This window comes from Methanocaldococcus villosus KIN24-T80 (genome assembly GCF_000371805.1).
GTDB lineage: Archaea > AGJL01 > Methanococci > Methanococcales > Methanocaldococcaceae > Methanocaldococcus > Methanocaldococcus villosus.
In genome coordinates this window covers 511,863-569,533 of the sequence record NZ_AQUK01000001.1, presented here as the reverse complement: position 1 = coordinate 569,533, position 57,671 = coordinate 511,863, and the positions used below count along the sequence as shown (strand labels likewise).

Annotated in this window: 61 protein-coding genes and 1 tRNA gene (2 of these 62 cut by a window edge); 31 read left to right on the top strand and 31 right to left on the bottom strand. The window is 29.5% G+C overall.

Going from position 1 to position 57,671, the window contains the following annotated elements:
- The 9 genes from nifH to METVI_RS0103300 form a co-directional block, all read left to right on the top strand.
- A protein-coding gene (gene nifH, locus METVI_RS0103340; protein WP_004591750.1) for a nitrogenase iron protein crosses the window boundary here: on the top strand, nucleotides 1-515 show its 3' portion. Its footprint begins 310 nt before the window's first position; the window shows 515 of its 825 coding nt (coding positions 311-825); its start codon lies off the left edge, out of view; its stop codon occupies nucleotides 513-515.
- The gene (locus METVI_RS0103335) at nucleotides 512-1,264 is read left to right on the top strand and encodes an ABC transporter ATP-binding protein (protein WP_004591752.1); all 753 of its coding nucleotides are present in this window, start codon (nucleotides 512-514) and stop codon (nucleotides 1,262-1,264) included. Before nifH ends, METVI_RS0103335 begins: the two co-directional genes overlap by 4 nt.
- A 7-nt stretch (nucleotides 1,265-1,271) precedes the next feature.
- Entirely contained in the window at nucleotides 1,272-1,742 is a 471-nt protein-coding gene (gene ribC, locus METVI_RS0103330; protein WP_026152874.1) for a riboflavin synthase, read from the top strand.
- A gap of 109 nt (nucleotides 1,743-1,851) precedes the next feature.
- Entirely contained in the window at nucleotides 1,852-2,511 is a 660-nt protein-coding gene (gene bioD / locus METVI_RS0103325; protein ID WP_004591756.1) for a dethiobiotin synthase, read from the top strand.
- Nucleotides 2,501-4,120, top strand: a complete 1,620-nt coding sequence (locus tag METVI_RS0103320; protein WP_004591758.1) for a glutamate--tRNA ligase — start codon at nucleotides 2,501-2,503, stop codon at nucleotides 4,118-4,120. Before bioD ends, METVI_RS0103320 begins: the two co-directional genes overlap by 11 nt.
- A 12-nt stretch (nucleotides 4,121-4,132) precedes the next feature.
- Nucleotides 4,133-4,759 carry a cobalt-precorrin-8 methylmutase gene (locus tag METVI_RS0103315; protein WP_004591761.1) on the top strand — a complete coding sequence of 209 codons (627 nt, stop codon included), beginning with the start codon at nucleotides 4,133-4,135 and terminating at the stop codon, nucleotides 4,757-4,759.
- A gap of 2 nt (nucleotides 4,760-4,761) precedes the next feature.
- A complete protein-coding gene (gene thiI, locus METVI_RS0103310; RefSeq protein ID WP_004591764.1) occupies nucleotides 4,762-5,883 on the top strand; it encodes a tRNA uracil 4-sulfurtransferase ThiI in 1,122 nt (373 codons plus the stop codon).
- Nucleotides 5,884-5,888: 5 nt separating this feature from the next.
- Nucleotides 5,889-5,963 (top strand) — tRNA-Arg (locus METVI_RS0103305).
- An 11-nt stretch (nucleotides 5,964-5,974) separates the two neighbouring features.
- Entirely contained in the window at nucleotides 5,975-6,661 is a 687-nt protein-coding gene (locus tag METVI_RS0103300; RefSeq protein WP_004591766.1) for a TIGR00297 family protein, read from the top strand.
- Here METVI_RS0103300 and METVI_RS0103295 read toward each other — a convergent pair.
- The 10 genes from METVI_RS0103295 to fbp all read right to left on the bottom strand — a co-directional run bounded on the left by METVI_RS0103295 (nucleotide 6,639) and on the right by fbp (nucleotide 17,239).
- Nucleotides 6,639-7,322 (bottom strand): TIGR02253 family HAD-type hydrolase, encoded by a 684-nt coding sequence (locus METVI_RS0103295; protein WP_004591768.1) that lies wholly within the window; start codon nucleotides 7,320-7,322, stop codon nucleotides 6,639-6,641. The two genes, METVI_RS0103300 and METVI_RS0103295, sit on opposite strands and share 23 nt — an antisense overlap.
- Complete coding sequence (ehbP, locus tag METVI_RS0103290; protein ID WP_004591770.1) at nucleotides 7,319-7,603, bottom strand: energy-converting hydrogenase B subunit EhbP; 285 nt, start codon at nucleotides 7,601-7,603, stop codon at nucleotides 7,319-7,321. The genes METVI_RS0103295 and ehbP overlap by 4 nt, the downstream gene beginning before the upstream one ends.
- 2 nt (nucleotides 7,604-7,605) lie before the next feature.
- The gene (locus tag METVI_RS0103285; protein WP_004591772.1) at nucleotides 7,606-8,823 is read right to left on the bottom strand and encodes a 2,3-bisphosphoglycerate-independent phosphoglycerate mutase; all 1,218 of its coding nucleotides are present in this window, start codon (nucleotides 8,821-8,823) and stop codon (nucleotides 7,606-7,608) included.
- A 14-nt stretch (nucleotides 8,824-8,837) separates the two neighbouring features.
- Entirely contained in the window at nucleotides 8,838-10,058 is a 1,221-nt protein-coding gene (locus METVI_RS0103280; protein ID WP_017981031.1) for a glycoside hydrolase family 57 protein, read from the bottom strand.
- Entirely contained in the window at nucleotides 10,055-11,833 is a 1,779-nt protein-coding gene (locus tag METVI_RS0103275) for a glycoside hydrolase family 15 protein (protein ID WP_004591776.1), read from the bottom strand. The genes METVI_RS0103280 and METVI_RS0103275 overlap by 4 nt, the downstream gene beginning before the upstream one ends.
- Nucleotides 11,834-11,837: 4 nt before the next feature.
- Complete coding sequence (locus tag METVI_RS0103270; protein ID WP_017981030.1) at nucleotides 11,838-12,056, bottom strand: winged helix-turn-helix domain-containing protein; 219 nt, start codon at nucleotides 12,054-12,056, stop codon at nucleotides 11,838-11,840.
- Nucleotides 12,057-12,061: 5 nt separating this feature from the next.
- Nucleotides 12,062-13,231, bottom strand: coding sequence for a glycosyltransferase family 4 protein (locus METVI_RS0103265; protein ID WP_004591780.1), 1,170 nt, complete (start codon nucleotides 13,229-13,231; stop codon nucleotides 12,062-12,064).
- A gap of 91 nt (nucleotides 13,232-13,322) precedes the next feature.
- On the bottom strand, nucleotides 13,323-14,786 hold the full coding sequence (gene acsC, locus METVI_RS0103260; protein ID WP_017981029.1) for an acetyl-CoA decarbonylase/synthase complex subunit gamma: 1,464 nt from the start codon (nucleotides 14,784-14,786) through the stop codon (nucleotides 13,323-13,325).
- A 5-nt stretch (nucleotides 14,787-14,791) separates the two neighbouring features.
- A complete protein-coding gene (gene cdhD, locus METVI_RS0103255; RefSeq protein WP_026152873.1) occupies nucleotides 14,792-15,958 on the bottom strand; it encodes a CO dehydrogenase/acetyl-CoA synthase subunit delta in 1,167 nt (388 codons plus the stop codon).
- Nucleotides 15,959-16,090: 132 nt separating this feature from the next.
- The gene (fbp, locus tag METVI_RS0103250; RefSeq protein ID WP_004591783.1) at nucleotides 16,091-17,239 is read right to left on the bottom strand and encodes a fructose-1,6-bisphosphate aldolase/phosphatase; all 1,149 of its coding nucleotides are present in this window, start codon (nucleotides 17,237-17,239) and stop codon (nucleotides 16,091-16,093) included.
- 142 nt (nucleotides 17,240-17,381) lie between these two features.
- On the opposite strand from fbp, the gene METVI_RS0103245 reads away from it, so the two are divergent.
- The 8 genes from METVI_RS0103245 to METVI_RS0103210 are packed head-to-tail and all read left to right on the top strand — an operon-like array spanning nucleotide 17,382 to nucleotide 25,671.
- Complete coding sequence (locus METVI_RS0103245; protein ID WP_004591786.1) at nucleotides 17,382-17,690, top strand: ATP synthase subunit B family protein; 309 nt, start codon at nucleotides 17,382-17,384, stop codon at nucleotides 17,688-17,690.
- A 12-nt stretch (nucleotides 17,691-17,702) separates the two neighbouring features.
- Complete coding sequence (locus METVI_RS0103240; RefSeq protein WP_017981028.1) at nucleotides 17,703-19,715, top strand: V-type ATP synthase subunit I; 2,013 nt, start codon at nucleotides 17,703-17,705, stop codon at nucleotides 19,713-19,715.
- Nucleotides 19,716-19,728: 13 nt separating this feature from the next.
- Nucleotides 19,729-20,406 (top strand): V-type ATP synthase subunit K, encoded by a 678-nt coding sequence (locus METVI_RS0103235; RefSeq protein ID WP_004591792.1) that lies wholly within the window; start codon nucleotides 19,729-19,731, stop codon nucleotides 20,404-20,406.
- A gap of 24 nt (nucleotides 20,407-20,430) precedes the next feature.
- Nucleotides 20,431-21,045 carry a V-type ATP synthase subunit E gene (locus tag METVI_RS0103230; RefSeq protein ID WP_004591794.1) on the top strand — a complete coding sequence of 205 codons (615 nt, stop codon included), beginning with the start codon at nucleotides 20,431-20,433 and terminating at the stop codon, nucleotides 21,043-21,045.
- A 19-nt stretch (nucleotides 21,046-21,064) separates the two neighbouring features.
- Complete coding sequence (locus METVI_RS0103225; RefSeq protein WP_004591796.1) at nucleotides 21,065-22,189, top strand: V-type ATP synthase subunit C; 1,125 nt, start codon at nucleotides 21,065-21,067, stop codon at nucleotides 22,187-22,189.
- A 9-nt stretch (nucleotides 22,190-22,198) separates the two neighbouring features.
- Nucleotides 22,199-22,495 (top strand): V-type ATP synthase subunit F, encoded by a 297-nt coding sequence (locus METVI_RS0103220; RefSeq protein WP_004591798.1) that lies wholly within the window; start codon nucleotides 22,199-22,201, stop codon nucleotides 22,493-22,495.
- Nucleotides 22,496-22,508: 13 nt separating this feature from the next.
- Entirely contained in the window at nucleotides 22,509-24,263 is a 1,755-nt protein-coding gene (locus tag METVI_RS0103215; RefSeq protein ID WP_004591800.1) for an ATP synthase subunit A, read from the top strand.
- A gap of 25 nt (nucleotides 24,264-24,288) precedes the next feature.
- On the top strand, nucleotides 24,289-25,671 hold the full coding sequence (locus tag METVI_RS0103210; protein ID WP_004591802.1) for an ATP synthase subunit B: 1,383 nt from the start codon (nucleotides 24,289-24,291) through the stop codon (nucleotides 25,669-25,671).
- 1 nt (nucleotide 25,672) lies between these two features.
- On the opposite strand, the gene ahcY is transcribed toward METVI_RS0103210, so the two are convergent.
- Genes ahcY through METVI_RS0103195 form a run of 3 tightly spaced genes read right to left on the bottom strand, consistent with a single transcriptional unit; the run spans nucleotide 25,673 to nucleotide 27,755 of the window.
- On the bottom strand, nucleotides 25,673-26,920 hold the full coding sequence (gene ahcY / locus METVI_RS0103205; RefSeq protein WP_004591804.1) for an adenosylhomocysteinase: 1,248 nt from the start codon (nucleotides 26,918-26,920) through the stop codon (nucleotides 25,673-25,675).
- Between the two features lie 4 nt (nucleotides 26,921-26,924).
- Nucleotides 26,925-27,371 (bottom strand): DUF2085 domain-containing protein, encoded by a 447-nt coding sequence (locus METVI_RS0103200; protein WP_004591806.1) that lies wholly within the window; start codon nucleotides 27,369-27,371, stop codon nucleotides 26,925-26,927.
- Nucleotides 27,372-27,377: 6 nt separating this feature from the next.
- Nucleotides 27,378-27,755, bottom strand: coding sequence for a DUF5518 domain-containing protein (locus METVI_RS0103195; protein ID WP_004591808.1), 378 nt, complete (start codon nucleotides 27,753-27,755; stop codon nucleotides 27,378-27,380).
- A gap of 78 nt (nucleotides 27,756-27,833) precedes the next feature.
- On the opposite strand from METVI_RS0103195, the gene METVI_RS0103190 reads away from it, so the two are divergent.
- Nucleotides 27,834-28,493, top strand: a complete 660-nt coding sequence (locus tag METVI_RS0103190) for a HisA/HisF family protein (RefSeq protein ID WP_004591810.1) — start codon at nucleotides 27,834-27,836, stop codon at nucleotides 28,491-28,493.
- On the opposite strand, the gene atwA is transcribed toward METVI_RS0103190, so the two are convergent.
- The 3 genes from atwA to METVI_RS0103175 are packed head-to-tail and all read right to left on the bottom strand — an operon-like array spanning nucleotide 28,482 to nucleotide 30,765.
- Nucleotides 28,482-30,083, bottom strand: a complete 1,602-nt coding sequence (gene atwA / locus METVI_RS0103185; RefSeq protein WP_004591812.1) for a methyl coenzyme M reductase system, component A2 — start codon at nucleotides 30,081-30,083, stop codon at nucleotides 28,482-28,484. The genes METVI_RS0103190 and atwA overlap by 12 nt on opposite strands.
- The gene (locus METVI_RS0103180) at nucleotides 30,080-30,436 is read right to left on the bottom strand and encodes a DUF134 domain-containing protein (RefSeq protein ID WP_004591814.1); all 357 of its coding nucleotides are present in this window, start codon (nucleotides 30,434-30,436) and stop codon (nucleotides 30,080-30,082) included. The genes atwA and METVI_RS0103180 overlap by 4 nt, the downstream gene beginning before the upstream one ends.
- Nucleotides 30,433-30,765: an MJ1244 family protein gene (locus METVI_RS0103175; protein WP_004591817.1), complete on the bottom strand. Its 333-nt coding sequence runs from the start codon at nucleotides 30,763-30,765 to the stop codon at nucleotides 30,433-30,435. The genes METVI_RS0103180 and METVI_RS0103175 overlap by 4 nt, the downstream gene beginning before the upstream one ends.
- A 98-nt stretch (nucleotides 30,766-30,863) precedes the next feature.
- Between METVI_RS0103175 and METVI_RS0103170 the strand changes: the two genes are divergently transcribed.
- Nucleotides 30,864-31,451 (top strand): DUF4352 domain-containing protein, encoded by a 588-nt coding sequence (locus METVI_RS0103170; protein WP_004591819.1) that lies wholly within the window; start codon nucleotides 30,864-30,866, stop codon nucleotides 31,449-31,451.
- Here the strand turns inward: METVI_RS0103170 and METVI_RS0103165 are convergent.
- Complete coding sequence (locus METVI_RS0103165; RefSeq protein ID WP_017981026.1) at nucleotides 31,429-33,276, bottom strand: Coenzyme F420 hydrogenase/dehydrogenase, beta subunit C-terminal domain; 1,848 nt, start codon at nucleotides 33,274-33,276, stop codon at nucleotides 31,429-31,431. The genes METVI_RS0103170 and METVI_RS0103165 overlap by 23 nt on opposite strands.
- 439 nt (nucleotides 33,277-33,715) lie before the next feature.
- Between METVI_RS0103165 and METVI_RS07305 the strand changes: the two genes are divergently transcribed.
- Both METVI_RS07305 and METVI_RS0103150 read left to right on the top strand, forming a co-directional pair.
- Nucleotides 33,716-33,874, top strand: a complete 159-nt coding sequence (locus METVI_RS07305) for a hypothetical protein (protein ID WP_017981025.1) — start codon at nucleotides 33,716-33,718, stop codon at nucleotides 33,872-33,874.
- Between the two features lie 458 nt (nucleotides 33,875-34,332).
- Nucleotides 34,333-35,052, top strand: a complete 720-nt coding sequence (locus METVI_RS0103150; protein WP_004591823.1) for a Nif3-like dinuclear metal center hexameric protein — start codon at nucleotides 34,333-34,335, stop codon at nucleotides 35,050-35,052.
- Nucleotides 35,053-35,054: 2 nt separating this feature from the next.
- On the opposite strand, the gene uppS is transcribed toward METVI_RS0103150, so the two are convergent.
- Genes uppS through METVI_RS0103125 form a run of 5 tightly spaced genes read right to left on the bottom strand, consistent with a single transcriptional unit; the run spans nucleotide 35,055 to nucleotide 39,858 of the window.
- Complete coding sequence (gene uppS, locus METVI_RS0103145; RefSeq protein ID WP_004591825.1) at nucleotides 35,055-35,867, bottom strand: polyprenyl diphosphate synthase; 813 nt, start codon at nucleotides 35,865-35,867, stop codon at nucleotides 35,055-35,057.
- Nucleotides 35,864-36,583, bottom strand: a complete 720-nt coding sequence (mtxX, locus tag METVI_RS0103140) for a methanogenesis marker protein Mmp4/MtxX (RefSeq protein WP_004591828.1) — start codon at nucleotides 36,581-36,583, stop codon at nucleotides 35,864-35,866. Before mtxX ends, uppS begins: the two co-directional genes overlap by 4 nt.
- Nucleotides 36,580-37,557, bottom strand: a complete 978-nt coding sequence (locus tag METVI_RS0103135; RefSeq protein ID WP_004591830.1) for a methanogenesis marker 12 protein — start codon at nucleotides 37,555-37,557, stop codon at nucleotides 36,580-36,582. The genes mtxX and METVI_RS0103135 overlap by 4 nt, the downstream gene beginning before the upstream one ends.
- Nucleotides 37,554-38,627, bottom strand: a complete 1,074-nt coding sequence (locus tag METVI_RS0103130; RefSeq protein WP_004591832.1) for a DNA double-strand break repair nuclease NurA — start codon at nucleotides 38,625-38,627, stop codon at nucleotides 37,554-37,556. The genes METVI_RS0103135 and METVI_RS0103130 overlap by 4 nt, the downstream gene beginning before the upstream one ends.
- Nucleotide 38,628: 1 nt before the next feature.
- Nucleotides 38,629-39,858: a translation initiation factor IF-2 subunit gamma gene (locus METVI_RS0103125; protein WP_004591834.1), complete on the bottom strand. Its 1,230-nt coding sequence runs from the start codon at nucleotides 39,856-39,858 to the stop codon at nucleotides 38,629-38,631.
- Between the two features lie 72 nt (nucleotides 39,859-39,930).
- Here METVI_RS0103125 and METVI_RS0103120 point away from each other — a divergent pair, with 72 nt between their 5' ends.
- A complete protein-coding gene (locus METVI_RS0103120) occupies nucleotides 39,931-40,704 on the top strand; it encodes a pantoate kinase (RefSeq protein ID WP_004591836.1) in 774 nt (257 codons plus the stop codon).
- Between the two features lie 3 nt (nucleotides 40,705-40,707).
- Here METVI_RS0103120 and radA read toward each other — a convergent pair whose 3' ends face one another.
- The 5 genes from radA to METVI_RS0103095 all read right to left on the bottom strand — a co-directional run bounded on the left by radA (nucleotide 40,708) and on the right by METVI_RS0103095 (nucleotide 45,741).
- Nucleotides 40,708-41,670 carry a DNA repair and recombination protein RadA gene (gene radA, locus METVI_RS0103115; protein WP_017981024.1) on the bottom strand — a complete coding sequence of 321 codons (963 nt, stop codon included), beginning with the start codon at nucleotides 41,668-41,670 and terminating at the stop codon, nucleotides 40,708-40,710.
- A 111-nt stretch (nucleotides 41,671-41,781) separates the two neighbouring features.
- A complete protein-coding gene (mfnD, locus tag METVI_RS0103110; RefSeq protein WP_004591840.1) occupies nucleotides 41,782-42,630 on the bottom strand; it encodes a tyramine--L-glutamate ligase in 849 nt (282 codons plus the stop codon).
- 2 nt (nucleotides 42,631-42,632) lie between these two features.
- Nucleotides 42,633-43,454, bottom strand: coding sequence for a hypothetical protein (locus METVI_RS0103105; RefSeq protein WP_004591842.1), 822 nt, complete (start codon nucleotides 43,452-43,454; stop codon nucleotides 42,633-42,635).
- A complete protein-coding gene (locus METVI_RS0103100; protein WP_017981022.1) occupies nucleotides 43,441-44,052 on the bottom strand; it encodes an OB-fold nucleic acid binding domain-containing protein in 612 nt (203 codons plus the stop codon). Before METVI_RS0103100 ends, METVI_RS0103105 begins: the two co-directional genes overlap by 14 nt.
- Before the next feature lie 57 nt (nucleotides 44,053-44,109).
- Entirely contained in the window at nucleotides 44,110-45,741 is a 1,632-nt protein-coding gene (locus METVI_RS0103095; RefSeq protein ID WP_004591844.1) for an S-layer protein, read from the bottom strand.
- Nucleotides 45,742-46,010: 269 nt separating this feature from the next.
- Between METVI_RS0103095 and METVI_RS0103090 the strand changes: the two genes are divergently transcribed.
- On the top strand, nucleotides 46,011-46,760 hold the full coding sequence (locus tag METVI_RS0103090) for an ATP-binding protein (protein ID WP_004591846.1): 750 nt from the start codon (nucleotides 46,011-46,013) through the stop codon (nucleotides 46,758-46,760).
- Here METVI_RS0103090 and moaA read toward each other — a convergent pair.
- Complete coding sequence (gene moaA, locus METVI_RS0103085; RefSeq protein WP_017981021.1) at nucleotides 46,747-47,634, bottom strand: GTP 3',8-cyclase MoaA; 888 nt, start codon at nucleotides 47,632-47,634, stop codon at nucleotides 46,747-46,749. The genes METVI_RS0103090 and moaA overlap by 14 nt on opposite strands.
- Before the next feature lie 141 nt (nucleotides 47,635-47,775).
- Here moaA and METVI_RS0103080 point away from each other — a divergent pair, with 141 nt between their 5' ends.
- Genes METVI_RS0103080 through METVI_RS0103065 form a run of 4 tightly spaced genes read left to right on the top strand, consistent with a single transcriptional unit; the run spans nucleotide 47,776 to nucleotide 51,084 of the window.
- Entirely contained in the window at nucleotides 47,776-48,225 is a 450-nt protein-coding gene (locus tag METVI_RS0103080) for a methanogenesis marker 6 protein (RefSeq protein ID WP_017981020.1), read from the top strand.
- The gene (gene hjc / locus METVI_RS0103075; protein WP_004591852.1) at nucleotides 48,222-48,584 is read left to right on the top strand and encodes a Holliday junction resolvase Hjc; all 363 of its coding nucleotides are present in this window, start codon (nucleotides 48,222-48,224) and stop codon (nucleotides 48,582-48,584) included. The genes METVI_RS0103080 and hjc overlap by 4 nt, the downstream gene beginning before the upstream one ends.
- A gap of 4 nt (nucleotides 48,585-48,588) precedes the next feature.
- Nucleotides 48,589-49,935, top strand: a complete 1,347-nt coding sequence (purB, locus tag METVI_RS0103070; RefSeq protein ID WP_017981019.1) for an adenylosuccinate lyase — start codon at nucleotides 48,589-48,591, stop codon at nucleotides 49,933-49,935.
- A complete protein-coding gene (locus tag METVI_RS0103065; protein ID WP_017981018.1) occupies nucleotides 49,936-51,084 on the top strand; it encodes an ABC transporter ATP-binding protein in 1,149 nt (382 codons plus the stop codon).
- 13 nt (nucleotides 51,085-51,097) lie between these two features.
- On the opposite strand, the gene eno is transcribed toward METVI_RS0103065, so the two are convergent.
- Genes eno through METVI_RS0103050 form a run of 3 tightly spaced genes read right to left on the bottom strand, consistent with a single transcriptional unit; the run spans nucleotide 51,098 to nucleotide 55,128 of the window.
- Nucleotides 51,098-52,414, bottom strand: a complete 1,317-nt coding sequence (gene eno / locus METVI_RS0103060; RefSeq protein ID WP_201763968.1) for a phosphopyruvate hydratase — start codon at nucleotides 52,412-52,414, stop codon at nucleotides 51,098-51,100.
- An 11-nt stretch (nucleotides 52,415-52,425) separates the two neighbouring features.
- Nucleotides 52,426-54,144 carry a tetratricopeptide repeat protein gene (locus tag METVI_RS0103055; RefSeq protein ID WP_004593711.1) on the bottom strand — a complete coding sequence of 573 codons (1,719 nt, stop codon included), beginning with the start codon at nucleotides 54,142-54,144 and terminating at the stop codon, nucleotides 52,426-52,428.
- Between the two features lie 6 nt (nucleotides 54,145-54,150).
- Nucleotides 54,151-55,128, bottom strand: coding sequence for a beta-ribofuranosylaminobenzene 5'-phosphate synthase (locus METVI_RS0103050; protein ID WP_004593714.1), 978 nt, complete (start codon nucleotides 55,126-55,128; stop codon nucleotides 54,151-54,153).
- 215 nt (nucleotides 55,129-55,343) lie between these two features.
- On the opposite strand from METVI_RS0103050, the gene METVI_RS0103045 reads away from it, so the two are divergent.
- The 4 genes in view from METVI_RS0103045 to METVI_RS0103030 are tightly spaced (at most 1 nt apart) and all read left to right on the top strand, a layout consistent with a single transcriptional unit that may run on beyond the window.
- Nucleotides 55,344-56,519 (top strand): tripartite tricarboxylate transporter permease, encoded by a 1,176-nt coding sequence (locus METVI_RS0103045; protein ID WP_004593716.1) that lies wholly within the window; start codon nucleotides 55,344-55,346, stop codon nucleotides 56,517-56,519.
- Nucleotide 56,520: 1 nt separating this feature from the next.
- Nucleotides 56,521-57,468, top strand: a complete 948-nt coding sequence (locus METVI_RS0103040) for an arginase family protein (protein ID WP_004593718.1) — start codon at nucleotides 56,521-56,523, stop codon at nucleotides 57,466-57,468.
- Nucleotides 57,456-57,635 (top strand): 4Fe-4S binding protein, encoded by a 180-nt coding sequence (locus METVI_RS0103035; RefSeq protein ID WP_004593721.1) that lies wholly within the window; start codon nucleotides 57,456-57,458, stop codon nucleotides 57,633-57,635. Before METVI_RS0103040 ends, METVI_RS0103035 begins: the two co-directional genes overlap by 13 nt.
- A protein-coding gene (locus METVI_RS0103030) for a geranylgeranyl reductase family protein (RefSeq protein ID WP_017981017.1) crosses the window boundary here: on the top strand, nucleotides 57,628-57,671 show its 5' end (the start). 1,117 nt of this gene lie beyond the right edge of the window; 44 of the gene's 1,161 nt are visible here — the first part of the coding sequence; it begins with the start codon at nucleotides 57,628-57,630; the stop codon falls past the right edge of the window. Before METVI_RS0103035 ends, METVI_RS0103030 begins: the two co-directional genes overlap by 8 nt.

Sequence of the window (57,671 nt, the reverse complement as noted above, 5' to 3'; positions counted from 1 at the left end):
TAAAAAAATTAGATGTTTTTAAAAGACTAGGTGTGGATATTGTTTTATATGATATTTTGGGTGATGTGGTTTGTGGAGGTTTTGCTATGCCATTAAGATTAGGCTTAGTTAAGCAAATATATATTGTTACATCCTCTGATTACATGGCAATGTATGCAGCAAATAATATATGTAAAGGTATAAAAGAATTTGCAAAAAAAGGCTGTAGATTGGCTGGGTTAATATATAATGTCAGGGGATCCTTAGATGCTGAAGATATAGTTAATGAGTTTGCAAAAAGATTAGGAACAAAAATTTTAGAGAAAATTCCAAACTCTTTATTAATTTCAGAGGCAGAGATAGAAGGGAAGACTGTTATTGAATATGCACCAGATAGTGAAATAGCTACAATCATCAAAAACTTAGCAGAGAAAATATATAAAAATAATAGTGGAGTAATTCCTGAACCTTTGAGTAATAAAGAGCTGATAGAGATTGGAAAGAGTATAAAAGAGAGAATTAGGAGAAGATTATGATTCTATCAGTAGATAATATAAAATTTTCCTATAAGAGTAGAGAAGTGTTAAAGGGGGTAACATTTAAAGTTAAGAGAGGGGAAGTGGCTTCTATATTAGGTGAAAATGGATCAGGTAAATCTACTCTTTTAAAATGTATAAATAAGATATTAAAACCAAAAATTGGGTCAATTTTTATAGAAAAATATAATATCAATGAATTAAATAGTAAAGAGCTTTCTAAGAAAATTGCCTATGTCCCTCAGAAAAGTAATGCTAATTATATAACTGTCTTTGATGCTGTTTTACTTGGTAGAAAGCCATATATAAAGTTTGATGTTAGTGATGAAGATATAAAAGTGGTAGAGGAAGTGTTAAAATTAATGGAGTTGGAAGATATAGCATTTAGATATATAAATGAGCTTTCAGGGGGAGAGTTGCAGAGAGTGGTTATAGCAAGAGCATTAGCTCAAGAGCCAAGAGTTTTACTATTAGATGAACCTACAAATAATTTAGATCTTAGATATCAATTAAAAATTCTAAAACTAATAAGAGAAATAACCAAAATTAAAAATATAGCTACAATAATGGTAATGCATGATATAAACCTAGCTTTAAGATTCTCTGACAAATTTTTGTTTATGAAAGATGGAATTATTTATTATGAAGGAGAAAAAAATAGTATTACTCCAGAGATTATAGAGGAAGTTTATGGTATAAAGGTTTATATTGGATATTATAACAATACTCCTGTAGTTATTCCTATTTAAGGTGGAATTGATGAAAAAGGTGGGGATTGTTGATACAACTTTTGCAAGAGTAGATATGGCATCTGCTGCAATAAAAAAATTAAAAGAGCTTTCTCCTAACATAAAAATAATTAGAAAAACTGTTCCAGGAATTAAAGATTTACCTGTAGCATGTAAAAAGTTATTGGAGGAAGAAGGATGTGATATAGTTATGGCTTTAGGAATGCCAGGAAAAACTGAAAAAGATAAAGTTTGTGCCCATGAAGCATCATTAGGGATAATAATGGCTCAATTAATGACAAATAAACATATTATAGAAGTTTTTGTTCATGAAGATGAGGCTAAAGATGAAAAAGAGCTAGATTGGCTTGCTAAGAGAAGAGCTGAAGAACATGCAGAAAATGTTTATTATTTATTATTTAAACCAGAGAAATTAACTAAAATGGCTGGAAAGGGATTGAGGCAAGGATTTGAAGATGTCGGTCCTGCAAGAGAATAATCTTACATAATAACTTTTAATATGCTCTCTCTTTTCTACAACTTTTTAATGCTAATTTTTTCCTATTTTTAAAGTTTAATAAAAAATATTTTTTTGAAAAGGTGATGAGATGATATTTATAACAGGGACAGATACTGGTGTAGGAAAAACTTATGTTTCATCAATTTTAGCAAAAAATTTAAAGAAAATGGGTATTAATGTTGGGTATTTAAAACCAATTGAGACTGGAGGAAGAGAAGATACAATACTCTTAAAAAATGTCTTAAAAACTGATGATGATATAAATTTAATGAACCCTATTAATTTAAAACTTCCTTTATCTCCAAACATTGCTTTTGAAGTTGAAAATTACAACATTTCTTTGGATGAGATAAAAGAGAAAATAAAGAATGCCTATAAAACTTTAAAAGAAAGGCATGATTTTCTAATTGTTGAAGGGGCAGGAGGAGTTTGTGTTCCAATAAAAGAGAATTTTTTAATGAGTGATTTAATAAAGTTTTTAAATCTACCAGCTATAATTGTTTCTAGACCAAACTTAGGGACAATTAATCACACTCTACTAACTGTAGAACATTTAAGAAATAAAGGAATTGAGATTAAAGGAATTATTATAAACTGTATAACTCCATTAGAGAAAGTCTTATATTATGAAAAAACTTTTGAAACTATAGAAAAGTTTGGGAAAGTTAAAATAATAGGAATTATAGAAGATGAGAAGAGATATAATATGGATCTATCAGCTATAGTTGGTGAAAAAGATGGAGAATAAAATTAGAGAAATAGCAATAAAAAACGCAGCAAAATATGGGAAAGCTAATGTTAAGTCTGTTTTGGGAGCTTTTTTATCAGAATTTCCTGAATATAGAAGTAAGGTTAAAGATATCTTACCTATTGTTGAAAAAATAGTTAATGATATAAATAATCAAAAAATAAATATAAAGATAGAGGAAAACAAAAAGAGAAAGGATAAAGAATTGGAATTAGATAATGTTAAAGATAAAGTAGTTCTAAGATTTGCCCCTAATCCTTCAGGACCTTTACACATTGGTCATGCTAGAGCTGCCGTTCTTAATGACTATTTTGCAAAGAAATACAATGGAAAATTTATTTTAAGATTAGAAGATACAGATCCAAAGAGAGTTTTGCCTGAAGCTTATGATATGATTGTTGAAGATTTAGAATGGTTAGGAGTTAAGATAGATGAGATTGTTATACAATCAGATAGGTTAGATATCTACTATAAATATGGAGAAATGTTAATAAAAGATGGAAAAGCTTATGTCTGTGAATGTGAAGCAGAAAAATTTAGAGAGTTAAGAAATAGAGGAATAGCATGTTCTTGTAGAGATAGAGAAATAGAGGATAATTTATATCTCTGGGAAAAAATGTTAAATGGAGAAATTAAGGCTGTTGTCAGACTAAAAACTGATTTAAAACATAAAAACCCATCTATAAGAGATTTTCCAATTTTTAGAGTTGAAAAAGAAAAGCATCCAAGAGTTGATGCTTATGTTTATCCATTAATGAACTTTTCAGTACCTGTAGATGATCATTTATTAGGTATAACACATGTTTTAAGAGGAAAAGATCATATTGTTAATACAGAAAAACAGAGATATATCTATAAATATTTCAATTGGGAAGAACCAGAGTTTATACATTATGGAATTCTAAAAATTGAAGATAGTGTTTTAAGTACCTCTCAGATATATGAAGGAATTAAAAAGGGTATTTATGAAGGATGGGATGATGTAAGGTTAGGAACACTTAGAGCTTTAAAAAGAAGAGGAATTCGACCAGAGGCTATTTATAAAATTATGTTAAATATAGGATTAAAAAAGGCAGATATAAAATTCTCATGGGAAAATTTATATGCTATTAATAGAGAGTTAATAGATAAAGAGGCAAAGAGATACTTCTTTGTTTGGAAACCAAAATTAATGAAAATAGAAGGAGCAGAAAAAAGGATTGTTAGATTAAGAAAACACCCTGATGTAAAAGAGTTTGGATATAGAGAGCTTGTATTTGATGGAGAAGTGTATGTTGTTTCTTCAGAAGTGGAAGAGGGAAGGATGTACAGATTGATGGAGTTATTTAATGTGGTTGTTGAAAAGATAGAAGACAATTTTATAAAGGCAAGATATCATTCAGATGATTTTAAGGTTGCAAGGAAGAATAGAGCTAAAATTATTCATTGGGTCCCAAAAGATAAAGTTGATGTTGTTATATTGACACCAAATGGGGTTATTGAAGGGTTTGCTGAATATAATGTTAAAGAAATTAATGTAGATGAAATAATACAATTTGAGAGATTTGGATTTGCAAGATTGGATAAAAAGGAAGAAAATAAATTAATTTTTTGTTATGCTCATAGGTAGATTATTATGTTTATGGGGGCCATTTCTAAAGATGGATTAGAAATTGCAAAAAGAGCTAGAGAGATAGTTAGAGAAAAAATAAAAGATGTTTTAGGAGAAAAAATAAAAAATTTTTCTAAAGAGGAGCTTTTAATTATTGAGAGAGTTGTCCATGCTACAGCTGATCCAGAATATGCTAAACTTTTGGTTTTTAAAAATAATCCTATATATCATGGAGTTAAAGCAATAAAAGAAGGGAAGCCTATTATAACTGATGTTAATATGGTTAAGGCAGGTATAAGGTATGATAAAACTTACTGTTTTATTGATGATGAAAGAGCTTATGAACTAGCTAAGCAGGGAATAACAAGGGCAGTGGCAAGTATGAGATTAGCTAAAGAGGTGATTGATGGAGGAATAGTTGTTATAGGCAATGCTCCTACAGCTTTATTAGAATTAATTAATTTAATTAATAGTGGGATAAAACCTAAGCTGGTTATAGCAGTTCCTGTGGGTTTTGTTAAAGCAAGTGAAGCAAAGGAGATGATCAGAAATACAGATGTTCCATCTATATCAACAATAGGCCCTAAAGGAGGATCTTCAGTAGCAGTAGCTATAGCTAATGGTATAATTGCATTGAGCAAAAATGAGAGGGTGTAATTATGGAAATATTGGTTAGATATGGAGAAATAGGACTAAAATCAGATATTATTAGAAGAAACTTAGAAGAAATTTTAAGGAAAAATATTATAAAACTATTAAAAAAATATGATATTGATGCAGATGTATATATTCTACATAGGAGATTATTAGTTAATGTAAATACAAAAGATAAGGAGGATGAAGCAATAGATTTATTAAGAAAAGTAGCAGGTATAGTCTCTTATAGTCCTGGATATTCATGTCCATTAGATATAGATGAAATTATTAATACAGCAATACAAGTCATGAAAAAGAAAATGAAAGATTTAGGAAAAGAAAAAATAAAGTTTGCAGTAAAAACTAAAAGAAGTAATAAGCAATTTCCATTTAATTCTGTAGAAGTTAATAAGAAAGTAGGAGAAGCTATAGTAGAAAAGTTTAATTTAGATGTAGATTTAGATAATCCTGATATAACCTTAGGGATAGAGATATTGAGAGATAGGGCATTTATTTTTACTGATAAATTTGAAGGTATAGGGGGCTTACCTGTTGGCTCTCAAGGAAGAGTTTTATGTCTTATATCTGATGGTATAGACAGCCCTGTAGCAGCTTTCTTAATGGCAAAAAGAGGTTGTAGATTAGTTTTATTACATCTAAAAATTACTGAAGAAGCTTTAAATAAAGTTAGAAAAATTGTTGAAGTGTTATCAGATTATGATACAGAGCTAGAGTTTGTGGTTTATGACTATAAAAAGGATTTAGAAGAGATTTATAAAAAACTAAAGGAAATTAAAAAAGAAAGCTATACTTGTATATTCTGTAAGAAAAAAATGTTGAAAATTGCTGAAAAATATGCTAAATATATGGAGTGTGATGCCATAGTTACTGGGGACTGCTTAGGACAAGTAGCTTCTCAGACTTTAAAAAACTTGAGAGTGATTAGTCAAGGAATTAATTATCTTATATTAAGACCATTAATAGCCTTTGACAAAAATGAAACTACTGAATTAGCTAAAAAGATAGGGACATATGATATTGCTATAGAGAAAGAGATCAAATGTCCATATCTACCAAAATTCCCAAAAACCTTATCCAAAATAGAAGAGGTAGAAAAGATTATGAAAAAGGCCAACATATCTTAATAAAAGCCCTGGTGGGGTAGGGGAAATCCTACAGGACTTCGGATCCTGTGACCCGGGTTCAAATCCCGGCCAGGGCGCCAAGGTGATTTTTATGAATCTTTTATTATCTACTATAATTGTGATTATTTTAGCATTACTTGTAAAAAAAAGTAAATGCTTGGACAATAAAGGAATTTTGTTAGCTTCAATAATGGCTTTTATTTTAATTTATTTTTGTGGATTAGAATATCTAATTGTTTTATTATCATTCTTTATTCTTGGAAGCTTAGTTAGTAGGGTGGGACTAAAAGAGAAGAAAAAAAAGAAAATAGCTGAAACTTGTAGAGGACTAAACAATGTTATAGCTAATGGATTAATCCCCATGTTTTTTGCAATTCTATCTATAAAAATTCCTATTTTTTTAATAGCTTATATATCATCTATAGCTGCTGCTACTTCGGACACTTTCTCATCTGAAATTGGAGTATTATCTAAAGAAAAACCAAGATTAGTAACAACATTTGAAGTTGTTGAAAAAGGAACTGATGGGGCTATTACATTATTAGGAACCTTTGCAGGACTTTTTGGGGCCTTTTTAATAGCATTAATTGGAACTATTTTATTTAACAATATAAAGCTTTTATTACCTGTAACTTTAGCAGGATTGATAGGAAATTTGGCTGATAGTCTATTTGGAGCATTATTTGAGAGGAAAGGATTAGCTAGTAATGAACATACAAATCTTGTAGCTACATTAGTAGGTGGTGTATTTGGGATTATTTTTTATTTAATTCTTTAATTATATCTATTAATTCTGTTAAATTTTTTATTTTATAGTCACTAATATTATCTTCCATATCTTTATATTTTCCTTGTATAATCCTAACAGATATTATTCCAAGTTTCTTAGCAGGTATTATATCTTTATCAACTCTATCTCCAACATATATAACCTCTTCAGGTTTTAAGTTCATTCTTTTTAATCCATATTTAAAAAATTCTAAGTGTGGTTTGCCTAACCCAAACTCTTCTGAAGTTATAACTTCATCAAAAAATGGATGAATTCCTAATCTTATTAACTTTTCCCACTGTTTTATAGTTAAACCATCTGTTAAAACTCCTAGCTTTAATCCCATAGCTTTTAACTCCATTAGAGTTTTTATTGTATGAGGATATGGTCTTAATAGAGCTACTTTAACATTATGATATGTTATTATTCCTGTAGCTATAATCTTTGGATCATATTTACCAAGAACAGCTTTAACAAGATCATCAAAATGCTTTCCATAGTTTGATCCTTTATCTTTTATAATCTTATCAAGAATTTTCATAGCTTCTTCAAACTCTATATCAAGTCCAGCATCAATCATTGATTTTACAGCTTCTCTTCTGGCTATATTAACAAATTCAGAAGAGTTATATAAAGTGTCATCTAAATCGAATAAAATACCTTTTATCATGATTTTTCACTTTTTTTAATCTTTTCTTTTACCATTAAAAATAAACTAATAAAATCATCTTTTTCTGTAACAGGAACTACTATTAATCCTAATTTTCTATGTCTTTCGACCCAATCTTTATCATATGCTGGAACATCTATTTTTATGGGCTCATCTAGTGGATTAGCTACAATAACATTTCTATAAGGAAATGGTTCAACATCTTTATATGGAAATGCTGTTTCTCTTATATACCCTCCTAATGCCATAACTTTTTTTGGATAGAGAATCATCTTTGGCATAATTAAGCACCAAATTTTTCATTTCTGTTTGTTAGATCTAAAAGTATTCTCATAACATGCTCTCCTTTAATCCAATGTAAGCCTCCTTTAGCACAGGCAAATTCATCAAATTCTTTAACATCATCTTTTCTAACAGATTTTCCCCAAATAACTATTGGTACTGGATCTGCAGAGTGATCTTTAACTTCTATAGGTGTTGAATGATCACCAGTTAATACAAAATAAACACTGTCTTTATTTATATTCTCAAATATGTAAGATAACATGTTATCAATTTTTTCTATTATCTCTTTTTTCAACTCAAATTTTCCATCATGTCCTGCCTCATCAGCAGCTTTAACATTTATTAAGAAGAAATCATATTTATCTAAATTATTTAAAAGTGCTTTAGCTTTTCCCATTATATTGGAGTTTGGTGTACCATTAGCACCTTCAACTTCAATAACATCCAACCCTAACATTTTTCCAATTCCTTTAATTAGAGCAGTTCCACAAATAACTGCTCCTTTCATTTTATACTTTTCATAAAACTTCTCTACTTTAGGTACTATTCCTGCCCCCCTTGGTAGAATAATATTTGCTGGAGGTAATCCTTTTTTCTCTCTTTCTATATTAACTGGATGATCTTTAAGTTTGTTATAAATAATTTTTAATAATTTATTTAAAATTTCTGCAGTCTTTTCAGCTTCTTTTCTTAATGGCTTAACTTCTTCAACTTTAACATTATCTTTGTGAGGGTCTGCGTCGGTTACCATATAATCTAATCCCTCTCCTCTTAATACTAAAGCCCCTCTATAACCTTTAGATCTGAATATTACTTTAACTCCATCTATTTCTAACCCATCAATCTCTTTTTCCAATATCTTAGCTGTTTCAAAATCTAACCTTCCAGCTCTTCTATCTTTAACAATAAAATTATCATCAACAGTGGCAAAATTACATCTGAATGCTATATCTCCCTCTTTTAAATCTAACCCTAAGCCAAAAGCTTCTAATGGACCTCTACCTGTATATACTTTGTATGGATCATAACCTAATATAGCTAAATGAGCAGTGTCACTTCCTGGCCTTATGCCAATATCAATAGCATTCATAAGCCCACATATCCCTTCTTCAGCAATTCTATTCATTGTAGGTTTCTTAGCTATTTTTAATGGAGTTTCTCCTTTCTCATTTGGTCTATCTCCTAAACCATCTATAATAAATATAATTATTTTCATCGTCTTCCTCCTTCTTATGCTATTAATAGATTATTTTCTTTATTTAAAAGCTGTTTTATGTAATATTCGAAGTCATATAAGATATTCAAATAACATGCATATGCATCAAATGGGGTATTGAAATGGCTAAAATAGTTATGAACATCCATGTCAGATAATCCTTTTGTGCATTGATAATAGAAGTTATCACTAGTTTCCAAGATCTTATACATCTTATATATTTCATAATACTTATTTCCTAGTTTATCCTTATTTTCTTTTATCATTTTTCCAATTTCTTTTAATTTTTCAAATGATATGATTTGCATCCTATTACCTAACCATGCACTTACATCTCTTTCTGTATCTGCCCATGATATAGTTGAAAATTCATGTACAAATATCTCTCCTTTAGGTTCTAATTTTTCTAAAACTTCAGAGACATTAGCAACCTCTAAATGCTCATATTTGCTAATTTCATATGGTAGATATCTTAAGAATTCGAATATACCACTCTCTTTCCAATGGTGTTCTCCAAAAGTTTCATAATCAATATAAATATTTATAACCTCTCCAGGAGTTGCTGCTAACCATATGGCATATTTATCAGCAGTTAGGGGATATTGATCCCAGTCTCTTGCAGAAAATCTAAAGCCAATGTCATCACTTAACCTATAATTTCTTAGTAATACTTTCATATTATCTGGTGATACATAAAGATAGTTTGGTGATCTCCAACCTAATATTCTTTCAATACCTTCAGTAAATATAGCCTCAAATCCCAAATCTTTAGCAATTTTAGCTATTCTATTGTTATAAATTAATTCAGTGTTTCTAAACACTTTTGCTCTATAATTGAAAATATCCTTATACAACTCCCTATGCATTTCTATATCATTTATAAACTCTTCTTCATCTTCATACAAACTTGTTAATGAGTGGTGGTAAGTTTCAGCTATCAACTCAACATTACCTGTATCTACTAGATCTTTAAATAGATCTAACACATACTCATTAAACTCTATAGCTTGCTCTATAAACACTCCTGAGATTGAATAATTAACTTTGAAGTCATAATCATCTATTAGCTCCAATATTAATTCATTTGTAGGAATATAACACTTTTCAGCTACTCTATTAAATATTTCTTTATTTAATTTTTTATCAACATATCTATCAAACAGATTTTCAGAAGCTTTTATTTCTTTATTTAATCTATGTGGTTGATGAACTTCAAAATTAAATGTTATCATCATTTTATCACTATTATGTCATCATTTTTATATAAATAGAATAACAGCATAGCACAACTCCAACCTAAAGGCATAGCTGATACGGGAATAGCTAATTCTTTATGTATCTGTTCAGGGAATAGATAGATATGGTTAATAACCCAATTAAATAGCTTTTTTGATTTTTCTAAATATTTTCTATCATTTGTAGTAATAAATAATCTTCTATAATATAAAGCTAACCAAAGTGTTGTTATAATCCAAGGATTTCCTCCAAAATAAACATCAGATGGATATCTCCCAATACCTCCAACTTTGTATTTAAAAGCTTTTTCTATGGCTTCAGCAGTTTTTATCATTCTTTCATCATTAACCTTAACTAGTCCAAATGGATAGCTAAGCCCTAATATACTTGTATCAATCTCTTTGTTCAATGGGTTAATAGATTTAACAAATCTTTCTTCATCACTTAAATATAATAAATCAACATCCTTCTTTAATTTATCTAAAGCCTTTTTCCAATCTTCTTTTTTCTCTTCTATAGCTTTAGCTAAACTACATCCTGCCCTTAATCCTCCATACATTGCTCCTAAAGTATATGAGAATACCCCATATTTTTCTTCCCAAAGATCAAAACATGGCATTAAAGATAATGAAGCATTATATAAGAAATTTCCAGCTTTCTCAATAGTTTCCCAGAATTTTTTAACAAACTCTCTATCACCTGTAGTTCTATAATAAACTTCCATAGCCCAAAGAACTGAACCTATTTGATCTATTTGTAAAGCAGTTAATCTTGGTTTACCATCTGTATAATAGTTTTGTAACCATGAACCATCAAGATTCTGGACTTTAGACATGAAATGGAAGAACCTCCATGGAATGTTTTTTATTCCATAAATGGATAATGCCACAGCCATATAACTTCCATCTCTACCCCAAACATATCTATAATCAGGATGAATAGATGGAGAGGCTATAATTCCTCCATTTTTGTCAGAAAGCATTGTTAGTATCATTAAAGCCCTTTTTGCTAGTTTTAAATATTTTTCATTAAATAGATAACCTTTTATATCAAAAGAACTCTTCCAATAATTTAGAGATATATTTTTTATTTCAGAAGAGAGATTTTTAATAATATTTAACTGATTTTTTATAATCTCTATATTACTTCCAATATGAGGAAAGATGTAGATGTTAAATGCTACTTTTCCATGTGGTTTTAAATCTATATCCCATTCAATAGCACTGTCAGTTAGAACTCCAACACTTTCAGGATTTTCAGATAATAAACCATTTTCAATATCTTTATAAGCAGATTTTTCACTATATCTATTTCCACACTGATATGAATTTATTTTTTTATCACTGCTTATACAAAAAGTATATTTACCATTAAATTTAACTATACAATCATCTAAAAACTTAACTGTATTTTCTGAAGGATGTTCTCCAATTCTAAGATTTTCATAGAAAAATAGTTTAAAATTATAATTATATGGAAGTTTATTTTTAATGAAAACTCTCCTAATTAATACATTATGTGAAATTGGGACTAAATCTTTTATAACAAATATGATATTCTCATTTTCTAAAGTAGTTTTGAATATATTAGTGTCCTCAATATATTTCTGATATACACTCCACTCTTTATCCCATATCCACATAATTTCTTTGTCATATATAGCTAAAGAACTATCAAAAAAATGTAGTTCATAACCAACATGGGGGTAGAATGCATATTCAATTTCTCCATGATCCCCTATCTTACATAAAAAGCTATTATTACCAACAATCATTTTCTCACTTTTTTAATTTAATTATCCATTTTCTATCATCTTTTAAAACCTCTACATTATCTTCCCTTGCTAACCATCCAACAGCCATCTTTATAATATTTGAATTATATCCTTTTTTTCTTAAACTATTCTCTAATTTTGATAAACTCATGTCTCCTTTTTCTTTTAATAAATTATATATTGCACCAGCAGTTTCTCCAATTTTTGCCCACATGTTTTCCATGTTTATTACCTCATCATATTTATTGCAGTTTCATAAACCTTAACGGTCTCTTTAGCTATATTCATCCAACTGTATTTCTCATAGACTTCTTTTTTAGCATTGTTAATTATATATTTTCTTAATCCCTCATCAGATAAAACTCTTTCTACACCCCAAGCTATAGATTCAGGATTATAGGGATAAACCCATATACCATTATACTCATGTTTAATAATCTCTCTCAATCCACCAACTGAAGTAGCTACAACAGGTTTTCCAGCAGCCATGGCCTCTAAAGCTACTATTCCAAAGGGCTCATATATTGACGGGATAACAACAATATCTGAAGCCTTATATAATTTTGGTAAAAAATCTCCACCAACGAAACCTAAAAATATTACTCTATCTCTAACACCAACTCTATAACTTAGATCTTCCAAATATCCTCTCATATCTCCATTTCCAGCTATAACTAATTTTGCATTTGGAAATTTACTTAATATTATGGGCATGGCTCTTATTAGATACTCAACACCTTTCTGATAGGTTAATCTTCCCACATAGAGAATCATGATTTCATGGTCATAAACTCCAATATTTCTTCTTATAGCTAACCTCTCTTCTTCACTAATTTCAATATCAAACTCTTCAGGATTTATGCCATTATAAATAACTCTTACTTTATCCTCAGGAACATTGTATATATAACAGATTTCATCTTTTAGGGATTTACTCACAGTAATAACTTGACAGGCTTCATATGTGGAAAGATATTCAATTCCTGCTATTGTTCTTGAATCCTCTGAATGTATTCCTCCACATCTCCCCTGTTCAGTGCTATGGATGGATTGAACATATGGCATATTAACAACATGCTTTAAATTAGCCCCTACAAAATGTGTCATCCAATCATGACAGTGTACAACATCATAATCTCTTTTTAAAATTCCAATTTTCTTTTCCATTTCTTCAGCCATAAGAATTGCATAAGTTAAAAAATGGCTGTGTGTTAGAGGTCTTACTCTATAAACATTAACTCCTCTAATATTTTCATATTCTGGTAAATGATGATCAGCTGTTATTATATCTACTTCATGACCCAACTTCACCAAAGCTTCAGCTAACCCCTTACAGTGTATAGCTAACCCACCCACGATCTTTGGAGGATATTCCCATGTAACCATAGCTATTTTCATGATCCCACTATAAAATATTTAAATAGTTAAATTAAAATTTAAATAATATATTATAAATTTATGATAAAAAAGTATAAAAAAGTTTTTTCATTTAAGCCTTACCATGCTTTTTTCTCCATTCATTTAAAATCCTATCCCAATTCTTTCTTAAGAACTCCCCTACCTGAGAAGAGTCTCTTGTTCCTACTACACAAGTCCAACCTGTTTTATCTTCAATATCTCCTCTTGTTGATGCAGCTAAGGCAGGTAGAATTATTATCCTATGATTTACCTTCTCAGCTATTTTTGTTTCTTCAATTAATTTTTTAGCATTCTCTCCATTATATTGCCCACCAGCTACGGAAACATCAACTGCTCTACCTCCAGTATCCATGACTAAAAGCCAGCAATTTACTTTATCTTTTTCAAAGTCTCCAACAACAGTATAGAATGTTAAAGAAAAGTTTGTTGTTAATATGACAGGGCTATTCTCATCAGGATTTCCTATCACATACAATCCTGGCTCAACAGCCTGTGGTTTTCTTGGGTCAGTGTATATACACTGTCTTAATGTTAAAACTGGCATTAATGCCCAAATGTCTGTAGAATGCATAATTAAAGCATCAGCATATCTATTTATTAATGTGCTTGCTATGCTTGATTCAAAAATCTTAGCCACTATTTCTTTATCATCAAAGAAATTATCTATTGGTGTGGAATTGTTTAATGCATAGTAGTATGCTACAATGGGCAAGTTAAGTATTGGAAACCCTAACAGTTTATCCTCTCTTTCTATTGCAGCTCTTCTAATGATAACATTTAAGTCTAATGTTTCAATAATGTTTTCTGGATATGTGGTAGGTTCAAGTACAAGATCTTCTATTCCATTAGCTAAACATTTGTTTGCCATATTCTTTAAATCTTTCACATCAGAAGATGATAAAACTAAAACTACATCTTTTTTAGATCTTTTAATAACCTTTATCATTTCATCTAAGTTATCTTTTGTAGCTGCATAAACCATAACTTTAGATTTTACAACTTTTAAAGCTTCTTCTATAATTTTTGGGTCCAAAGAAACTAAACAAATTGGCATTTTTGTATTTTCTTCAACAATTTTTATAGCATTAATAAATTTATCTTTATCTCTGGATGCATTTCTTATTGCTATAAAATCTAACCTTAATTTTTCTCCAGTTCTTTCAAAGACAAAATCTTCAATTTCCTTAGCCCTTCTTTTTATTTCTTCTTCTGGAAGATTATCAGATATATCAATACCTATAGCTGTTGGATTAAAAAATGTTAATTGGAATCTATACATTACTTCTTCTCCACCTAATACAGCCTTTCTCTCATTATTTCCAAACCATACTTCCTTAACTGGTGGAGAAATTAGTTCTAATATCTTTTTTTTATTCTTTTCAAATTTTGGAGTATTTAAAATAGGACATTGGTCAATATTGGCCTCTCTTTCTAAAAGTTTTGTAGCAAAAGCCATACATGATGGATACCCACATTTTTTACAGTTTGTTTTTGGTAATAATTTATAGATATCCATTGCATTAACTTTCTTCATTCCATTCACCTATAAATCCAATCATAATCCGCCATAATCTTTTTAGGTTTTGTTGTTAATTTTCTTCCAATATCTTTTAATATCCTAACTGCTATTGGATTTAGCATCATAAATAAATCTACACCACTCATTAGCATTGTAATTCCTGTAGTTATTTCCCATAAGGGAAGTCTATATCTTCTGTCTCCCCATTCAGGATTTTTCATCCAAGCCTCCCTAGCACCAATAGCATTAGTAGTCCCTGATGACATAGGCATGTTACAAAGCTCATTTCCTTTTAAACCTTCTATTCTTAGCCTTGTTATGGCATTAATAGAGAATTCTATCCCATATCCAAGAGCACATGTGGTAGGATCCATAACAATCCTATTAGGATCTAAACCAGCTTCTATTAATTTTCTATTCAACTCTTTAGCCATGTTTGGATCCATAATACTCCAAGCAAGAACATTGTGATCATATTTCATAGCTGCTTCAACAATCTTCCTATAGTCTAACTCTAAATTAGCTGAAGCCAATAAACATCTATCTCCTTCACAAACTTCTGCACATGCTGCCAATACATGAGGGTCTTTTTCAGGATTTCCACTACCTCCAATAACAAATGGTACATCAACTGCTTGCATCAAATCTTCCATAAGCTTAGCAGCTTCTTTTGGAGATTTGTCTTTTATTTTTGGATCTGTTGATATGTGGTGTATAGTGATCATATCTGCTCCAAACTCTTTAACACACTTTCTAGCCCAATCACATGGATCTTCCATAACATCTTCAAAAAATTCTCTTATAGGCTTAGGAAGCCCAGGCATAGGCATATCAAAGATATCAAAAGTTATAGCTGGTGGATTTGGATAAGGGGCTTCAAATCTATACAAACTTGTTTGCCCTCCAATTTTAACAACTTTTCCTCTACCTCCCTCACTTTTAGGTTTACCAAACTGCACTTCCCTAATCCTTCCAGAATATTTTTCTATAGGTAATTCAAAATCTACTTCAGGAGGCTCTATTAACCCTTCTTCAGCTAAACTCTGTTTAATAGCAGGAGTTTGTGGAATTGTTATTGGTGGGGATTGAGGAATGTTTATAATAATCTCTTCAGCTGTTATCTTTACATTTTCTATTTCTATCTTTCCCACTTTTTCCAAGATTTTTATTATATCCTTTAACATCATATCACAAATTTGTCATTATTAATAATGATAGATTTTTTTAACAAATATAAAAGTTTTTTCATAATAAAAACAGTTTTAAATAAAATAAAGAAAACTTTATTTATTAAAAATAAAAAAAGAATAATTAAATATTTACTCTTTTTTCTCTTCTTTTCCTCCTTCTTCTATTAATTCTAAACCTTCTAATGGAATAAATCTATCTTCTAATGCCTTTAACACCTTAGGTACAGTTGTATATTCCATCATTGTAGCAGGTAATCTGTGTGGTTGGAATGGTCCCATTCTTCTTATAATATCAGCCATTTCTAAAGCTTTTTCTCTCGCTTTATCAAATCCTTTATCAGCAAATAGATCATTTGGTCCTATTAACATACCATTACAAACTTGGAAACCTAGTGCAACAATTCTTGGTGGTCCATCAAATCTTGTAGGTATTGCATCATCCTCTCCTACTGGCATTAATGGCCCCCAATGAGAACCTCTCATCCATCCTGGAACAAAGTGTGGATTAGCAAATGGTTCTAAAACTTCTCCAACTGCTGGAAATCCACTTTGTGCTCTTACAATAGCAACAGGGTCATCTTTACCAACATATTCCCCTGCTATGAAATTTATCTTCTCTGTACTAACAACTGCAGCAATCTCTCCATCTTTTCTTCTGTATATTCTTTTTATTGCATACTTTTCGTAATCTCCGATTAAAGCTAATAACATATACATCTCTTCTGGGCAATCTAATAATACTTTCTTATGTTCAATTACATCATGTACTTCAAATCTAAAACCTGAAATCATTGATGGGTCAAATACTAAGCCTGCTGTGTTAAATGGATCAGCAAACATCTTAAATAGTGGATAGTTAAATGCTGTTGGATCAGTTTTGTCACAGCAGAAAACTACTATTGGCTCACTTTTTCTTTCAACAAATTCCATTTCAGCAACTCCAGGTCCAAGACCTCTAACATTTCCTGAAAAACTATCAGCTAATAAATCCTGTCCAGCACCATATAATTTTAATTCTTTAGCAACTTTTGTAGCTTCTTCAAAAGCATTCCAAGCTAAACCATGGACTTTCTCATTATCACATCCTAATTTATGGCTCATAATTAAATCAATATCATCTCCACATCTTGTTACATAATAATCTAATATTATTTCATCAACTGCTTTCTCTAAAACAGATTCACATGCCTCTAACAACTCATCTGGAGCTATAGTATGACCACAAAGACCTCCAACATCTGCCTTTATAACACTTATTGTTATTTTTTCACTCTCCATGCTATCACCATATTTAATTAATTAAATAAAGTTATTTAAAAAGCTTGCTATAAAAAGGATTAGAACAGAAGGTTATTTATCCAAAAGTTTTATATATTATTTACTAAAAGGATAAAAAATAGTTCATAATTTAGGTGGAATAATGAATGTTATGGAAGCCATAAAAGAAGTTAGGCTTGCTGAAGAAAATGCTATAAAAGAAATTGAAACAGCTAAAAAGAGGGCTGAAGAAATTAAATTGGAGGCTATAGAAGAAGGAAAGATGATAATTAAATCTGCTGAAGAAGAAGCTAAAAATATTGTTGAAGAGAAGATAAAAAAGGCTGAAGAAGAAGGGAATGATATAGCCAAAAAAATAAAAGATGAAGCTGAACAAAAAGTTGAAGAATTAATTTCAATAGCAAAAGCAAGAATATTCTCATTGAAACTCTCTGATGTTTTAGAGATTTAAAAGGTGATACTATTGAAACCAGTAAGAATGAAGAAGCTAAAGATGGTGATATTGGATGAGAAGGTTGATGATGTTGTAAGGGCATTACATGATCATGGTTTGGTAGAGATTTGTGATATTTCTGAAAAATTAGAAAATTCAGAATGGAAAAATCTTTTATCAGTTTCACATTCTGCTGATTATGTTAGAGATGTTATGGTAATGTTAATAAAATCCAGTAGACTTTTGGATCTATTTTCCAGTGTTAAAGAAGAAAAAAGCTCAATAAAAGAATTGTTGAATCCTGAACCTCCAGAAAAAAAGAAGGTGAATTTTAAAACATATAAAGAAGTATTAGACTATGCTAAAAAGGTTTTAGATGAGATAAGTAAAGAGGCAGATCCTTTAGCTAATAAGTTAAATGAAATAGAAAATAAGAAATCTAAGATGATTCAATTAAAAGAACAAATATCATATTTAAAAGGATTAGATTTTGATTTAAAATATTTAGGGGAAGGAGCATTTGCTTATATAGGAGCTGGGAATGTTCCAAAAGAAAAATTAGATGAATTAAAAGAGAATTTAGAAAAAGTTACAGATGGATATGTGGAAGTATTCTCTGGAGAAGTTTTTGAAAAAGAAGGAAAGCAAAGAGTTCCTATAGTGTTTATAACATTAAAAGAGTATTTAGATACAGTTTTAAGTGAGCTTAGAAAGTTTGAGTTTGAAAGATATGATATAAAAGCTGAAGGATATGTTAAAGATGTATTAGCAAATATTGAGAGGGAATTAAATAATATAGAGAAGGAGAAAGAAAATATTGTTAGAGAAATTAGAAATTTAGCTAATAAGTATGAGAAGGAACTTTTAGTTGTTCATGAACTTCTAACAATTGAAAAAGAGAGAGGAGAAGTTTATAATCACTTTGGTAAAACTGAAAGAACTTACTACTTAGAAGCTTGGGTACCAGAAAAATATGCTAAGAAAGCAAAAGATATTATTGAAAAATCTTCTAATGGATTTTGCTTTGTTGAAATTACTGATCCTGATGAACCTGAGGAGAGAATTCCTGTTATGCTTGATAATCCAAAACCCATTAAGCCCTTTGAAATGCTCACTGAAATGTATGCTATGCCAAAGTATAATGAAGTTGATCCAACCCTTCTAATTGTTCCTGGTTTTCTCCTCTTCTATGGAATTATGCTAACTGATGCAGTTTATGGGTTTTTACTAACAATTGTAGGATTGTGGGTTTGGAAAAGGATAGGGAAAGTTAGTGAAGGTGCTAGAAATTTAGGATATATATTAACCTTAGCAGGAATATCTACCATAATTATGGGAATTATAACAGGTGGTTATTTAGGAGATTTCCTATGGGAATTTTTAAAAATAGATATCTATAAAGAAGGTTTAGCTTTAGTAAATCCATTAGGTGGTAATGGGCCTATAATGATATTAACATTTGCAATTGCTGTAGGGGTTTTACACCTGTTTATAGGGTTGTTAGTAGGATTCATAGAAAATATCAAAAAAGGTAAAATAGGAGATGCAATATTCCACCAAGGAATTTGGTTGTTCCTTATAATAGCATTAGTAATTGGATTACTATTCCCAATAATGCCAATATACAAGATTCCTGCTATAATATTAATAGCTCTAATTATAGTTATAATAATGTGTGCTATAAAAGGGTTTAAAGAAAATGGGTTGATGGGGGCTTTATTAGGAGCTTTAGATATAACTGGATTTTTAGGAAATGTTCTGTCATATGCTAGACTTTTAGCTCTTTGTTTGGCTACTGGAGGATTGGCAATGGCTGTTAATATTATGGCTAAACTAATTGGAGGAGCTGTTCCAATATTAGGGATAATATTAACTATAATTGTCCTATTTATAGGACATATATTCAACTTTGTTATGAATGGTTTAGGGGCATTTATACACTCCCTAAGGTTGCATTATGTAGAATTCTTCAGTCAATTTTATGAAGGTGGAGGGAAAAAGTTTAAACCATTTAAAGCTCAAAGAGAATACACAACAATATAAATGAGGTGAAATTATGGATATACTATCACAAATTGCTAGCAATCCACTATTATTAGGAGCTATAGGAGCAGGTTTAGCTGTTGGTTTAGCTGGTTTGGGGTCTGGTATTGGTGCAGGAATAACAGGGGCTAGTGGTGCAGGAGTTATAGCAGAGGATCCAAATAAGTTTGGTACAGCTATAGTCTTTCAAGCTCTTCCACAGACACAGGGGCTTTATGGTTTCTTAATAGCTATCTTGATATTGTTCGTCTTTAAAACAGCTCCTGCTTGGGCAATGTTTGGAGCAGGTTTAGCTGTTGGTTTAGCTGGGCTTTCAGCTATTGGGCAAGGTATAGCTTCTTCAGCAGGTTTGGGGGCAGTTGCTGAAGATAGTGGAATGTTTGGTAAGGCAATGGTTTTCTCTGTCTTGCCAGAGACACAGGCAATTTATGGGCTTTTAGTGGCTATCTTATTATTAGTAGGGGTATTCTCTGGAGCAGGGGCTAAGGAGATTGCCGCTCTTGGTGCAGGATTTGCAGTTGGTTTTGCAGGACTCTCTGGTATTGGTCAGGGGATTACTGCAGCAGGAGCTATTGGTGCAACAGCAAGAGATCCAGATGCTATGGGTAAAGGTTTAGTTTTAGCTGTTATGCCAGAGACATTTGCTATCTTTGGTTTGCTAATTGCTATACTTATCATGCTCATGGTTTAAATTAAAATTTTTTAGGTGATCTAATTGGGCATTGAAAAAATAAAAGAGAAGATATTAGAAGATGCTAAAAATGAAGTAAGAAAAATTATAGCTGAAGCGGAAGAAGAAAGAAAAAAAATATTAGAAGAGGCTAAGAAAGAAGCTGAAAGAAGGAAGGAGCAGATATTAAAAAAGGGAGAGAAAGAAGCTGAAATGATAAAAAATAGAATTATTGCTGAGGCAAAATTAGAAGCTAAAAAAATGATATTAAAAACAAAAGAAGAGCTTATAGAAAAAGCTATTGTAAAGCTAAGAGAAGATTTATTGAAATATCCTGAAAGTAATGAATATAAGGAGAAGCTAATAAAACTTATAATGGATGGGGCTATTGCTTTAGGAGGTGGAGAGATATTAGTTAGGTTAAATGAGAGAGATGATAAATTAATAGATGCACAAGTACTATGGAATTTAGAAAAAACAATTGAAGATATGACAGGAAAAGTTACTATTTTAAAAAAAGGAAAACCTGTAAATATAATAGGTGGATGTATATTAGAGTCTTCTGATGGATTTAAGGTTTTAGATAACAGCTTAGAGGCAATATTTGATAGAAACTTACCTAATATAAGATCTAAAGTTATGGAAATATTATTTAGCTAAAAATTTTTAGGTGGGCAGTATGGAGTTTTTAACTATATTATTAATGGCAGCTATTGTTATTATTGTTCTTACTGTAATTGTATGGATTACAAAGATGGTAATTGATTTAGCCCCATATGCCTATGTAAATGCAAGGGTAAGAAGTAGGGAAGCTAGGTTATTGGATAGAAATAAGATTAATGAAATATTAGAAGCTCAAAGTTTTGATGAGTTGATAGGTATTTTAGAGGATACAGATTATTCAGAATATATATCAAAAGTTTCTGGAAAAGATCCTATATTTATTGAAAAAGCATTTGATTTATATTTAGCTAATCTCTATAAATTCTTATATGATATTGCTCCAAATAAGGCTAAACAGGTTTTAAAAATATTTATGAAGAAGTTTGATATTAAGAATATAAAAACACTTATTAGAGCTAAAAATATTAATTTAGATGCTGAAGAGATATCAGATCTGTTATTGCCATTTGGGAATATTCCAAAAGAGAAATTAAGAGAGCTATCAGAAGTTAAAACAGTTGAAGAAGTTATTAGAGGTTTAGAAGGGACAGAATATTTTAAAGTATTGCAAGAAGCTTTAACTGAATATGAACATACAAAAAATATTATATATTTGGAGTTAGCGTTGGATAAATATTATTTAAATAGCTTAAAAAGAGTTATGATGATTGAGGGTAAAGAGGAAGATACATTTAGAGAGTTTATTGGTAGAATGATTGATATAGAGAATTTAAAAGTTATATTAAAAACTAAAGCTGATGGTTTAAGTGGAGAAGAAGTTGTTAAATACTTAACATCTGGCTATGAGTTGGCTGAGTGGAAATTAAAAGATTTGGCTAATGCTACAAATATAGAAGCTGTCTTAGGTGGATTGGAAGGTACAAAATATGCTGAAATTCTTTCTGAATGTATGGATGAATATAACAGGGAGAAGTCCATTTATGTGTTTGAAAAGATCTTAGATAAGTATTTATTAGAATTAGGTAAAAAATTGTCATTAAGAAAGCCTTTTGGCATTGGGCCAATAATTGGGTTAATTGTTAGTAAAGAATTGGAGATTAAAAATTTAAAAGCTATAATTAAAGGTAAAATGGAAAATATGAAAGCTGAGGAAATTAAAAACTTCCTTATATATTTATAAGGTGATTAAATGAAAATTGCTGTTATTGGAGATAGAGAAACAGCTATTGGATTTAGATTGGCGGGATTATCTGAAGTTTATGAAGTAAAGAATGATGATGAGGCTATAGATATTTTAAATGATCTTAATAATAAGGAGGAGATAGCATTTATAATAATAACTGAAAGAATATCAGAAAAAATTAAAGATAAGATAAGAAATATTAATAAAGTTATTGTTGAAATTCCTGACAAGAATGGAAAATTGAGAAGAGAGGATCCAATAAAAGAATTAATAAGAAAAGCTATTGGAGTTGTTAAAAAATAAATATGGTGAAAAAATGAAAGGAAAAATTGTAAAAATTGCAGGACCTGTTGTTGTTGCTGAAGGAATGAAAGGAGCTCAAATGTATGAAGTTGTTAAAGTAGGAGAAGAGAAACTAACTGGAGAAATAATCCAATTACATGGAGATAGAGTAACAATACAAGTTTATGAAGAAACCACTGGAGTTAAACCAGGAGAACCTGTTATTGGGACAGGAGCTCCACTTTCAGTAGAATTAGGGCCTGGAATGTTAAAAGCAATGTATGATGGTATTCAAAGGCCACTAACAGCTATTGAAGAGAAGACAGGTTCTATATTTATTCCAAGAGGAGTAGATGTTCCTGCATTACCAAGAGATATTAAGTGGGAGTTTAAACCTATTGTAAATGAAGGAGCATATGTAGAAGAAGGAGATATATTAGGAATAGTTGATGAAACACCATCTATAAAACATAAAATACTAGTTCCTATTGGAATTAGGGGAAAAGTTATTGAAATAAAAGAAGGTAAATTCACTGTTGATGAAACAGTAGCAATTATAGAAACTGAAAATGGAGAAGAAGAGATAAAAATGATGCAAAAATGGCCTGTAAGAAAACCAAGACCATATAAAGAAAAATTACCACCAAGAATTCCAATGATTACTGGGCAAAGAGTAGAAGATACATTCTTCCCAATAGCAAAAGGAGGTACAGCAGCAATTCCTGGACCATTTGGAAGTGGTAAAACAGTCACTCAGCACCAACTGGCTAAATGGTCTGATGCAGATGTTGTAGTTTATATTGGTTGTGGAGAGAGAGGAAATGAAATGACAGAAGTTATTGAAGAGTTTCCACACTTAGAAGATATTAGAACAGGAAATAAATTAATGGATAGAACTGTGTTAATTGCTAACACATCAAACATGCCTGTTGCTGCAAGAGAAGCATCAGTCTATACAGGAATAACAATTGCTGAATACTTCAGAGATATGGGTTATGGGGTTTTATTAACAGCAGATTCTACATCAAGATGGGCAGAAGCTATGAGAGAAATTTCTGGTAGATTGGAAGAGATGCCTGGAGAAGAAGGATATCCTGCTTACTTAGCTTCTAGATTAGCACAGTTCTATGAGAGAGCTGGAAGAGTTATTTGTTTAGGGCAAGATAATAGAGAAGGTTTCGTTTCTATTGTTGGAGCGGTATCTCCACCAGGAGGAGACTTTTCTGAGCCAGTTACATCCAACACATTAAGAATTGTTAAAGTATTTTGGGCATTAGATGCAAATCTGGCAAGGAGAAGACACTTCCCAGCAATTAATTGGTTATTAAGTTATTCTTTATATGTTGATGAAGTTACTGATTGGTGGCATAAAAATGTGGGTAATGATTGGAGATTATTGAGAGATACAGCTATGAGTCTGCTACAAAAAGAAGCTGAATTACAAGAGATTGTACAGTTAGTTGGTCCTGATGCTTTACCAGATAGGGAAAGAGTTATCTTAGAAGTAGCAAGGATGTTAAGAGAAGATTTCTTACAGCAAGATGCTTTTGATGAAGTAGATACATACTGTCCACCTAAGAAACAATACTTAATGTTAAAAATAATTATGACATTCTATGAAGAAGCTTTAAAAGCTGTTGAAAGAGGAGTAGAGCCTAAGAAAATAATTTCTGTGCCTGTAAAACAAGAGATAGCTAGAATGAAATATATGCCACATGATGAGTTTATAAATGTTAAAGCTAATGAGATATTAAATAAAGTTAAAGAGCAGCTCTCTTCATTAAACTAAATTTTTTGAGGTGATTGTTGTGGCAATGTCTGCTGTTGAATATACTTCTGTTAAAAGTGTTGCAGGGCCATTATTAATAGTTGAAGGTGTTGAAGGAGCAGCTTATGGAGAGATAGTAGAAGTTATTACTCCAAGTGGAGAAAAAAGAATGGGTCAGGTTTTAGAGGCTAGAGAGGGATTAGCTGTAGTTCAAGTATTTGAAGGTACTACTGGATTAAATACAAAAAATACAAAGGTAAGATTTACTGGAAGAACAGCTAAGATAGGAGTTTCTATAGAAATGCTTGGTAGAATATTTAATGGAAGAGGTAAGCCAATAGATGGAGGACCAGAGATTGTTCCAGAAAAAGAGTTAGATATTAATGGATATCCATTAAATCCTGTTTCCAGGAAATATCCAAGTGATTTTATACAAACAGGGATTTCAACTATTGATGGGATGAACACATTAGTTAGAGGACAAAAGCTTCCAATATTCTCTGGATCTGGTTTGCCACATAATCAATTAGCTGTTCAAATAGCAAGACAGGCTAAAGTTAGAGGGGAAGGAGAAAAATTTGCTGTAGTATTTGCAGCTATGGGAATTACTTCAGAGGAAGCTAATTTCTTTATGGAAGAGTTTAGAAGAACCGGAGCATTAGAAAAGGCTGTAGTCTTTATAAACCTAGCCAGTGATCCTGCTATAGAAAGAATATTAACCCCAAGAATAGCTTTAACTGTTGCTGAATATTTAGCTTTTGAAAAAGACATGCATGTTCTTGTTATATTAACTGACATGACTAATTACTGTGAAGCTTTAAGAGAAATAGCTGCTGCAAGGAATGAAGTTCCAGGAAGAAGAGGATATCCTGGATATATGTATACTGACTTAGCTACCCTCTATGAGAGGGCAGGAAGAGCTAAAGGTAAGAAAGGTACAATAACACAAATACCAATATTAACTATGCCTGATGATGATATAACCCACCCAATACCAGATTTAACTGGATATATTACAGAGGGGCAGATAGTTTTATCAAGAGAGTTACATAGAAAAGGGATATATCCACCAATTGATGTCTTACCATCACTATCAAGACTTGCAGGAAGTGGTCAAGGTCCAGGAAAGACAAGGGAAGATCATAAAAAGGTTGTTAATCAAGCTTATGCAGCTTATGCAGAAGGTAGAAGCTTAAGAGATTTAGTTGCAGTTGTTGGAGAAGAGGCTTTAACAGAAAGAGATAAGGCATATTTAAAGTTTGCAGATGAGTTTGAGAAAAGATTTGTCAATCAAGGAAAAGATGAAGATAGAAGTATAGAGGAAACATTGGATTTATTATGGGAACTGTTAGCTATTCTCCCAGAAGAGGAACTTAAGAGAGTAGATAAGGAGTTAATAATGAAGTATCACCCAAAATATAGAAAATAATTTATGTTCCTTCTCTCCAATCATTTAAATACTTTTTTTGTTCTTCTGTTAATTCATCTATTTCAATTCCTAAAGATTTAAGTTTTAATTTAGCAATGAATAAATCTTGCTCATATGGAATTCTATAAACTTTTGGTTCTAATTTTTTATAATTTTCTAATAAATATCTGGCTGCAAGGGCTTGATTGGAAAAGCTCATATCCATAACTTCTATAGGATGTCCATCAGCACAGGCAAGGTTAACTAACCTTCCCTCACCTAAGAGATACAATCTTTTATCCCCTAAATCATATTCTAATATATTTTTCCTAACTTCCCTTATTGATTTTGCTAACTTTTCTAAATCTTTTTTACTAACTTCATTATCAAAATGTCCTGCATTGCAAAGAATAGCTCCATCTTTCATCTTTAGAAAGTGTTCTTCTCTTATAACATCTTTACAACCTGTAGCTGTAATAAATATATCTCCATACTTAGCGGCTTCTATCATTTTCATAACTCTAAATCCATCCATTCTTGCCTCTAAAGCTCTTATTGGATCAACTTCAGTTACTATAACATCTGCTCCTAAACCTTTAGCTCTCATTGCAATTCCTCTACCACACCATCCATATCCAGCAACTACAACAGTTTTTCCTGCTATTAGTAAGTTTGTAGTTCTAATTATTCCATCTAAGGCACTCTGTCCAGTTCCATATCTATTATCAAATAAATGTTTTGTATATGCATCATTTACATCCATAACTGGAAATTTTAAAGCTCTCTCTTTTTCCATTGCCTTTAACCTTATAATTCCAGTAGTTGTTTCTTCACAAGCTCCTTTAATTTTTTCTAGAAGTTCAGTTCTTTTTGTATGTACTAAAAAAATTAAGTCACAACCATCATCTATAATAATATCTGGTTCATGATCAAGAACCTTATTCAGATTTTCATAATACTCTTCCCTTGTTTCTCCTCTCCATGCATAAACATGCATACCTTTCTTAGCACATGCTGCAGCAACATCATCTTGGGTGGATAGAGGATTACAACCAGTTATAGCTATCTCTGCTCCACCTTCCATTAATGTCTCTGCCAAAACTGCAGTTTTAGCTTCTAAGTGTAATGCCATACCAATAGTTATTCCTTTAAATGGCTTTTCTTCTTTAAACTTTTCCCTTATTAAGTTTAAAACAGGCATATGCCTTTTAGCCCATTCAATCTTTTTCTCTCCTTCTTTCCATAAGCTTATATCTCTAACATTATACAAATTTTCACCTTTTATGGAATTTTGTTAAAACTATAGGGAGGATGTAAAAAACAATTGTAAATCCTGCAATAAACCCAGTTATAAATCTTAATTCATTAAAACTTTCTCTTAATCCAATAATTTGAGTAATACCATCAATAGCCATTGGTGTTAATGCTATTATTAAATAGTATTTTGGTAATTTATTAATTTTTATAAAAGGATAAACAATCATTCCAATTAAAACTCCTGTATATATTCCAAAACATCTTGCACACACAGCCATTTTATGACCAAAGATGAAATAACTTCTGCTAGGTAGTTGGTGACATATTGTAGAATAGATAGCATATATAAGAAATGATATATATTTAAAAATATCTGAACTCTCACCTAAATATGCAGTATATGGTGCTAAAAATATTCCAATATAAAATATAGAAAAAAGAAATAAAATTTTATAATATCTCATAATAAATTACCTATTTTTAATAATAACATAGATAAATCCTCCAACAGCTCCAAGGATAGCTCCAAAGATTATTGCACTAATTAGCATTATAATAAAAGATGACCCTGCTATCACAAAAGCCTTAGCTCCTCCAAACATAGGCATGAGTGATGCCATGACAAAAAAGTTTAACACTGCGGCAATAATTCCTCCAATAACACCACTAACAGCACCAACAATACCACAATTCTCATAATCTAAACTACCACCAGCATTGACATATAGATGAGCTGCTATAGCTCCTCCAATAATATAACCTAAACAACATATTGCTCCTAGAATTCCATTAATAATTCCTCCAATAATTGAAGGGTTTAACATTTTTTCTTTATCAAAATTTACCATAAAAACACCTTAGCAAATGTTTTATATTAAAATCTTTTAAATAATTCCTTTAAATAATTTTTTGTTGTGTGTGGTAATATGGAAGTTATCCCTGTTATTGATATAAAAGATGGAAAGGCTGTATCAGGAAAGAGTGGAAAAAGAGATGATTATAAACCATTAAAATCTATCTTTTGTCCTATCCCAAACCCTATAAAAATATCTGAGGCTTTAAGTGAATATTTTAATAGAATTTATATAGCTGATCTAAATGCTATTATGGGTAGAGGAAATAATTTTGATATCATAAAAGACATAAAAATGAAAAAAATAGTAGATTTTGGAATTAGAAGAAGAGAAGATTTTAATATTTGTAAAAAATTTTTAAAAGAAAATGATAAAATAATATTAGCTACTGAAACTTTAAAAGACTTATCTTTATTAAAAGAAAATGTTTTTGTTAGTTTAGATTTTAAAGACAATAAGCTACTAAATTATGATTTAGATTTTATAATATCTTTAATTAATGAGAAGACTCCATTAATTATATTAGATATTTCATCTGTAGGAACAAAAAGAGGGATCAATAAAGAATTAATTAATATGGTAATGAGAAAGGTTAATAACCCAATTTATGTTGGAGGAGGTGTGAGAAATAAGGAAGATTTAAAAGTATGTGTTGATTTAGGAATTGATGGTGTTTTAGTAGGGACAGCCTTACATAGTGGAGAGTTAAAATTAGATGAATTATTGATTTAACATCTCTTCTTTCTCCTCCTCAGTTAATAGCTTAACAATTTCATCAGGTTTACCAACTTTTATTAACTTTCCATTTCTCACTAACCCTGCTCTATCACAAACATTTAATACAAAATCCATATCATGAGAAACAATAATATATGTTTGTTCTAACTCTATTCTTGATTTCAGTATTGAATTAGCCACAATATTTCTTGTTATTGGATCCATAGTTCCTGTGGGCTCATCTAATATTACTACCCTAGGCTCTTTTATTAACACCTGTGCAAGGGCACATCTATGTCTTTCTCCAACACTTAATTCATTAGGATATTTATTTAATATTTCTTCTGCCTCTTCTTCAGAGAAACCAACAGACACTAGTGTATGAGTTGCTTTCATAAATGCAAATTCATCAGGCAATTCTAACCCTATAGCTTCTGTTAAGTTTTCCAATATTGTTCTGTGTGGATACAATGCATATTCTTGGAAGAGAATTCCTATATATCTCTTAGCCCTTCCTCTACCTAATGGGCCTGGTTGAGTCATGTCTACCCATTCATCTCCAACTCTAAACCAATATTTTCCTTTTGATGGTGGTAAGACTCCAGCTATTATCTTAGCTAATGTAGTTTTTCCTGCCCCACTAGCACCAACTAAACCAAATATTTCATTCTCTTTTATAGTTAAAGAAACATTATCAACTGCTTTTATTACTCCTCTTTCAACAGAACAATAATGCTTTGATATATTTTCAAGCCTTATAATATCCTCTTTTATTTCTACTTCAATTTTTGGTTTTTCAAACTTACCTACTTGTTCCATAAACTTATTAACAATCTCATCTGAACTACCTTCAGCTATTATCTCTCCTTTATCTAACCAAATAGCTTTCTCTGTTAATTCAGCAATTACCTCTGGCCAGTGAGATGTTAAAATTAAAGATATTTTATTTTTTATGACTAATTCTTTTAAAGCTGAATGAACTAGTTTTGCTGTTTGTGGATCAAGAGTTCCAGTAGGCTCATCAGCTAAAAATATAAAAGGTTCTTTAGCTATTTGTCTAGCTAAAACAACTCTTTGCTTTTCCCCTCCACTTAGATCTCTTGCTATATGTGTTATTCTATGCTCTAACTTAACTATTTTTATCAATTCTAAGGCTTTATCTATAGCTTCCTTTCCTTCATAACCTGCTTGATGGAGAGCTTCTAATATATTTTCAATAACTGTTTTTTCTCCATATAAAGCAAATGTTCTCTGTAACATTATAGCTATTTTTTTCTTTAAGTTATAGAGATAATTTTTATCTTTCCAAAAATTAACTTCTATCTTTTTTAATGTACTACCACATTTCTTACACTTTTCTCCATCCTTAGATGGAACATCAACATAACCGCAGTTGTCACAGTATGAGACATGGTATATTATCTCCCCTTCATCAGGTTCATACCCTTCCATCCCTCTAAGCATATGTAATAACACAGATTTACCAGCTCCACTTTTTCCTAATATCCCTAAACTCTCTCCTTCATTCAAAGTGAATGATATATTTTTTAACACTTCTTTACCTCCAAATCTTTTAGTAACATTTTTAACCTCCAATAATATCATAATTCCCACCTACAATGCTTTTTCCATCCAAATCTATGGCCTATGCATTGATGACACTCTCTTATGATATAATTGTTTTCCTCTATAATCAAAGCTTTCCCATTGATTATAGCATCAGCAACTTTTTTTCTCCCTTCTGTTAAAAGGTTCCACAACACCCTTCTTGAAATGCCCATGAGTTTTGCAGCTTCTTCTTGAGTATAATCAAGATAATCAACTAATCTTATAGCTTCAAGCTCATCAATGTTTATTTTTACTTTTTCTAAATTTTCTAATGGTTTTCCAGCAGGTTTAAATATTTTAAATTTTGGTAATTCTGAAATGTATCTTGGTAGCTTTTTTCTACCCCTCATTCTCCCACATAATTCACTTCAATTTTCAACACAGGAATCTGAATAATGGTGTATTTACAATCTTTTAATCTTTCTTTGATAGCTTTCTCTATATGTATAGCTTTTTTTTCATCAATAACAGTTCCTATTAATATGGCATTTTTTGCTAAATTTTGTATAGCTTTTATAGCTTTTTCTGGATCTTCATCTATTAAAAAACCTTTCCATTCTTCTGGAGACATCCCTTTGTAATCATATAAAAAAAATCCTGTTATTCCTCCTTCTGATAGGGCATTTATAGCTTTTCCAATATTTTCACTTTCAACAAATAGATAAAATAAAATTTTCATATCCCCACCTTTTATATATTTTATCACATATGGGCTATAAATGTTTATATTATAAAATATAAAATTTTTATAGTATTAATATTTTGGGTGAGACTATTTTGGATATAAAAACTTTAATATTTTCTATATTGATACTTATAATAGTAATGTTTTCAGGAATGCAAATTTTAGATTTTGTAAAAAAAAGTTTTTATGATGGGGAGTTTAGTATAAACAATAGTAAAGAAGTTATAGTTAAACTTAAAATTGGAGAATTTGCAAATAACTCAAAAGTAAATATCACTGTTGAAGATGTTATGATTGTTGATACATTAAAAGGAAATATGGGTTACAGAAAAATTAAAAATAATGAAACTTTTGTGATAGTTAAAATAAAAGCTAAGAATCTGCAAGATAAAAAACCATATCAAATATCTAATATGGATTTTACACTTTTAGATGAAAATGGAAAAAGTTATGATGCTGAAATGAATGTTTTGGATATCAAAAATGCTTTAGTTATTGAGGCAATACCTCCAAAAAAAAGTTATGAAGGATATATAATATATAAAGTCCCAAAGGATATTAAAGTTATAAAAATAGAATATGACTTTAAAAATTTAAATAATTTATTTGATAATTATAAAGCTATTTGGGAAGTCAATGTTTCAGATATTCCCCATCTTAAATATTTATCTCTCTCATAACTTCATCTAAAAACTTACCTTTACCAACTCTTTCCATAACAGCTGATAGTCTTTCTCTTTGTGGTTTTTTAGCATATTTCTTATAAGTTTTTAAAACATTGTCTATAATTTTTATTATTGTGTCATTATCTTTTATTATTCCTATTTTCACACCTTCTACAACTTCTCTTCCACTTTTACCTCCTATATATAGTAAGTAACCTTCTTCTAATACTTCTCTTGCATCATTTGGACACTCTTTTATACATTTTCCACAACCTATACAGACATTATAGTTTGTGTAGCTAGTTTCTCCCCTTATATCTATAGCTTCAACTTTACAAACTTCATAACATCTTCCACATCCATTACAGTTATCATTAACTTTTGGATATCTAACTCCTACAATACCAATATCATGAATGTTTGGCCTTACACATTTATTAGGACATCCACTTATAGCTATTTTAAATTTATATGGGGCAGGGTATTCTTTAAAGTTTTCTTCTATTATTTTTGCCACTTCTTCAGTCTTTATTATCCCACTGCTACAATTACCCTCTCCTGGACATGCTAGTGTTACTCTAACTAATGGACCTTCAGAACCAGTTATAATATTATGTTTATTTAATTCTTCTATAATATCTTCTACATCAAACCCTGAAACATTATGTAATTCAAAGCCCTGCCTATCAGTTACTTTTAATCTTAAATTATATTTATCTACAATATCTAAAATTACTTTAACACATTCCTTATCATAGAATCCTGCAGGTTTTGCTCTAATTCTTATAAAGTAAGTTCCATCTGCTCTTTTTCCTACTCCTCCATAATCAGATGTCCAGTAGAATGATACAAACTCATTATTTTCTTTTCTTCTCTCTATCTCTTTTTTGAATCTCTTTATCTTTTTCTCAGCTAATTTCTTTATTTTTTCAACATCAACTCCTTCTTTTAATTCTATAGCATTCTTAATTTCTTCTCCTTTTTTTGTCCTTATTATAATTGTTGAATATCCTTCTGGAGATCCTACTGAACCTACAGATACATCAGCTAATTCAGATGTAAAGTCCCTACAAACTTTACATCCACTACACATTTCTAACTCTTCTAATGGTATCTTTTCAACTCTATCAGAAAGATAAACAAATAAGTCTTTCTTAATATCAAACTTTTTAACATCTTCAATTTTAATACCCCTCTTTTCAAGAGCTTTAATTACTGATTCATAGCTAAATTTACCATGGCAGAACAGCCCTATTAAATACTCTATCTTTGGTAACTTTATAGGCTTTCCATTTCTTCCCAGCTCAAAATCATGTTTTGCTAAGTATGGGAAATACTGTAATTTTCTTAATCCATTTATTTGGCAAGGTAACCCTACAACAGCTACTTTTTCAAAACCTCTTTCAGCAGCTTCTTTTAAAGCTTCTAATGTAGATATGAAATATTTTGATTTTGATGTTTTTAATAAATCTTCTTTATCTTTAACTACTAAAGATACAGGTTTCCAATTTTCATCTCCTACAACTATAGCAGCATCTATTTTATTATTTTCAAGTAAATAAAGCAAAAACTTTGTAACAACTCCTCCATCCTGTCCTTCTATATCAGATTTTCCATAATAGTATTCCTCTTTAAATCCTTCCCTAATTTTTATTTGATATTTTCCAGAAGAAACTCTTGGACACACTTCAAAACACATTCCATTTCCTTTTCTTAAACATTCATCTTTTAGATATGGCCTATTATCAAAAGCTATTAAATTATTTGGACATACTATTGAACATGTTGAACATAATGAACAAAACCCAGTATCATATATCTTACTTAATTTCCATTCCATTCTTATCACCAAAAAATAAATGTATGCTTAAAATTATATAAACGTTCATGTTCATCCATGATTACCTATATAAACAATGATTGCCATAAATAGTTTTATAAGCGCTAAAATATATGGGTTATTCATACCAGGAAATAAGGAGTGTATTGAAGTTATAAGGCAGATTAGATGGAGTAGGGGCTATGTTTGTCCATACTACATTCGAGAGATGTTATTTTAAAGGGTAAAGAGAGAAATAAACCATACATTCAGAGATACAGATGCAACTCGTGCAGGAGACACTTCAACGATTTAACTGGAACGATATTCGCCAAAAAGCAGATGTCACTGGGAGAGATGTTCTACATCATCAAAAACCTGAAAAAATTCATCCATTAAACAGATATCTGAAAAACTGGAGAGAGATTACAGAACCGTTTACTATTTCTCGGAGGAAGTTATGGAGTTATCTGAAAAAGACAATATTTTAAAAAAAATTGCTGGAAATGTGATAGAAATAGACGAATTCTATGTTAACGCTGGAGATAAAGGAATTAAAAAAAGAAAACAGACGAAGAAGAAATTTAAAAAGGAGAGGCAAGGGAACATACAGAACTGAGAGACCTCCAATAATAACACTGTACAGCAGAATGGAGAAGAGGGTCTTTACCTCAGTAGAAGTTAGTTTAAGCAAAGTTAGTTTATGGGAAAATGGTTGATGGAGTGAATTCAGACGATTTAATCGTTAATACGGACGAATATACCATCTATGAAAATTTAAGCTCACATCCGAAGTATCTGTGCATTTAACAGTCAATCATGCGTCGAAAGAATATTCTAACGGGTTCTCTCACATTAATAACTACGAATGCTTCCATTCGATAATCAAACCCTATTTAAGAAAACACAGAGGAATTTCCAGGAAAAATCTCCACATATACGTAAGCTTCTACACATTCATTTATAACTACAAATCAAACTGGTTTATCAAATTGCTGATAATTATGTTAGGTAATGGTAGTTGAAGATGAGCGTTATATAAATATTAAGATATTTAAAATATTTATTGGTGATTATATGAATGTTTATGAGATCATTGAAATTATAGAAAATCTTGCCCCAACAGAAATGGCTATTGAAGGGGATAATGTAGGCTTACAGGTTGGAGAAGATAGAGAGGTTAATAAATTAGGGGTGGCTTTAGATCCTTCATTAGAAGTCATAAAAAAGGCTGTAAAAGAAGGAGTTGATTTTCTCTTTACTCATCATCCTCTATTAAAAGATCCAATAAATAAATTTACTGGAGTGGTTTATAAAAAGTTAGAATTACTGATTAATAATAAAATTGTTCTTTATTCTGCACATACAAACTTAGATGTAGCCTTTCTAAATGATGCTTTATCTGAACTATTTAATTTAAAAAACATTCAACCTCTATATGATAATGGACTTGGAAGAGTAGGGATTTTTGAAGGAACATTTAAAGAGTTATTAGACATTGTTAAGGAGAATTTATGTAAAAATCCTATAGTTGTAAATCCTAAAGATATAGAAAACTTTAAACTAGCAGTACTATCTGGCTATGGACTATCTCAAAAAAGTATAATACATGCTGCTAAAAATTCAGATGTTTATATTTCAGGAGATCTAACTCACCATGCAAGAATCTTAGCTGAAGATATGAATTTCAGTGTTATTGATGCTACACATTATGGAACTGAAGTTTATGGGCTGAAGAAGTTTAAAAACATATTGGAAGAAAAATTGGATGTTGAGATTATTAGCTTAGATTTCTAATTTTATTTTCCAAACCTTCTTTCTCTTTTCTGATATTCTCTTATAGCTCTTAAAAAATCAACTTTTCTAAATAATGGCCAATATATATCACAAAAATATAATTCAGAATATGAGCTCTGCCAAATTAAAAAATTGCTTATCCTCTCCTCCCCAGAAGTTCTTATTATCAAATCAGGATTTGGAAATGGTAAATTAGCAGTGTATAGGTGTTTATCTATTAAATCTTTGTCAATATCTTCAGGGTTTATTTCTCCATTTTTAACTTTATATGCTATTTTTTTTACAGCATCTATTATTTCCTGTTGACCTCCATAGGCTATAGCAACAACCACATAAAAATTATTATAATTTTTTGTTTTACTTTCAGCATAATCTATAGCTTTTCTAACATTTTCAGGTAATAAATGTCTTCTACCTATAGCTAATATTCTAACTTTATTTTTATGTATTTCTTCATCATCAGCAATCTCATAAAACTTATTTTCAAATAATTCCATCAATTTTTCAATTTCTTCTTTAGGTCTTTTAAAATTTTCTAATGAAAAGGCATATAAAGTAACAATCTTTATTCCTAAATCTTTTGCCCATTTCAATACTTCCTTAACTTTTTTAGCTCCTAAATAATGCCCATAATATCTTTCTTTCCCAAATATTTCAGCAGTTCTTCTGTTTCCATCCATTATTATGCCAACATGTCTGGGCAAATTATTCTTATCAATTTGCATTTCTAATATTTTTTCATAGATTTTCAAAATTCCATAATTTTCTAAGGCATTAAGTGTTTTTAAAAATATTTTCTTTAAAAATTTTTTCAAATGAATTCACCTAATAAAAATTTTACAGCATTATAATATCTCTTCCAATTAGCTTCTCTTGAAGTGTCTATAAATTTTATTTCTTTATTTGATAAAAGAATAGCACCATAACCCTCTAATCCTGCAACTAATGCTAAACTTCTAAATATTAAATTTCCTGTTATCCCATCTATAGCTACAATAATATTACAGTCTTCTTTTAAATATCTCTCTATTAATATTCCATAATGTAAAATGTTATATTCCTTTAAATTCTTTTTTATTTCTTCAGCCTCTTCTATTGTCTCATCTACAATAATATTTCTTCCTCTATCTTCCAATCTTCCTCCAGAAAGCAATCCAATTTTTGGTTCTATTTCATATTTTTTTAATAAGTTTGATGCATATTTTATGATTCTTATTTTATCATCAATTCTTTCTTTTTTATCAATACTTATATCATCTATTCCTACAGGAGATAGTAAAAAAAGTTTGTTGTTAAATGGATTTTTTAAAATGGAAGCTCTGTAAAATTTTCCTATCTTTTCTCTTAAATATGGAATAACCTCAGATGATGGTAAAGAACCTCTAATAGCTCCAGATAATTCTTTATTTAACAACTTATCAATAAGAGTTTTATAATCTTCAATTAACACAACCTCTATGTTTTCTTCTTTAAGTTTATTATATGCTTTAATCACCTCTTCTTTATTTTTTCCTAATCCAATACCTATCATATCTCCACCTTTATACCTAATATTTCATCAACACCTTTTAGAACATCTTCACCAATTAAAGCTCCACCAATAGCACCACTTTCTCCATACAATACATGGATTTTGGCTTTAACAAACTTTTTTATTTCTTTTGGTATGTCTATAGGTTTTCTCAGTGTTCCTACAGATCCAGCTAATACTACTCTCTTTTTATCTGTTAATGAAAGTAAACTATTTATTTCTAAAGAAACACTTAATATTAAGCTGTCTATAGCTAATTTACAGTTTTTATTTGTATAGTAGTTTTTAATTATCTCATCTTTGGTTTCTTCTGGACCTTTATATATTTTTGCTATTTTAACTGCTCCAGCCTTGGAAAAGGCTTCATTTGCTGAAATTTCATTATTATCAATTTTTCTTATCATTTCAAGATCTATTGGGCCGTGTAAAATACCAATTGCCCCAATACATGCATCAAATCCTCCAAAAAACTTCCCATTTTTTATTAGTAATGTTACAGTGTTTGAAGATATATCAGATAGAACAAAATTATTAAATTTAAAGAGTTTATAAGCATAATATGCTATGGATATTTTTTCTGGAGAAGCTATGTGGGAAAATAATGCCCTAAATCTTTCATCTAAACATTCTATATCCCTATGTAAACCTGGCAAGACAATAGCAGGGAGGGAACTTTCTTTTATCTCATCAAAAACTTTTGTACCTCCACCTATCTTTTCTCCAGCCCCTTCTAAACTTTTAACTCCCCTATTTTTAACTTTATCTATAGGAAGAATTTTATTAATTCCATCACCCATAGAATATGTTAGAGTTATCATATCTATTTTATCTAAATCAACATATCTCTTTAATTCTTCTAAATAAGATCTCTCTTTTACTTCACTTCTCTTTAATTTAAAAATTATCTTTTTACTACCTTCTTTAATACATGTTGTTATTCCTGAAGTTCCATGATCAATACCTACTGTTATCATAATCTCTCTACCATATATCTTGCTATGGGCTCCTCTATGTTTAAAAACTTTGCAAAATATCTCATATCCTTATTTGTTATTTTAACCATATTATGAGCTTTCTTTAAAACGTATGGATAGCCATCAATAGATATTGCCTTCAATGATGATAAGACTTTTAAATCTATCTTATCAAAACTTGTTATACCAAGTACAGCTTTATTTCTTTCTAATCTAACAAACTGAATATATGCATTATTTAACTTAGCTCCAAATTTTCTAATAAAGCAAATACTTTTCATAACCCCACTAAGTTGTTTATAACCTTCACCATAACTCTCTGCTAATGTTTCAAAGAAATTTATAGGTTTAGAATATCCTTCATCATTAGTGTATTTAGTGAAAATAGCAATATCTGGGATATTTGCATTGAAATATATATTTATTCTTGATGTTTTTGAAATTCCAATTATTTTATTTTTAAATTCATTTATTATCTTATTTAACACTAATATGTATTCTAAAGCTTCCAATAATACTTTCTTTTCTCTATCTAAATTATAAATTTTACTATTAATAACTATTTCATCATTTTCTAAACTTTTATGTATTTCATTATCTAACTCTTCTTTATATTTATCATAAAATTTTTCAAAATCATCTTTTCCAAACTTTTCTATAGCTGTTTTTGCTGATATTAATAAAGAAAATAAGGAACCATCAAACAGATAGTAGTCAATATTATAATTTTTTAACAGATAATAAGCTAACTTTAGCTCTAAGATTAACATATATAATCTTAATCTTTCAGTTATATCTAATGGATGCTCTATATAAAAATCATAACTTTCTTTAACTCTCTTTATTTTACCCCCTACCTTATGTAACAATCCTACAGCACCAACAGCATAAAAGGAAAAAGACAAATAATCTAAATGATTGTATGACCCATCCCCAGCAGAGAATGTTAAATTTTTTGGATTATCAAATTCATAAGGGTTCCAAAACTCATGAATATTATAAGAATTATTAGCTATTTCTTTAATTCTTTTCTTAATTGCTTCTTTATTTTTAATTAAATACTCTATCATCTCATCCCTCTATAGTTCCATATCCTATTAATCTCCATCTTGATCCAAACCTTCTACTTATAGCAACTCTATCTCCAATGTCTGCACATATTGGAAGTTTTAATCTAATATCTGCTATTTCCCCTCTTGCTGAAGTTATAACTCCAGCTGTTGTTGCAGTTCCTACATTTAACATTAAAACTTCTCCTGTTCTTAATGGTTCTATTTTCAACTCTTCCTTAGCTCCAACAACTCTATCTAGTAGATTGACTTTTATAGTTATTTTATCCCTTATTGGAGGTAGTGTTCCTGGTAAACCTACAACACTTCCAGATAAAGCATCTGATTTTGTTAGATATGGATCTAGTTTAGTCCCAACCCCTATTAATCCTCCTGGCCTAGCTTTTTTTAACATTGTATTTCCTGATGCAAGAGACACTATTTTAGTAGTTAAAGGCTTCCAAAAGGTTTTATTCTCTTCAGTAACTTTTATTCCTGGTCGTATTTCTATCTCATCACCAACTTTAAAAACTCCCTGTATTATAGCTCCTCCCAAAACCCCTCCTTTTAAATCTTTAACATCTGTTCCAGGTTTATTAATATCAAAACTTCTAGCAACATACATCCTTGGTTCAGCCTTCTCATCTCTTTTTGGTGTTGGGATGAAATCTTCAATAGCTTTTAATAATACATCAATATTTGCTTCATGATGAGCAGATATAGGAATTATTGGAGCTTTTTCAGCAATTGTCCCTTTAACAAACTCTTTTATTTGTTCATAGTTCTCCATAGCTTGTTCATCATCAACAAGATCTATTTTATTTTGAACAATAATAATTTTATCTATCCCTAATATTTCTAATGCCATTAAATGTTCTTTTGTTTGTGGTTGAGGGCAAGGTTCATTTGCAGCTATAACTAATATAGCCCCATCCATTAAAGCTGCTCCAGATAACATTGTTGCCATTAATGTTTCATGACCTGGTGCATCAACAAATGAGACCCTTCTTAATAATTCAGTTTCTCCTAAGCAGTTTGGACATCTCTTTTTAGTAGTATAGGTTCCACAATTTTTGCATCTTCTAATTTCACAATCAGCATATCCTAATCTTATTGATATCCCTCTCCTTAACTCTTCACTATGTTTGTCTGTCCAAACTCCTGTTAGTGCTTTTGTTAAACTAGTTTTTCCATGGTCAACATGTCCAACCATACCTATATTTACTTCTGGCTGTTTGCTTTTTCTTGCCATATTATCACTCATAAAAAGTTTTTAATTATTTAATAATTTTTTAATACTTATAATTTTTTAGTGTGATCACCTATGGTTCCAGCACATATAACAGGGTTTTTCACTATTTATAAAGATAGAGATCCAATGAAAACAGGTTCAAAAGGAGCAGGAATTACATTAGATAGAGGGGTTAAGTTAGAGATTGAAGAAGGAAAAGGTGTTTATTATAACAATGAGAGAGTTAATATAGATCCAATTAACTATATATTAAAAAATTATAAAATCAATTATAAAATTAACTTTATTTCTGATTTTCCATTAGGTTCAGGTTTGGGCATGTCTGGGGCATGTTCATTATCTCTATCCAAATTAATATTTAAAGATTTTAATGCTGTAAAATTAGCCCATAAAGCAGAAGTTTTATCAGGAACAGGTCTTGGAGATGTTATAGCTCAGTATGTTAGAGGGTTTGTTATTAGAAAATCTCCAGGCTTTCCAATAAATGTTGTTAAAGTTATTGATAAAGATTACTATGTAATTGTTGAAATCTTAGGTAAGAAAGAAACAAAAGATGTGATAAATAATAGAGAATTTATTAATAAAATAAATTACTTTGGAGAAAGATGTTTAAAATTATTATTGGAAAATCCAAATATTAAAAATTTTGTTAAACTTTCCTATGACTTTGCCTTAAATATAGGTTTAATGGATGATGAAATAAAAGAACTTTGTGAAGATTTAAAATTTACTGTTGGAGCTTCACAATCTATGATAGGCAAAACTTTATTCTGTATAGCTAAAAAGGAACATTTAAAGGATGCTATATCTATATTAAAAAATCCTATTGTTTGTCATATAAAATAAATTTTAATCATGTATTCCCTTTTCAGTAATTCTAAATGTTGCTTCTGCATCAGGTAAATGTGGTGAATCATAAAGCTTAGCTATTCTCTTATCACCCTTACTCTTCCTTAAAAATATTCTAAATGTTGAAGCATGTCCTACAATATGTCCTCCAATAGCTTGCTCAGATGCTCCAAAGAAAGCATCAGGCCTAGCAGCAACCTGGTTTGTTACAAGTACAACACAGTTATATATATCAGCTAATCTATTTAATGTAGCCATATGTCTTCCAAGTTTCTGCTGTCTTTCAGCCAATTTACCTCTACCTATATATTCTGTTCTAAATGCAGATGTTAATGAGTCTATAACTATTAATTTTATATTATGCCCTTCTTTTATTAAGTTTTCAACATTTTCAGCAAAGAGCATTTGCATATCTGAGTTATAAGCTCTTGCATAAAATATACTATCTAAAACTTTTTGTCCATCTAAGCCAAGAGCTTCAGCCATTTGTATTATTCTCTCTGGTCTAAATGTTCCCTCAGTATCTATATACACTGCCTTAGGATCTTTAAATTCCTCTTTTATAATCTCTTTATCAGCTATAATCTTATCTGGGCATTGTAAATTTACACAGGCTTGATGAGCTATCTGAGTTTTTCCAGATCCAAACATTCCTGCAAATTCTGTAACTGATTGGCTCTCTAATCCTCCTCCTAAGATTTCATCTAAATTTTTACTTCCAGTAGATAATTTCCATATGTAACCTCTTTGCTTTAAAATTTCAGTACCTGTTTTAAATCCAAGATCACAGAATTTTTTAGCAGCTTCAATGATTTTAGCAGCAGCTTTTTCAGATATTCCTTCTATTTCACTTAATTCTTCTACAGTAGCTATAGCTATTTTCATAAAGTCAGTATATCCTGCTTCTTTTAGCTTTTCAGCCATTGAAGGACCTACACCAGGAAGTTTTGTTAAATCATCCATAAGCATCACCATTAATAAATATAAAATTATAAATCTAATTGGTTGCAAATATATTATAGACTTCAAGTGTATAAGTAACTTACTCATAAAAAATTTTTATTTATTTAAATGTTATAATCTAAAAGATCCTCCAGAAACATTAAAATTGAGGTCTTCTCCATTAGCATTTTTTATTAAAAGTTCAGCTAATGTAGGATATGTATTTAATTTACATATACATGTTGTAATTCTTGGATTTATTTCTATAATATAAATGAGATTTTTATTTACCACTACATCAACACCAACATATCCATTTAAACCTTTTATAGCCTTAACAGCTTTTACAACTTCATTAAAAATTTCAGATTTTAGATTATGATCAATATTTACATCAGCACCAACAAACTTTTTATCAATATATTGTCTATTTAATGATAGAGGGTATATTTTTTTTCCTACTATTAATGAAACTGATAAACTTTCTCCTTCAATATACTCTTGGATAATATAATTTTCATTAATTAACTGATGATACCCTCCACAACCATCTATCTTTTTAATAATATACTTTCCTTTAATTGTTTTTGGGGTTCTAACAATATCTTTTATAGCCAAGTATGTTTTATATTTATCTCCAGCCACTTTCACAGCTTCTGAAGAAGATCCAAGATTTTTTATCCCATATCTTTCTATAAACTCTGTCAATTTATATAAAATTCCATCTTCTTCTGGAGCTATAACTAAAAAATAGTCTATTTTATAATTTTTAATAACTTCTCTAATTTTTTCCATTAGATTATTATCATTAGTTTCTATAACCTTCAAACCTTCATTTTTATAGTCATTATAATCTTTATTTATAAAGCTAATAACATTATCTATTTTTAAAAATTGATAAAGTAGTGTGTTGAACATAAGCTTTCCTTCTTTAATTATCTCATCTTCTAATCCTGTAGCTAGAGCATATTCAAAGAACATTATCAACCTTTCACCATCTTTAATATTTCTTCAGCAGCTTCAGTAGGTTCTTTAAATCCTTTATAAACTTCTAAAGTTATTTTACTAATAAACTCTTTTCTATGATATTTGAAACTCTGAATAGCTAAAGGACAGTAGTTTAGGTATTTCTCATCTCTTTTAATCTTTATTGGAAATAATTCAAAAAAGTTTATTATTTTATTTTTTAAATCAGTATTTGAACATGTAGTAAAAACATAATTATCAAAATCTTTTTTTATAAACTCTTTTAAAAATCCACAGGGGTAGTTTTTAATTACTCTTTTAATATCTATTTCAATATTTATGAACTTTATATCTTTAACAAACTTTTTTATCTTCTCTTCATATTTTTTTGGAAGTAAGGCAGAATGATGATAAGAAATAGGTTTAACTTTGAATATTTTTGATAGTATTTCATATGCATAAATATCATATTGACACTGAATGAGTTGATAAACTTCTCTTTTTGATTTAACACTATATAAAAAATAGTTGCAAATATCATTTAATACATCATTATTAAACTCTTTAATAACCTTAACTCTCTCTAAGAATATTATTTTATCTGTAAAATCTTCAACCCTTATTACTTTAAAACCTATTTCTTCCTTTAATTTTCCAACTACCCATCCTCCTGGGCCTATAATAATAGATTTGTCTGATCTATTTTTTGTATAAATTGTTAAAATATCATCATGAATATCAACATCTACTATATCAAAATCTGTATTTTTTAAATTTAATTCTTTTCTAATGGTTTTTACTTTATTTTTTATAAATGATATAAGTTCATCTTTTTTCATGCTCTTCGCACCATTTACATTTTTTATATCCCAACTTCTTAGCATCCTCTTCAGAAAAGAAATAGATAATATTCTCCTCATTTAATCTTCTTCCATATGGACAATCTTTTAAAGTGTGATAAACTTTTCCATATCTTGATGCATATATGTTTGTAGGAGTTTCAGAAAAATAGATATCCTTTTCAAAATTTCTCTTTTCAATTAATTTAAAGTCTTCTATACCATTTAGAATAATTTGATACCTCCCTTTATAAACTGAAACCTTTCCTTTAACTTCTACAACATCTCCCTCTTTTATCCTAGGATAAAAACTTAATATGTAATTTAATAACTCTTTTCTAGTTTTTCCAAAAGCTACAATATCTATTGTAGAATCATTAACAACTGTTATCCTATAAATATCAATTATATGGTTAAATTTATCTTTTTTAACTTTCATATCTTGAATATATCCTCTTATAATTACATAATCTCCTTCTTTTGTTTTTGATATGGGCTTTTCTTCAGCCTTTACAGGATTTAAAAGTAGCCATAAAGTGCAAAATATAACACAGCATGCTAATGCTAAAATAGTTATATTCTTTTCATTCAACTTCATTTTATCACTTTATTTAAATTTATTAATATTTAGTTTAAATAAAAAATAAAAAAGGATTTAGAGTTTCTTCAACAACTCCTCAGCAGCTTCTCTTGTCTTCTCTCTATCTCCTCCAGCAACTACAACAACATCATGTCCATTAGCAGCTCCTTTTATAACAGCTATTGTTGCAGGGCTTGTATTATCTAAGTTGATCTTACCTTCATCTACTAACTCTTTTGTTAATTTGTTTGCTACTGGTCCACCAACTAAGACAAGGTTTCTGTCAGCATTATCTAATGAAACCTCTGTATCTAATTTTGCGATTGGTGCTGTTACTGGAACTACTTGCTGAGCTTCAGCTTTTATACCTTTTAATTTTATATCTGCATTCAATACTTTTGTTTTTTCTCCTATATTTAATGTTGTATCTTTTGATTCATCCATTTCATAATAGACATATAATTTATTTTTCTTATCTTTATCATCTAACTTAAATTCTACATAGTTATTTGGAAATGCTATAGAATCTCCTGAGTCTAAGTCGTCTAATTTGTCTCCTTCATATCTTAACGCTATACCAACAACATTTCCACTACTTGGTGGTAGTTGATCAGTTAATTCCATAGTTCCTGAATTATTTACAACGGCATACAACTTCCAATCTTTAACATACTCTTTTCCAAGATCTAATTCTTTAACATTATTTGTAATTAATACTTCAGCAAACCCATAATTACCTGGAATGTCTTGCCATGCTTTATTTACAACAACACCTATGTCATTATATATTATTTTTAATGGTGTGGTATCAAACTTTTCAGCTACTACTTTACCGTCTTTTAATATTTGGACGTCTGCTTTATAGTTAGTATTGTCTGTTAAAATTGCTTTTACCTTAACTTCATATCCATTGCCTAAATCGTATGTTTCTCCTTCTTTCAATACACCATCATATACTGGCTTACCAATATAAATTGCATCATTATCATTATCTATTTTTACAACTGCATATTCTTCTCCTAAGAATGGAATTCTGTATCCTACTTTTAAAGTGGTTGTATCCTTGAAAGTTGATAAATCATCTTTATATACTATAGATGCATAAACTGCATCTTTTTTATCAACTGTTAAACTACCACTATTGTTTTCCAATTTTACAAATACAACTTCTGCAGCATCATCATCGCTATTGTACCAATCTGATGGATCAACATCATCTATTTTCATTAGAGTTGCAACATCTCCAAGTGATTTGACATTCTTTACTTGGGTATCGTCAAATACATTGCTATTAGTATCATTTATATTTGCAGTTGTTGTTGCAAAATTATCAGAATAGTCACTATCTGCTGCAGCTACAAATATTGTAGCATTACCATTTGGAATACCATTTGTATATATATCTACATCATCAGAGTCAGCTTTTGCACTTACTTCAATTTCAGCACTTCCATCTTCAACATTCGCTTCCTTGTAGCATAATGATCCTATCTTAGCAGCTATATCTGCTGCTGAGACAACATCCATTGTTGATGGGGCATTAGCTCCAACAACTACATAACAGTTTGGCTGTCCATCTTTAACAAATAAATCTTTTGTTAAATCTCCTATAATAGTAACTTGTGCAGCTACACCAGAAGCAACTGCTGTTCCTAACATAGCACCTGCAACTGCTATAGCTCCAATTTTCTTTAAACTTATAGCCATATCTTATCACCTACTTCGCGTTTTACGGTATATACATTCGACAAAGAGGTATATATATTTTACGAATTGAAATTGTTTAAACTTAAAGTTTTGATTAAAAAATAAAATTTTTAACTATAAAATTAAAAATAATGATAAAATATAACTTAAAAATTTTTAAAAAAAAGTTTCGAATATTTTCAACTTTTTAAAATCAATAAAAATATTTATTTTTAGAAAATAAAAACATTTATATTATTTTTTGGTAATATTAGATTATAGGTGAAGTTATGAAAATAGCTATAGTTGGAAAAGGTGGGGTAGGGAAAACTTTTATAGCCTCTAACTTAATAAAACTCTTTGCTAAAAATGGTTATAAAGTGATAGCTATTGACTGTGATAATAACCCAACATTGGCTTTATCATTTAACATTTATGAAGATATTACGCCAATATCAAAAAGAGAAGATATTATAGAAGAAAGAACAGGAGCTAAACCTGGAAGTTTTGGAGCAATTTTCAAAATAAATCCAAAAGTTGATGATCTTATAGATAAGTTAGGATATAAAGTTGATGATAACATCACCCTATTAGTTATGGGTACTATTGAAAAGAGTGGAGAAGGTTGTGTTTGTCCAGCATCAATTCTTTTAAGAAGATTATTGAGGCATCTAGTATTAAAGAGAGATGAGGTAGTTATTTTAGACATGGAAGCAGGATTAGAACATTTTGGAAGAAAGACTTTAGATGGAATTGATCTAATGCTGATTGTTGTAGAACCTACAAAAAAATCTATTATAACAGCTAAGAGAATAAAAAAGTTAGCAGAAGACATGGGTATAAAAAATATCAAAGTTATAATAAATAAAGTTAAAGGAGATATTGAGAAAGTGAAAGAGTTAGTGGAGAGAGAGTTGGGTATTGAAGTTATAGGGGTTATCCCATATGATGAAAAAGTAGAAAAAGCCGAACTATTTGGAGAAGAGTTAGAAAATAGTATAGCTTTAAAAGAGATAGAAAAAATATTTAAAAATCTTTAAAATATGGTTCCCTTCTATTTATACATTCTAAGAAACACTTTTCAATATTTTCTCCTCTCCTTAGGGGGGTTAATATATCAACTAAATTATCATCCCTTAATAAGCAAGGTTTTAAATAACCATCATATGTTAACCTTATTCTACTACAGTTCATACAAAACTTACTATTATCCATTGGTTTAACAACTTCAACTTCTAGTGTATCAATAAAATATTTTTTTCTATTTTGGAATTTTCTAACAATTATCTTATCAGCCTTTTCTTCTAATTCTTTTTCTATTTTTGATATATCATAATAGTAATTTTTTAACTCCTTCTTTATAGGAATAAATTCTATTATTTGTAATATAGCCCCTAATTCTCTACAAAAATCCATAATTTTTTCTAACTCACATATATTTATTTTCATAGCTAAAAAATTTATTTTAACAGGTGTTAAACCTACATCTATAGCCCTCTTTATACCATTAATAACTTTATTAACATCTCCACCTGTTATTTTTTTATACAATTCAGGATTTAAGGCATCTAAACTTACATTAACTCTATCCAATCCAGAATTTTTTAGTTTATCAGCTAATTTTTCTAACAATATTCCATTTGTTGTTAATGAGACATCTTTCAATTTTCTACTACTAACTTCTCTCACAATATCTGTAATATCCCTCCTTATTAATGGTTCTCCACCAGATATCTTTACCTTTCTTATACCAAATTTTTTAGCAACATCAACTATTTTACCAATCTCCTCTGGAGTCATGTATCTGTTTTCACCACTATGCCCCTCCTTGTGGCAATAAAAACAGGATAAATTACATTTATTGGTTACAGATATCCTTAATGATGTTATTTCTCTACCAAACCTATCCTTCATACTTCCACTATTTTTAATTATAGCTGTTTAAATTTTTATCTTTTTGTTAATTAATATTAATTAATGTCAATTTTTTGAATAAAAGGTTTTAAATAAATGACAATAAAAAATTATCTTAAAAATCCTTATAGTGTGATACTTATGATGAAAACAAAAGTTATTGTTTTAGCTGATAATGCAACAACTACACCAGGAAAATTATTTAGATATATAAATTCACTAAATGAACCTATTATAGTAAAAGAAACCTGTTTTGGATGTTATATAGAAGGAGAGGAAGAAATTGTTGATAGATTGGCACAGAAAATAAGAAATTTTGAGAGAAATAGGATATTCTGTAAAGACAGAGGATATGCTATATGGGATAAAAGAAGATGTAGGGCATTTAGAAAAGGTGGGGCAAGGGAAGGTTTTCACCAGTTAGAAGCTGAACAAAAAGTTTTAAGTTATATTGGTTTAGCATTAGATGAGATAGATAAGAACGGTGTAAAGCCTATAGAAGAAATTTTAGAAAAGGAGAAAAAAATTTTAGAAAAAGAAAGAAAATTACCTGTAGAAGAATTTAAAAGAGTAATTGAAAAGATACTATGAGTTATAAAAAAGGTAGCTCATTTGAGAGAAAGTTAAAAGAGCTTTTAGAGAAAGAAGGATTTGCGGTTATAAGAAGTGCTGGAAGTAAAGGGATAGACTTAATAGCTGGTAAAAATGGTAAAATTTTAATATTTGAATGTAAAAGTTCAAACAAAAATAGATTTTATATAAATAGAGAGGATGTTGAAAAATTAATAAAATTTTCTGAAATATTTGGAGGAAAGCCATATTTAGCTGTAAAAATGCAGAGAAAAATATTTTTTATTGATCCTTATTTACTCTCTACCAATAAAAAAAGCTTTGTCATTGACAAAAACATAGAGAATTTTTCTTTAACTTTTTATGATATAATTAGGTGAAATTATGGCTGTGCATCCTATAGATTACAGATATGGGACAGAAGAAATGAGAAAAGTTTGGGAGGAAGAAAACAAGTTAGATAAGATGTTAAAAGTTGAAGCTGCATTAGCAAAGGCTCAAGCTTCTTTAGGTATAATTCCAAAAGAGGCTGCTAAAATAATTGAAGAAAAAGCTTCAACCAAATATGTAAAATTGGAAAGAGTAAAAGAAATAGAAAAAGAAACAAAACATGATGTTGTGGCTATGATAAAAGCTCTTGCTGAAGTTTGTGGGGAAGCTGGAGAGTATGTGCATTTTGGAGCTACATCAAATGATATTGTTGATACTGCAAATTCTTTATTAATAAAGGAATCGTTGAAAATTATTGAAGATAAATTAAAAAGATTAAGAGATGTTTTATTAGAAAAAGCTGAAGAGCATAAATATACAGTGTGCATTGGAAGAACTCATGGCCAACATGCTATCCCTACAACATATGGGATGAGATTTGCATTATGGGCTGCGGAGTTAGACAGGCATCTAAAAAGAATTAACGAAGCTAAGAAAAGGATATTGGTTTCCAAAATGACAGGTGCTGTTGGAACCTGTGCAGCAATGGGAGAAAAAGGGTTAGAAGTGCATAAGAAGGTTGCTGAAATTCTTGGGTTAGAGCCAGATCTAATAACTAATCAAGTTATTCAAAGAGATAGACATGCAGAGTTTATATTTTTGCTAGCTTTAATAGCTCAAACATTAAATAAAATAGGAACTACAGTAAGAAATATGCAGAGAACTGAAATAGCAGAACTTGAAGAAGAGTTTGATGTACAGAAGCAAACAGGTTCTTCTACAATGCCACATAAAAGAAATCCTATAACATTTGAACAAATCTGTGGATTGTCAAGAGTTATTAAATCTTTATGTTTAGCTGAAATGGATAATATCCCTTTATGGGAAGAAAGGGATTTAACAAACTCTTCTGCTGAAAGATGTATTTTTGCTGAAGTTTGTGTTTTGACCGACCATATACTAAACTTAGCAATAAAAGGAATAAAAAAGCTAAAAGTCAATAAAGAAAATTGTGAAAAGAATTTAAATTTAACAAAAGGACTTATAATGGCTGAAAGAATTATGATTGAGTTGGCTAAAAGAGGATTAGGAAGACAGAGGGCTTATAATATAGTAAGAGAGTGTGCCATGAAGGCATATTTAGAAAATAAACACTTTAAAGATATTTTGTTAGAAAATGAAACTGTTATGAAATACTTATCTAAAGAAGAGATTGATAAACTTATGGATCCTAAGGGATATATTGGATTAGCTCCCCAAATAATAGATAATGTAATAAAAACTTTGAGAGGTAATGAGTAAATGCTAAAAACAGAAAATTTAACTGTTGGTTATAAAGATTATGTTGTTGTTGATAATATAAATTTAGAAGTTAAAGAGGGAGAAATACTCTGTATTATTGGACCTAATGGGGCAGGAAAATCAACTTTGCTAAAAACTATAGCATCTTATTTAAAACCTATTAAAGGTGTAGTTTATTTAGAAGGAGAAATTATACACAAAATTACACCACAAAATCTTGCTAAGAAATTAGCTGTAGTTTTAACAGAGAGGGTAAATCCTGGAAATTTGACAGGTTTTGATATTATTGCTATTGGAAGATATCCATATACTGATGTTTTTGGAAGATTGACAGAAAAAGATAAAGAAATAATATTGGAATGTGCTAAATCTGTAAATGCTTCACACTTATTAAATAAATATTTTTTTGAAATGAGTGATGGAGAGAAACAAAAAATAATGATAGCAAGGGCATTAGCTCAAGAACCAAGAGTTTTACTATTAGATGAGCCTACAAGTTTTTTAGATGCAAAACATAAAATTGAGCTAACTTTATTGTTAAGAAAGTTAGCTGATGAGAAAAATTTGGCTATTGTTGTTACTCTGCATGATATAGAACTTGCTCTGAGAGTAGTAGATAAGATAGTTTTAATTAAAGACCATAAAATTATTGCTTATGGATACCCTGAAGAAATTATGGATAATAAAACTGTCAATTATCTATATGATATTATAAATGCTAATTATAATGAAGTTATTGGATATTTTGAACTAAAGAGGAGAAAAAAAGGGAAGATTTTTGTAATCTGTGGGGCTGGCAGTGGGGCTAATTTATTAAGATTTCTAGTAAAGAATGGTTATAATGTTACTGTTGGAGTATTGCATAAAGGGGATGCTGATTATTTTATAGCTAAGGCTATGGAATTAAATATTATAGAAGAAAAACCTTTTAAAGAAATTTCTAAAGAGAAGTATATGGAAGCTCTTAATGAAATAAAAAAAGCAGATGTTGTAATTTATACAGATTTTCCTATTGGAGATATAAACTATCTAAATAAAAAGCTTATTGAAGAGGCTAAAAAAATGGGAAAAGCTATAAAATTTGAAAATATTGATCAATTAAAATATGACTTAAAAATTCATTTAAAAAACTTTAAATTTTTTAGATAAAAAACATTAAAAATTAGAATGGACATCTAAAATCTCTTCCAGCATATTTTGACATCCCTAACTCTTGTTCTATTCTTATAAGCTGGTTATATTTAGCAGTCCTCTCTCCTCTTGCAGGGGCTCCTGTTTTTATCTGACCAGAATTTAAAGCTACTGAAAGATCAGCTATAGTAGTGTCTTCTGTTTCTCCACTTCTATGTGAAACTATAACAGCATAACCATTTCTATAAGCTAAGTTTGCAGCATCTATTGCCTCTGTTAGAGTTCCAATTTGATTAACTTTTAACAATAGTGCATTTCCAGCTCTCTCCTTAATTCCTCTTTTTAGTCTTTTAACATTTGTTACAAATATATCATCCCCAACAATTTGTATGTCTAACTCTTCAGTAATTATCTTAAATCCTTCAAAATCATCTTCATGGAAAGGATCTTCTATAGAAACAATAGGATATTCATCAACAAGTTCTTTATAGAACTCTAATAGTTGTTCTCTAGTTAATTTTTTTCCATCTATTTGATAATAACCATCTTTATAAAATTCAGTTGCAGCTGCATCTAAAGCTAAAACGATTTCGTCCTCATAATTAGCTCTTTTTATAGCTTCTAATAATAAATTTAAGGCTTCTCTAGTTTCATTTAATGGAGGAGCAAATCCACCTTCATCTCCAACATTAATAGCAGATTTTCCATACTTTTCAACAATAACTTGTTTTAAAACATGATAAACTTCTGAACCCATTCTAACAGCTTCAGCTATACTGTTTGCACCAACAGGCATAATCATAAATTCTTGAATATCTAAGTTATTTCCAGCATGTTTTCCTCCATTAATAATATTCATTAATGGAACAGGCATTATATAACTATTACAACCCCCCAAATATTTATAAAGTGGAATTTTAGCAGTGTCAGCAGCAGCTTTTGCAACAGCTAAAGATACAGCTAATATTGCATTTGCTCCCAATTTTGATTTATTCTCTGTACCATCAAGTTCTATCATTATTGTATCTATTTCTCTTTGCATTCTTGCATCATAACCTATTATTTCAGGTTTTATGATAGAGTTAACATTTTCAACAGCTAATAATACTCCATTACCTCCAAATCTTTGATCTTTATCTCTTAACTCTAAAGCTTCATGTGAACCAGTTGAAGCTCCACTAGGAACAATAGCCCTACCAAAACCATGTCCCTCTGTAATAACTTCAACTTCAACTGTAGGATTGCCTCTTGAATCTATAACCTCTCTAGCTATTACATCCTTTATATTAAACCTCTCATCTACATTGTATAGCAAGATATCACCATAAATTGAGTTGATACAAAACATTATAAATATTTTTATATACATCCAAGAGATATTAATTTATTCCTAATAAAGTTTAATATTTCTTTATTAGGTTCATAATTTTTCGGATTTTCAGAGTATTTGAACATTTCTAAAGTTAGATCATTTTTTAAAACTTCTAACATTTCTTCTAAACTTTTTCTAACTTTAATATTTTCTAAATCTTTTGTAATTCCACTATCTATTATGAAGTTCAAGTATAAAAATGCTTTAATAGGATTTTTTGATACATATCTGTACAATGTTGCAAAGTGATATTGAACTTCAGTTAATTTGTGGTAAATAATATTTATTAACTCTATGGGTGACTTAACATCTATTTTAATTTTTTCATTATTTATTAATTTGAATAACATATCTTCAACTTTTTCATTATTTTCTAACATTTTTAATTTTATACCTATATCAACAGCTTCATCAAATTTTTCTAACTTTTGGTATATATCTATTAAGAATTTCATAGATTCTACATCATTATTATCTAATAATAATGCTTTTTTAAAACACTCTTCAGCATCATAGTATTTATTTAATTTATAAAATAAGTATCCTTTAATTCTCCAACATTTTGGATTATCCTCATATTTAACCATGATTTTGTCTAAGTATTGTAAAGCTCCTTCATAAAATTTTTTAATACCAGTAAGATCACCTTTTCCTATTAATGAATAAATAATTAGCATATTCATAAGATCTTCTGAAATTCCTTCAAAATATTTTTCTAATATATTATCAAAATACTTTATAGCTTTTCTTTTATCTTTTTTATAATAAAAAAGAGCTAAACCAAAGTATGCATAAGGATTTTCACAAATTTCTAATGATTTCATATAAGCATCTATAGCCCTCTGACTATCTAACTTTCTTAATATATCACCTTTTTTAGCATAAAATATACTCCTTTCAATAATTTGTATTGAATTATCTATGTAATTGAGAGATTTATAATACTCTTCAAATATCTCTGAAATTACACTCTTATAATAATGAGCAAAGTCATCATCTTCATAACTTAACATTTCATTGAATATTTTTAGTGCATTAATATAATCTTTCTTCTCTAAATAAGATAAACCTTTAAATATGTAATTATAAATCTTCTTATCAATAAAAGCCTTTATTTCAACTATGTCATTAATTATCTTTCTACATATATGTTTTGGATCAATATTGAGGAGTTTGTTAAACATTTCATAAGCATTTTCTATATCACCTAATAGTAAATATAGTCTCCCTATAATAAACATGTTCTTTTTACTAGGTTTTAATTTGTATGCTTTTAAAAAATATTTTAATGCTTTTTTATAATCTTCAAGATTTAAAAAAATTTCTCCTAAAATTTCTAATAAATCACTACTCTTTTTTCCCTTATTGCAAGCTTTTTCAAGAATTTTACAAGCTTCTTTAAAATTTTTTAATTTATATAAAATAAGACCTTTTAAATATAAAAATTCAAATTTATTTGGGGACATGCTTAATGCTAAATCTATACACTTTAATGCATCATTATAATTACCAATATTATAATAAGCATAAGCCATGTTTGCTAAATCAATAGGTCTTAAATTTCTATATTTTGAAGCCTCTAAATAACACTCTATAGACTTTTCATACTCTCCAATATCTAAGTGATGTTCAGCCTTTTTAATAAGTTTATTAAATTTGGGTTTTTTAAATAAAAAAAATAGTTTTTTAAAAATCTTAAAGATCATGAAGTTTCACCAAATCTTATAACCAATATTATTTGCTTTTGTAAATATAATCTCTCCATCAACTCCAAACTTGTCAAAAACTTCATTGGCTGTTTCAATAATAAATCTCTTATCACCTAAAGCATAAACTGTTGGGCCAAAACTAGATAATCCTGAAAATGCACTTTTTTGTAATGATTGTATTAGTTCCTTAACCACTTCTGATTGTAAACCAACTTCTACTTTTTTAAAACCTAAATATTGGATTTTATTTATAACATCACCAAAATCTTCTAAATTTTTTTCAACAACTGCAGGAAGCATTTTCATTAATATTAAATGAGAAAGCTTTTCAACTTCATTTAATGGAATTGGGCAATATTTTTTAAAAATATCAACTTCCCTTTTTCCATAAACGTGCTCTCCTTCAGGAATTATGAGAGTAATATCAAAATCAAAATTATGCCTAAATAAAATAGGAGCTGGTCTAATTCCTTTAGATGCTGATGATGGTTTAAAATCTTTTTTTTCTTTCCAACTATGCCCTCCATCTAATAAGAAACCCCCATATTTAAAAGCCCCAATACCTATTCCTGATGTTCCACCCCTACCTAATAATTTAGCTATTTCATATATATCAATATTATAATTATATAATTTTGTTATGAGTTTTCCTATAGCTAATGACAGCTGAGTTCCACTACCCAATCCAGAGTGAGAAGGAAATAATGATAAAAATTTTAAATAAATTCCTTCTTTACCTATGTAATTTAAAATATCTTTAGCTATATTATAAGCTCTATTTTTAATTTTATTTAAAAAATCTTCAGGGAATTTATTGTAGAGAGTGTTATCAAACTCAATAATAATGTCCCTCTCTATATCCCCTTCTATTTTTAAATTAGGTTTTTCTAATGCTATTCCAACACCTCCATCTACTCTACCTATGGAAGCATTTAAATCAATTAAAGTTATATGTATTCTTGATGGAGATTCTATTATCATTTAACCACCTATTAATTTTTATATTATAAAAGATTATTTAAATTTTTTAAATTTACATTAGTAAAACAAAAAATATATAACATAGATAAAGTTTAAATATTATTGGCAGATGATGACGTTTATCCCCGACTGAACTGTGATGAGTAGCAAGCCGACTGATGCCATTTGAAACTGTTTAATTTTTTATTTAAATTAATAAAATTTAAGGGAAATTGATGATTTATTTAATATTAGGCATAATTTGTGGAATTTTTACTGGGTTATTTCCAGGAATTCATCCAAACAATATAGCAGCTCTATCTTTTTTACTATATCCATATTTTGGAGAACACTTTATAAATTTTTTAATTGGTTTAGTTGTGACACACTATTTTATTAACTTTATTCCTGCAGCTTTTTTAGGAATACCTGATGATGAGACAGCAGTATCTGTTTTACCCATGCACAGACTTTCTATTATAGGAGAGGGATTTAAAGCTATATTATTATCAGGGATTGGGAGTTATCTTGGAGTTTTATTTTCTTTGTTGATTTCATTTTTAATAATTTTTTTAAAACTTAATATAAATTACATTTTTTCTAATATTAAACCATTTATTCCATATATTTTAATACTTTTTGTTATCTATCAAATTATATCTGCAAAAAATGTTTGGGAAGTTTTAGTTATATTATTATCTGGATTATTTGGGATAGCTGTACTTTACTATCATACATCATATAATATAACATTAACAGCCATATTTACAGGAATGTATGGTATTCCTATTCTTTTAAATAATTTAAATAGTAAATTTAAGAAGCAGAGGATTACTTATCCAAATTTTTCTTTGAAATATATAAAAATTACATTTTTTGCATCTTTAATAGGATTTTTTAGAATATTCTTACCAGCAATTGGAGGAGCTCAGCTAAATTACTTTTTAAGTAAGATAATAAGGGAAAATGAAATTGAAAGCTTTTTAGTCTCACAAGGAGCTATAGTTTTATCTAATGAAATTTTTTCATTATTGGCATTAGTTTTCATAGGAACAGGCAGAAGTGGAGTAGCTAATACAATAAAAGAACTAAATCTAAACTTTAGCTTGGATCAACTATCATTATCAATAATCTTATCTGCTACACTAGCTTTTATAATACTTATTTATTTATCTAAATTTATTTTATCTATTTTAGAGAGAGTAAATATTAGAGTTTTATCTATCTTGCTAATTTTTATCTGTACTTTAATTATTATTGTTGGTAGTTATAACTTTGGAGTGGTTTATCATTTAATTGTATACTTTTCATCAGTATTCCTTGGGTTGTTAGCAGTTAGAAGTGGTAGTAATCTAACTAACTTAATGAATGTTTTAGTTTTTCCAACAATACTTATTTATCTTGGGGATTAATATGATACTGTATAGTGATAATGTTTTAAATCATAGACCACACACTTATCACATAGAAAATCCTAAAAGGGTTGAGATAATCTTAGAAACTTTAAAAGAGCATGGTTATGATGAGATATTTTATGTTGATGAAAAGGTTAGTTTAAGAGAAGTTTTAACAATTCATGATGAGGAATATATAAATAAACTCCTATCATTGAAGGAATTTACATTTCTTGATCCTGATACTTACTTTTCAGAAGGTACTTTAGAAGCTGCATTAACATCATTAAAAATGTCAGAAATAGCTTTTAAATTATCCTTAAAAGAGAAAGACCTTTCATTTGCTTTAACTCGTCCACCAGGACATCATTCAGGAAGGAAAGGTTGGGCGGGCCCTACATTAGGTTTTTGCATATTTAATAATATAGCATATGCTGTAAAGTTAGCCAAAGATTATTTTGAGAAGGTTATAATAATAGATTTTGATGCACATCATGGAAATGGAACAGAAGATATTTTTAAAGAGGATGATGATATAATAATTATTGATTTTCACCAAAAAGGTATCTATCCTTTTACTGGGAATGAAAGTTATAGAACAAAAATAAATCTTCCATTCATATCTGCTAAAGATGATGATTATATATACACTTACTATGAAATAGTAGAGCCAATATTAGAATATTATAAACCAAAAATTATATTTGTATCAGCAGGGTTTGACGGATATCAGGGTGATTTAACAGATTTAAAATTAAAAGATTTCTTTCAATTTATAGGATATAAGCTAAGTGACTATCCTGTCTGTGCTGTATTGGAAGGAGGTTATTTCTGTGGAATAAAACAGGGTCCTATAAAATTCTTAAATGGGTATTATCATGACTTTAAAGAAAGAGATATAAATCCTTCAACATATACAAAAGAGATGGTAAATAGGGTGAAGAGTGATATCTTATGGTTAGAGTAAATTATAAAAGATGTGGTTATTGTGGAGCATGTGTAGGAGTGTGTAAAAATTTAGCTATAACTTTAGAAGAGTTTATTATAAGAATTGATAGAGAGAAATGCATTAATTGCAACTCTTGTGTAATTGTTTGCCCATTAAATGCTTTGCAGAGGGAAGAAAATGTATGATGTCATAGTTATAGGGGCAGGGCCTGCAGGATCAAT

Coding starts and splice junctions, on each gene's coding strand:
- METVI_RS0103040 (WP_004593718.1), top strand. CDS start 56,521: ATGATACTGTATAGTGATAATGTTTTAAATCATAGACCACACACTTAT.
- mtxX (WP_004591828.1), bottom strand. CDS start 36,583: ATGATAGGTATTGGATTAGGAAAAAATAAAGAAGAGGTGATTAAAGCA.
- hjc (WP_004591852.1), top strand. CDS start 48,222: ATGAGTTATAAAAAAGGTAGCTCATTTGAGAGAAAGTTAAAAGAGCTT.
- ehbP (WP_004591770.1), bottom strand. CDS start 7,603: ATGCCAAAGATGATTCTCTATCCAAAAAAAGTTATGGCATTAGGAGGG.
- mfnD (WP_004591840.1), bottom strand. CDS start 42,630: ATGTTCTTTGAATATGCTCTAGCTACAGGATTAGAAGATGAGATAATT.
- METVI_RS0103190 (WP_004591810.1), top strand. CDS start 27,834: ATGGAAGTTATCCCTGTTATTGATATAAAAGATGGAAAGGCTGTATCA.
- METVI_RS0103315 (WP_004591761.1), top strand. CDS start 4,133: ATGGGGGCCATTTCTAAAGATGGATTAGAAATTGCAAAAAGAGCTAGA.
- METVI_RS0103050 (WP_004593714.1), bottom strand. CDS start 55,128: ATGATAATAGAATCTCCATCAAGAATACATATAACTTTAATTGATTTA.
- METVI_RS0103285 (WP_004591772.1), bottom strand. CDS start 8,823: ATGAAAATAATTATATTTATTATAGATGGTTTAGGAGATAGACCAAAT.
- METVI_RS0103235 (WP_004591792.1), top strand. CDS start 19,729: ATGGATATACTATCACAAATTGCTAGCAATCCACTATTATTAGGAGCT.
- thiI (WP_004591764.1), top strand. CDS start 4,762: ATGGAAATATTGGTTAGATATGGAGAAATAGGACTAAAATCAGATATT.
- METVI_RS0103055 (WP_004593711.1), bottom strand. CDS start 54,144: ATGATCTTTAAGATTTTTAAAAAACTATTTTTTTTATTTAAAAAACCC.
- METVI_RS0103265 (WP_004591780.1), bottom strand. CDS start 13,231: ATGAAAATAGCTATGGTTACATGGGAATATCCTCCAAAGATCGTGGGT.
- METVI_RS0103045 (WP_004593716.1), top strand. CDS start 55,344: ATGATTTATTTAATATTAGGCATAATTTGTGGAATTTTTACTGGGTTA.
- METVI_RS0103225 (WP_004591796.1), top strand. CDS start 21,065: ATGGAGTTTTTAACTATATTATTAATGGCAGCTATTGTTATTATTGTT.
- METVI_RS0103120 (WP_004591836.1), top strand. CDS start 39,931: ATGGTTCCAGCACATATAACAGGGTTTTTCACTATTTATAAAGATAGA.
- eno (WP_201763968.1), bottom strand. CDS start 52,414: ATGTTTTGTATCAACTCAATTTATGGTGATATCTTGCTATACAATGTA.
- METVI_RS0103095 (WP_004591844.1), bottom strand. CDS start 45,741: ATGGCTATAAGTTTAAAGAAAATTGGAGCTATAGCAGTTGCAGGTGCT.
- METVI_RS0103280 (WP_017981031.1), bottom strand. CDS start 10,058: ATGATGATAACATTTAATTTTGAAGTTCATCAACCACATAGATTAAAT.
- METVI_RS0103100 (WP_017981022.1), bottom strand. CDS start 44,052: ATGAAGTTGAATGAAAAGAATATAACTATTTTAGCATTAGCATGCTGT.
- cdhD (WP_026152873.1), bottom strand. CDS start 15,958: ATGATGTTAAAGGATATAATAAAAATCTTGGAAAAAGTGGGAAAGATA.
- atwA (WP_004591812.1), bottom strand. CDS start 30,083: ATGATATTATTGGAGGTTAAAAATGTTACTAAAAGATTTGGAGGTAAA.
- METVI_RS0103065 (WP_017981018.1), top strand. CDS start 49,936: ATGCTAAAAACAGAAAATTTAACTGTTGGTTATAAAGATTATGTTGTT.
- METVI_RS0103195 (WP_004591808.1), bottom strand. CDS start 27,755: ATGGTAAATTTTGATAAAGAAAAAATGTTAAACCCTTCAATTATTGGA.
- METVI_RS0103220 (WP_004591798.1), top strand. CDS start 22,199: ATGAAAATTGCTGTTATTGGAGATAGAGAAACAGCTATTGGATTTAGA.
- METVI_RS0103090 (WP_004591846.1), top strand. CDS start 46,011: ATGAAAATAGCTATAGTTGGAAAAGGTGGGGTAGGGAAAACTTTTATA.
- METVI_RS0103130 (WP_004591832.1), bottom strand. CDS start 38,627: ATGATAGAGTATTTAATTAAAAATAAAGAAGCAATTAAGAAAAGAATT.
- moaA (WP_017981021.1), bottom strand. CDS start 47,634: ATGAAGGATAGGTTTGGTAGAGAAATAACATCATTAAGGATATCTGTA.
- METVI_RS0103035 (WP_004593721.1), top strand. CDS start 57,456: ATGGTTAGAGTAAATTATAAAAGATGTGGTTATTGTGGAGCATGTGTA.
- METVI_RS0103105 (WP_004591842.1), bottom strand. CDS start 43,454: ATGAAAAAAGATGAACTTATATCATTTATAAAAAATAAAGTAAAAACC.
- METVI_RS0103215 (WP_004591800.1), top strand. CDS start 22,509: ATGAAAGGAAAAATTGTAAAAATTGCAGGACCTGTTGTTGTTGCTGAA.
- METVI_RS0103125 (WP_004591834.1), bottom strand. CDS start 39,858: ATGGCAAGAAAAAGCAAACAGCCAGAAGTAAATATAGGTATGGTTGGA.
- METVI_RS0103175 (WP_004591817.1), bottom strand. CDS start 30,765: ATGAAAATTTTATTTTATCTATTTGTTGAAAGTGAAAATATTGGAAAA.
- METVI_RS0103320 (WP_004591758.1), top strand. CDS start 2,501: ATGGAGAATAAAATTAGAGAAATAGCAATAAAAAACGCAGCAAAATAT.
- METVI_RS0103245 (WP_004591786.1), top strand. CDS start 17,382: ATGAATGTTATGGAAGCCATAAAAGAAGTTAGGCTTGCTGAAGAAAAT.
- METVI_RS0103210 (WP_004591802.1), top strand. CDS start 24,289: ATGTCTGCTGTTGAATATACTTCTGTTAAAAGTGTTGCAGGGCCATTA.
- METVI_RS0103300 (WP_004591766.1), top strand. CDS start 5,975: ATGAATCTTTTATTATCTACTATAATTGTGATTATTTTAGCATTACTT.
- bioD (WP_004591756.1), top strand. CDS start 1,852: ATGATATTTATAACAGGGACAGATACTGGTGTAGGAAAAACTTATGTT.
- METVI_RS0103180 (WP_004591814.1), bottom strand. CDS start 30,436: ATGAGGGGTAGAAAAAAGCTACCAAGATACATTTCAGAATTACCAAAA.
- METVI_RS0103150 (WP_004591823.1), top strand. CDS start 34,333: ATGAATGTTTATGAGATCATTGAAATTATAGAAAATCTTGCCCCAACA.
- purB (WP_017981019.1), top strand. CDS start 48,589: ATGGCTGTGCATCCTATAGATTACAGATATGGGACAGAAGAAATGAGA.
- fbp (WP_004591783.1), bottom strand. CDS start 17,239: ATGGAGAGTGAAAAAATAACAATAAGTGTTATAAAGGCAGATGTTGGA.
- METVI_RS07305 (WP_017981025.1), top strand. CDS start 33,716: ATGGAGTTATCTGAAAAAGACAATATTTTAAAAAAAATTGCTGGAAAT.
- radA (WP_017981024.1), bottom strand. CDS start 41,670: ATGGATGATTTAACAAAACTTCCTGGTGTAGGTCCTTCAATGGCTGAA.
- METVI_RS0103275 (WP_004591776.1), bottom strand. CDS start 11,833: ATGATTGTTGGTAATAATAGCTTTTTATGTAAGATAGGGGATCATGGA.
- acsC (WP_017981029.1), bottom strand. CDS start 14,786: ATGAAGAAAGTTAATGCAATGGATATCTATAAATTATTACCAAAAACA.
- METVI_RS0103165 (WP_017981026.1), bottom strand. CDS start 33,276: ATGGAATGGAAATTAAGTAAGATATATGATACTGGGTTTTGTTCATTA.
- METVI_RS0103270 (WP_017981030.1), bottom strand. CDS start 12,056: ATGGAAAACATGTGGGCAAAAATTGGAGAAACTGCTGGTGCAATATAT.
- METVI_RS0103200 (WP_004591806.1), bottom strand. CDS start 27,371: ATGAGATATTATAAAATTTTATTTCTTTTTTCTATATTTTATATTGGA.
- METVI_RS0103080 (WP_017981020.1), top strand. CDS start 47,776: ATGATGAAAACAAAAGTTATTGTTTTAGCTGATAATGCAACAACTACA.
- METVI_RS0103295 (WP_004591768.1), bottom strand. CDS start 7,322: ATGATAAAAGGTATTTTATTCGATTTAGATGACACTTTATATAACTCT.
- METVI_RS0103335 (WP_004591752.1), top strand. CDS start 512: ATGATTCTATCAGTAGATAATATAAAATTTTCCTATAAGAGTAGAGAA.
- METVI_RS0103135 (WP_004591830.1), bottom strand. CDS start 37,557: ATGATAACAGTAGGTATTGATCATGGAACTTCAGGAATAACAACATGT.